Below are 54,839 nucleotides of genomic sequence, written 5' to 3' on the forward strand. Positions count from 1 at the left end.
GGGGCACTGGGAACGGTCAGCACGAACGACTGCACCGGCGACGCCCTCGAATTCTCACGGCTCGCCGTGGAGGCGGCACGCACCGGCGCCCCCGCCCGCGGTATTGCGGTATCGGCACACAATCGCGCAATCGCAGACATGGCTTCAGGACTCACACGCCTGCTGTATCGGGTATGCGCCGACCGTACCGAGGCCGAATGGCGCGTGGTCGATCTGCTGGTTCCCGGGGTCCGCGGGCAGCAGCGGGCAGTTGCACAGGCGCTCGGCATTACCACCCAAGCAGTCAGCCGCACGCTCATGCGCTCGCTCTGGCACGAAGAACAGGCGGCACGCCCGGCGGTACTCGACCTGCTCAACCGGCTGGATTCTGCCAGCCCGACAAAATAAAACGATGAGGTCATCCAGATAATCTGGATGACCTCACTACGTTATGCAGGTATAAACCTCAATATTGATAATCTACCGATTAAAAATATTACGAATCGGATTCACCACCGTTGTCCACCAAGGCTGTGGAGAATCTTGAAACTTGCTTTGCTGACGTTCTTTGACCTGCTGAGAAATGCTTCGCCGTAGCTCACCAACTTCGGTATCTACGACCTTCTTATAATCAGAACGTAAACGTGCAGGTTTTCCATTGCGCATGACGGAGTTATATAGTCCTTCAGCAGTGTGAGTACTCATAGCACGTTCCCTTCCCCCACCATTAGTTATCTCAGTTTACCGTGTTCGGCTCACTGTTGGAAGTAGCCTCATCGTTCTCATCAGATACCTCATCTGGACCGTATGGAGTCGCAGCTGAATTATTTCCGTGCGTCGAATCCGGGTGAGCGTGTGCCCGCTGAGTTGGCGGCGACGGGTTTCTTTGGCATGCGCGTGCTGGCGGTGGCGCAGGGCGGTTTCCGTGCCGGATCTGAGGATTCTGCGGACCCCGAAGAGACTGCCGCAGAGGCTGTCGAAGAGTCGACCGGCGAGTTCCTAGAGGTGCTTCTGCAGGAGCGCATCCGCGTGAAGGATGAGCCGCACGGTGCCCTGCCTTCGGGTATTGGTCCTGGCGATCCGGTGTCTATGGCGACGATTAAGGCGGCCCTGCAGGCTGATGTGCACGGGCTGCTTTTCGACGGTACTCTCATGCCTAGCGCGCTGATGCCTGACCTCCCCGCATCCGGTGAAGATTCTGATCCTTCCGAGGCTCCCGCCTCCCCCAGCACCCTGCCGAGCGTGCTCGATGCGGCGGCTTCGCTGACGGGGGTGGAGAGCGCATCCGCGGATTTGCTGTTCCGCCGTGTGCCGCGCCTGAAGAAGAACGCCTTGAACGCCAAAAATGCAGAAAATCTACCCCGTGAGGTTGATTTTCCCACCTCTGACCTGCCCACGGTGGATGCCGTGCACGCGGCGGTTCGCGCTCTCGACCATTCCTATGTGGCGGTTCAGGGCCCTCCCGGTGCGGGTAAGACCTTCCTCGCCTCACACGTGATTGCGCGCCTGGTGGCGGAGGGCGCGAAGGTGGGCGTGGTGGCTCAGTCGCATGCGGTGATTGAGAATCTTATGTTGGCGTGCTGTGCCCGTGATGGTTTTGATGTTTCGCGTGCGGTGCGTCTGCGCGGTAAGTCGGTGACCCCCGCCCCGTGGTCTGAGGTGTCTGATTCTGAGCTGGTGGAGCTGATTTCTGGTGCGGGCGGTTTGCTGTTTGGCGGCACGGCGTGGGATTACGTGAGTGAGCGTCGTGTGCCTGCCGGGTCGTTGGATGTGCTGGTGGTTGATGAGGCTGGCCAGTTCTCTCTGACAAATACGGTGGCGGCAGCTCGTGCGGCGCGTTCGGTGCTGCTGCTGGGCGATCCGCAGCAGTTGCCGCAGGTGTCGACGGGTGTTCATCCGTACCCGGTGGATGTTTCGGCGCTGGGTTGGTTGTCTGATGGGGCGGCGGCGCTGGATCCTCGTTGTGGCTATTTCTTGGGTGAGTCGTGGCGTATGGATTCGGCGCTGTGCGAGCGGGTTTCGTGGCTGTCCTATGATGGCGCGCTGGCGAGCGCGGCGGCGACGGCTGGTCGCGCCCTGCAGGGTGTTGCGCCGGGTGTGGTGTCGTATCCGGTGGAGCATGTGGGCTGTTCGGTGCGTTCTGTGCAGGAGGCGCAGGCGGTGGTGGATTGCGTGCGCGAGTTGTTGGGCCGTGAGTGGGTTCCGGCAGCTGGTGCTGCGCCGCGCCCGTTGGCGGCGGAGGATTGCATTGTGGTGGCGGCGTATAACGCGCAGGTTGATTGTGTGCGTGAGGCGCTGATTGCCGCTGGTCTGGCTGATTCTTCGGGTGCTGGCGTGCGTGTGGGTACGGTGGATAAGTTCCAGGGTCAGGAGGCTGCGGTGGTGTTGGTGTCGTTGGCGTCGTCGCGGGTTGATTCTGGGCGCGGTGCCGGGTTTGTGCTCTCGCCGAATCGTTTGAATGTGGCGGTGTCGCGCGGTCAGTGGCGGGCGGTGTTGGTGCATTCGCCGTGGGTGGCGCGTTCGGTGCCGCAGGATGTTGAGGAGGTGCTGGCTCTGTCGGGCTTCGCGGGCCTGGTGGAGTAGTGCTCTTCTGTGCTCCCCCGCCCCTGCCCGCTGCGTTGCGGGGCTGACCGGTGGCGGGCGTCTTTGGCGTGCCCGGAATCGGGTTCAGCCGGGTTCATTCAGGGTTCGGTTGGGTGGAAGCACCAAGAATGAATTATAGTCAACCTAACCCTAATGTCAATACTCAAAATGAGGAAAGTTTTTCAACATGAGTTCATGCATATGACTCATATCTCCACTATGATTTAAGACACCAACAGATGTTGGGGGTTGAGCTGAATCGCTCAGCCAAGATTCGATAGCCATAGATGACTATCTGTCGAAAGGAACACCAATGGAACTCGATATTCAGGATTTGATTACCTCATCCGAAGATGAGCTCAAGAGGGCTCATGGTGGTCTCCGTCCTCCGGCACATCGTGTAGGCGGACAGTAAATAACCACCTCCAGAAAGGCATATCAAACACAATTCATGACCCCTCGGGAAATTTTAAGAACCTAAATGAGATCTTAACAGGAGAATACACGATAGATGAGGTAGTTATAAAGACATCAAAAATTTTAGGATTAACTCCTAAAAATTCAAGGAAGATTATAGAATCACTCATAACGATGGGTCACATAGAAGATGGATTCTTCCTTAAATCATCTACAAAATCTAATAGGTACTCAAGAAGTCGTGAATTCTTTTCTTGGATTGACACTTCAGGAAGTAGCGACCCTTTTCGGGTGCAAAATATTCTGTCCTCCTCGAAAATTGTAATTGTAGGTCTTGGCGGAATTGGCGGATCCGTGGCCATGAACTTAGCATCTTCAGGAGTATCTCAAATACACATAGTTGATTTTGACAATGTTGAAGAGTCGAATCTCAATAGGCAAATTCTATACACAGAAAAAGACCTTGGGCTCAAAAAATCAACGGCTGCCATGAAAAATCTCCAAAAAATAAATTCAAAAATTCTTATTACATCCGAGGATAAGAAAATTACTTCCTCTGATGACCTCATTAAATATTTTAACGAATATGACCTAGTGTATCGCTGCGCTGACAGTCCAGACGATATACCATTTTGGTTCTCTGATGCTTCATTAAAATCTGGTAAACCATGGATTGATGCAAGCTACAATGGCCCAATAATTAATTGTTGCATCTACGACCCAAAGGTTACAGGATGCTATAGATGCATCCGTGAAAGTAATCTACGAAATATGACTCGTCTAGGTTACGAGGAAGCTCATACAGATAAAGTTCCAGAGATAAATGCTGCAATATCTCCTATAGTCCTTATATCTGGATCACTTGCCGCATATGAAGGAATTAGGTATCTTGCCAAACTTAAGCCGCAAAGTTTAGGTAAAGCAATACATCAAAATATGTTCGATTACAGTAATTCATACACAGTGGAGATCCCCCATGAGTGTCAACACCGAGCTACTCAAGAATAGAGATTTTCGAAATACTCTCTTCGCCATTGGGGCCAACCAGCTCTCAGACTCGATGAGCTATATCACCACGCCCATCATTATTTTGGCGCTAACCGGCTCCCCCGAAGCTGCGAGTATCACCCTCTTCGTCGCGGGTGTTCTCGCCACCTGCGCCGGAGCTGTATCTGGAACGTGGGTCGATAGAATCGGCCCCTCAAAGTGCCTGGCACTGTCCTGTATCGGCCAGTCGCTGTCCTGGATAGCGATTCTTCTCTACCTCGTTTTCAACGTCACCAACATTTACGTTTTGGTGATCACGATCTCTCTCGCCGCCATCATTTCCACCTTCGACTACCCGAGTGAACAGTCCATCATCACCCGCGTAGTCCCCAAGGAACACCTGGGGTACGCCTCCGGTATGGGCGAGACGCGCGAGTCCACCGCCAACCTGCTGGGCGGCCCGGTCGCCGGCATCATTATCGGCTTCTCGACCGTGCTCATGACCGCAGTTCACGCGGTCGTCAACCTGCTGGCGTTCATCGTCGCACCCAAGAGCTACGGCGCTAGTCGGCAGCCCGCGGAAGAGGAGGAGGGCGAGAAAACCAGCTTCTGGCAGGACTCAAAAGCCGGTTTCGAGTACATCCTGAAAAACAAGGTGCTGGTGTCCATTGCGTTCGTTTCAACGCTTGCAAACTTTGGAACGGTCGGCATTCCGCTCACCTTCATCTACTACTACACCCTGGAGGGCGCACACCCGCTCTTCATCGGCATCTTTGCGAGCGCCTTCGGTGTGGGCGTGTTGCTCGGTTCGTTCCTGGTCGGCCCGCTGACCGAGAAGTTTGCGCTCGGCCCGCTCGGTATCACCTCCCTGGCCATCATGTCGGCCTGCTACCTGTTGCTGCCGGTGGTTCATTCGATGCTGTGGGCGGTGTGCCTGCTGATTGTGTTGGCGGGTATTGTGCTTCCCTCCTTCAATTCGAGCATCATTGCGTACATTAACGCATCCACCCCGGAGCACATGATCGGTCGCGTGCACTCGGTGCAGGGCATCCCGAACATGGCGCTGACCCCGCTGGCTGTTCTGCTGGCAGGCTTCCTCATTGTTGATTGGGGCATTACGTACACGGCGCTGTTCTACGCGGTGTTCATTTTCCTGTCGCTGGTGGTGATGGTATTCCAGAAGCCGCTACGTCAGCTGCCCCATATCTCGCAGGTAACGAACGCACAGTAGTTCCACGATAGCCCCGTCTATCAACTCCGCTCAACGCCCCCGAAAGCGAATAATTCAACGTGCACTTGCATGAAAATTATTTTCCTTTCGGGGGTGTTCTACGTCCTTTTGAGGATTTCTGCACACAGTGCATGCTCGCGATAATTCGCCTTATCAATGCGTATTTTTGGGGTTTTAAATGTTGCCGGTATTACGGCGAACCTTACGCAGCTTGTTGAAGGTTTTACGGCATAATAGGAAGGTGTTCGTTCTAACCTTTATTCAACGTTCCGCACAGCACTCACTCACTGCGCTGTCGGACGAACTCACAAAGCTCAACCCCCGAGTTGAATTCGCACAAACCTATCCGGACGAAATTCAGGGTGCTTTCGAGAGTTCCGCAGACGCCCTGCAGGCGGCCCTGTATGCTTCGCGTGAGCAGGGATTCTGGGTTGGCATCGGAGTTGGCGAGCTACGCATTCCCCGATTCGCCGGGGCACTGGGAACGGTCAGCACGAACGACTGCATTGGCGACGCCCTCGAATTCTCGCGGCTTGCCGTGGAGGCGGCACGCACCGGCGCCCCCGCCCGCGGTATTGCGGTATCGGCGCACAATCGCGCGGTCGCAGACATGGCTTCGGGGCTCACACGCCTGCTGTATCGGGTATGTTCCGACCGTACCGAGGCCGAATGGCGGGTCGTCGATCTGCTGGTTCCCGGGGTCCGCGGGCAGCAGCGGGCAGTTGCACAGGCGCTCGGCATTACCACCCAAGCAGTCAGCCGCACGCTCATGCGCTCGCTCTGGCACGAAGAACAGGCGGCACGCCCGGCGGTACTCGACCTGCTCAACCGGCTGGATACACCATCGCCTCCGGCCATATAAAAGTACTTCTCAAATGCTGACTACAGGAATACTCCGCGAAATATTCGCGTTTTAGGCCGGTTTTACCGCGCACGAAGAGGTGCACCCCAAGCGAGAGGTAAAGCGAGAAATCTGTGCCCGATGCCCCGCCACCAAACGGTACGCTCGGTGCGCGACGGGCCGCATCGGCGGGTTCAACAGGAGAACCCCGGCGGCACGCAGGAACTTGCCACGCAGCGTCGCATCCGAGAACGTGCGCAGGGTCAGAGCGATCGCATCCGAACCGTAGATGATCTGCCCAGCATCGTTAATGAACGGCAAGGCGTGGGCGAAACGGCGCGCATCCACGCGGTACTGCACAAGATTTTTAGGCGTTCCAGGCAAAATACGCGCCCTCGGTTCGAGGCGACGCAGCAGATTCGCGCTCGCGGTGCAGAAACCACAGTCGGGGTCGTACAGAAGAACGCTCATGACCCCATCCTAACCGAGTACCCATCCACCCGCGAGCAGATAGCAATTCGTTATCTTTTCGTCGAAATACTATCTGCTCGCGGTAAGAAAAGGCACACCCGAACCCGAACTTCGGTAAACTTATCCTTATGCCCTTGTCAGAACTATCTGTGAGCACCCAGAACTACCTCAAAACCATCTGGTCACTTGAAGAGTGGACGGAAGCTCCTGCGACCGCATCCGCCCTAGCTGAACGCATGGGGCTGCGGGTTTCTTCGGTCTCAGACGGGCTTAAACGACTTGCGGCGGCCGATCTGATCGATCATCAGCGCTACGGCGCCATCGAGCTCACCCCGCTGGGGCGCACCTATGCGGTCGCCATGATTCGCCGCCATCGTCTGATCGAAACTTTCCTGGTGGAAACTCTGGGTTACACCTGGGACCGCGTGCATGACGAAGCCGAAGTTCTCGAACATGCGGTCTCTGATTTCATGATTGAGCGTATAGACGCGATTCTGAACCATCCTACGCGCGACCCGCACGGCGACCCTATTCCGGATGCGTCCGGGCGTATCTCATTCCCACAGACCGTTCCGCTCACCCAGTGCGAGCCCGGCGAGCGCGTGGTTTTGGAGCGGATCACCGATTCCGACCCGAAGCTGCTGCGCTATCTGCAGGATCACGGTTTTGTTCCCGGGGCGCGTTTACTTCTTGAAGAGGGCGCCCCCTTTTCGGAGGCGGTTAATGTGCGGGTTCTCGCGCACGCCAATCATTCCGCGCCTGCCGCTCAAAACCCGAATTCGAGCGCTATACCCTTAGGAACCGCCGCAGCGGCTGGGCTTTTCGTCTCTCGCTCGTCATAGCTTTGCCTCGGTAATTTTGCCTTGGGGCTCGGGTGTCGGATTCAGTGGGCGGCGGCTTGCGCCCGGTGAGAGCCTTGGCCACCGAGTGCACTCATGCTCCCGCGCGAACCTGCCGCAAACCTAGACTTCAGCCTGTTCTGCCGGGCGGCGTGCCGCGCGCATCCGTCCCAGAATTCCGTAGCGCGGGGCGAATATATACACGGTCAAGAAAATAATGCCCTGGGTAACGACTACGGCACCGCCGGGTGAAATATCCAGGTGGTAGCTACTATAAAGCCCCACGAGTGTACCCAGCACCGACACCCCGACCGAGACCGCGAGCATTGGCGTGAAACGGTCAGTGAGCAGACGCGCGGTCGATCCGGGAATCACAAGCATGGCGACTACGAGCACGACTCCTACGATCTGCAGCGCCACCACGCTCGTGAGCGCCAGCATCACCAGAAGCAGCGCGCCAAGAACCCTGGGGCGCAGCCCGATAGCGTGCGCGAACCCGCGGTCGAAGGCGTACAGAATAAAATCGCGGCGTTTAATCAGCAGGACACCCGCCACGATGACGGCGAGAATAGCTACCTGCCAGACATCCGGCCAGGATACGCCCAGCACGTTCCCGAAAAGAATATGGTTCAGGTCGGTGCTTGAGGGTGTCACTGAAACCAGTACGAGCCCGAGCGCAAAAAGAGTTGTGAAGACAATACCGATAGCGGCGTCCTCACGCACGCGCCCGCTGCGCTGTACCGCGCCGATCAGGGTGACGGCCACGAGTGCGGCGATCACCGCCCCCACGGCAAAGGGGATGCCCGCAATATAGGCGAGCACCACGCCGGGCAGTACCGCGTGCGAGATCGCATCGCCCATGAGCGACCAGCCGAGCATCACGAGCCAGCAGGAAAGCAGCGCACAGACCACGGCGGCAATCACGGTAACGACCATGGCGCGCGTCATGAAGGGAAGGGTGAACGGTTCCACCAGGTAATCCAGAATGCTCATGCTATTCTCCCTTCTCACGCCGGGTCTGCTCGTCGGATGCGCCGCTATCGGCGCCCGCCTGAACCTGCATACCGAACGCCTGCACCAAATTTTCGGGTGCTAACACCGCCTGCGGGGTGTCGTGCATCAAAATCGTTTGACGCAGCAGCAGAGCATCGTCGGCAAAGGCTCGTAGAGACGCCAAATCATGGGTTGAAACCAGCACGGTGGCACCCTCGCTGCGCATCTGCTTCAACACCTGAATGAGCATGGATTCTGACCTTTTATCCACTCCTGCGAAGGGCTCATCAAGTAACAGAAGCCGCGCGCCTTGCGCTATCGCCCGCGCCACGAATGCCCGCTTGCGCTGTCCGCCCGAGAGTGCCCCGATTTGACGATGCGCAAGCTCGGTCAGCTCCACGCGCTCTAGGGCTTGCTCGACCGCCTGCTTATCGGTGGCACGCAGCCGACGGGTGATGCCCAGCCCGCGGTACCGCCCCATCGCCACGACCTCACGCACCGAGACGGGAAAGCTCCAGTCTATTTCCTCGCTCTGCGGCACATAGCTAACAATGCCATTTTTACGCGCAAGGTATGGTTCTTTGCCCGCGATCTCCACGGTTCCGGTATGCGCGGGAATAACACCCATAATGGCTTTGAAGAGGGTCGATTTTCCCGAACCGTTCATGCCGATCAGCCCGCAGATACTCCCGGTACCAAGCTCGAAAGTAGTCTCGTACAGGGCGCGCACGGTTCCATAATGGACGCCCAAATTTTCGACTTTCAGCAGTGTTTCCATAGGTTTTGTATCCGACAAAATTTCGTTCCCGTACTTCTTCTAAGCCCCGCTCGTCATCCGTGACGGTGGGATGCGCCCCTCACCACGAACCGGCGGGGGGCGCAGTATGCGGCGGCCTACTCTCCCGCCGCCGACCGGCTAAGATTGCTTGCCCGTCAGCCCCGCAACAATGGTGCGCGCATCGTGACGAATCATATCAAGATAGGTAGGAACCGGGCCATTCGCCTCAGAGAGGGAATCGACATAAAGCACGCCGCCGAATTTGGCACCGGTCGCATCCACGACCTGGCGCATGGGATCATCCGAAACGGTAGACTCACAGAACACGGCGGGCACCTGGTTCTCGCGCACAAAATCAATGGTCGAGCTCAGCTGCGAGGGGGTTGCCTGCTGTTCAGAGTTCACCGCCCAAATGTATTTTTCCTTGAGACCGGCATCCGCCGCCAAGTAAGAGAAAGCACCTTCGCAGGTTACGAGCGCCCGCTGATTCTCAGGCAGAACGCTAACATCGCGCACCAGCTCATCCTGAACCTGCTGCAGCTGTTTCTTATAGTTTTCCCCATTGGTGCGGTAATCATCGGCATGGGCGGGGTCAAGCTTACTGAATTCGCGCACCATATTATCCACGTAAATCTGCACGTTCTTGGGGCTCATCCACGAATGCGGGTTGGGTTTGCCTGCATAAGCGTCCTCGGCAATATTGATCGGCTGCACCCCCTCGCTCACGGTGGCGTGCGGGGCGTTAGAATCCTGCACGAACTTGGTAAACCAGCTTTCCAAATTCAGCCCGTTGTCGAGCACCAAATCAGCATCATGCGCCTTCTTAATATCGCTGGGAGTAGGTTCATACTCGTGAATCTCGGTGCCGGGCTTGGTCAGCGATTCGACATTCAGGTGATCACCCGCAACGTTTTTAGCGATGTCCGCCAGCACGGTGAAGGTGGTGAGCACGGTCTTCTTTTCGTCTTGCTTCCCCGCCGAAGTGCAGGCGCTGAGCAGAAGCACAAGGATACTGGCCAGAGCTATCCCCAGCATGAGAAAACGGCGCGGATGTGCGGTACTTACAGTGTTAGCGTTCGCACCGTGACGGTGCGCAGTGAATACGGTTGTCATGATTTCGCTTTCTTATGCTGCGGATGCATTACCCTGCTGACCTGTAGGAATCGCCTCCGACTCATTGAGGCTTCGTACCTAGGTGTCGATCATCCTCGATAAACCGGTGCGAAACAGGATAATTTAACAATAGTTCGTCTAGCCGAACTTTTCAACTGAGATTACACGTGTTTAATCACACGCCCCGGCGAACCTTAGCTGAAGTATGGGGATTCAGGCTATGATTTAGCGAGCCAAGATGCGAGGTTACTGCCTGAATCTAGTGTATAAAAATACCCGCACGATGCGCCCTTGAGCGGGCAATCGTGCGGGTCTACGTGTTCGGGATTCCGCTAAATATGGAATTTCTGGTAGAACCAGCGGCGTATTGGGTTCATCGCCTGAATGCGCTCTAACTCGACAATACGAGCCTTCATACCTGCAATGGCTTCTTTGGCTTCATTAATCGTGTGCTGCTTCTTATCCAGGTAATCCTGGTGCTCCTCGGGAGTAAACGACTTAACGTCGCGGCGCTCACCACGATAAAAAACGGTCGTCAATTTTCTCCCTCAGTACTTTCAGTTTATGAAGAAGAACGCAGACCTAAACGCCCAAGCAAACTATTCCAGAGACCCTTCTTGGGCTCAGCTTTAAGACGTTCGCGTTCCTTCACCTGACGTTCAATATCTCGATAATTTTGTGCGATATAACCACGAAGAATCTCGTCTTGGTTTTCGACAGGACGTATGACGTTCCCGCCGTCAGCCGCTTTACGAATACTTATGGCTGTCATAAGTAACTCCTTACATCCACTGCCCAGTAATATGCTACCTAGCATAAGGGTGTTCTAGCTATTATACTCTTGATCTGATTCATGCACTTCATCTGATGCAGGTGTATTTGGTGAAGTATCGTTGTATGCACGTGCTGGGATTACAATGCTGTCTTCCGGAACCTCTAGGGTCTTCTGAACCGCCTCTTGCAGGTCAGTGGCTATACCCCGATCGACTGAAGGAAGCCATTTAGGCGGCTGCTCTCCATATCGGTTAATAAGCAACATCGCAAAAAGTTGCTCATACGGTCTTTCTGCATTACCAACATGTTCTGCCGCCCACTGCATCTGGTCTCGAAAATCCGCACTCGCTGCTTCACGCATTCGGGCACGGTTAGTCCAGACTAAAATACCAGCAGTTACCAATGCGCCTATAAGAGTCAGAAAACCAGCACTGTCACGAATAGTTTCTCGAAAGCTTTTCCACCAAGGATCATCTGAAGCCAGGGCAACCAACAAGACGATCACGAGAAAAATACTGAGTAGTACCCCAAGTACCACAAAAATAGTTCTATACCTGAATGCTTGGTTCCTATCGAGCTGATTCATGTACCACTCCCTCACTAACAGTAACTTCACCATAGCAAGGAGCAGTCGATGCATGTCGGCCTCTTCGTCACGGCCTCACAGGAGCATACGGTTCGCCCGTCAAAAAGTTTCGGTGCAGAATCCGGGGGGGGGGAGACGGGTTACCCAGCCAGTTCTTCCCGCAGGGCGTTCGCCACAAATTCGGGCTTATCCAGCTGGCTGAATGCGTAGCTTTCCGGCACGGGAACCACGTGCGCATCCGGCATGCGGGTGGCTAAACGGCGCGCATTCTCGATCGGGAACAGCTTCGTGGTATCGGCCCACAAAAACAGGGTCGGGTGCTCAAACCGCTCCAAATCCCGCGCGGACTGCACCGTATATTTCGTAGAAATACCCTTCAGCACTTTCGCCAAATCACGGCGAACTCCGGCATCTTTCAGCGGCGCAATAATGCTATTCCACTCGGCGGCGTCAAGCTCGCGTTTCACTAGCCACCCAAAGGCAATCGGCAGGCGGCGCACCCACCCCAGATGCAGGGCTGCTCGGAGCGCCTGCATGGTTCCCGGAATGTACGCCACATACTGCAGGTAGCGTAACGGCAGGGGCAAGAAATTCTTCTCGGTATCGCACGAGAGCAGCACCAAGCGCTTGAGCCCTGCGGGTTCCCGCACCGCCGCCAGCTGAGAAACCACCCCGCCGGTATCGCTGCCAATGAGGGTAAACCCGTGCGGGCATAGCTGTTCTGCCGCTTCATTCACGGCCTGCGCCAGCTCGGCAACGGTAAGGGAAGCATCTTCTCGGGCGGGAATAGTGTGACTCCCCAAGGGAATATCGAGGGTTATACACCGAAAATCTTGTGAGAGGTTCTGCACCACTTCGCCCCAGACATCCGAATTTGTCAGCAGCCCGTGCACAAACAGCAGGGTCCTCTCGCCTGCGGCTTCACGGGAACCACCGTATTCACGCCAGCGAAGCTGACCGATTCGGGTTTCTACGATGCCCGTCACCACCGGTTCAGGGGTAAGGTTCCGGCTCATACTGTCTCCTCACATCACATGTTTAGCCTCTAGTCAGCAAGCTCAATCACCACGGGGGTGTGGTCGCTCGCGCCGTCCCCCTCGCGCTCTTCCCTATCGATCCAGGCGTTTTCCACACGGGCGGCGAGCGCCGGAGAGCACAGCTGAAAGTCGATGCGCATCCCCTCATTCTTCGAGAACCGCCCGGCTTTGTAGTCCCAGTAGGTGTACTCGCCCTGGGTGTAGGGGCGTACCGGATCGATGAGCCCTTCATCATTGAGCAGGGCATAGAAAGCCTCGCGTTCGGGGGCGGAAACGTGGGTGAGGTCGTTCTCACGGAAAAAGTCGATATCCCACACGTCGTTATCTTCGGGCGCCACATTCCAGTCGCCGACGAGCGCGAACTGTGCGGCGGGGTCGGCGCGCAGCCAGCCGTTGACGTTGGTGCGCAGCTGGCGCATCCACTCCATTTTGTACTCCATGTGCGGGTCGGTGAGCCCGCGCCCGTTCGGCACGTATAGACTCCAGATACGCACGCCGTTGCAGGTGGCGCCGATGGCCCGTGCCTCAATTTCGGCGGGGTCTCCGGGTTTTCCGAAGGCGGGTTGGTTCGGGAAGGTTCGTTCGACGTTGTCGAGCCCCACGCGGGATGCGATTGCTACCCCATTCCACTGGTTCAGCCCGTAATGCGCCACCTCGTACCCCAGGAATTCAAAGAGCTCGAAGGGGAAGGTTTCGTCCTTGGTTTTGGTTTCCTGTAGGGCGAGTACATCGACTTCGGTTTTATCGAGCCAGTCCTCGATGCGGTCGGCACGGGCGCGAATGGAGTTCACGTTCCAGGTAGCAATCTTCATGTACACCAGCTTACCGTGTGCGCCCTGCCAGGCAACGGTGAAAGTGTCGCCGGTAAATGACTCGGATCTGACGAGCCGCGCACCGCCCTTCCGAAGCGGGAGCGGAGAGCACTCTTTACACAGCATATTGGAAAAAACGGCCATTTCTTCCAATATGCCCCTGTGCAAAGGCCTGTAAATGGAAAAATCCGCTATTTTTTCCATTTACCTCAAATACGCATGACCTAAGGAACGCAGCTTCTTAAAGCATCGACTCTTTCCCCGAGCGAGTAACCGGGGGCAGTTTCTTATGGCTGTTCTACGCTCGCCCGACCCACCACATCCAAGGCGGCGTAGCGGGCGGAGAGCCACGTGCACATCATGAGCTGCACCTGGTGGAATACCATGAGCGGCAGCATCAGCAGCCCGAGCGAGCCCGACCCGAAAATAATGATCGCCATGGGAAGACCCGCCGCCAGCGATTTTTTCGACCCGCAGAACTGAATTGTGATGCGGTCCGCCCTGTTGAACTTCAGCCGCGCCGCCAGCCAGTCGGTCAGCCACAGCATCAGGGCCACCATCAGAATTGTCACTACAATCAGCAGCACGATCTGCCACCAGGCAACGCGAGTCCAAATCCCCTGCACCACGGATGCCGAAAACGCCGAGTACACAATCATCATGACCGAGAACTTATCGAGCCATTTTGTGGTGGGTTTCTTCGCAAACTCGCCCACCCAACGGCGCGTGAGCTGCCCCAGCACGAACGGTAAAAACAGCTGAATCGCAATGTCGAGAAAGACGCTGCCCGAAATTTCGATGTGGTCGCTGTGCATTAGGAGCATCGCTAACAGCGGGGTAGCCACTACCCCCACAATGCTTGACAGCGATGCGCTCACAATAGCGCCCGCCACGTTGCCGCCCGCGATAGAGGTAAACGCAATGGACGCCTGCACGGTAGAGGGTACGAGCGTGAGGAAAAGAATCCCCAGGTACAGCCCGTCGCCGAGCACAAACCGCAGGGGAAAAAGCGCCATCCCAAAGAGCGGAAAAATCACGAAAGTACAGACCAGGATGAGGGCGTGCAGCCGCCAGTGTTTAAGCCCTGCGATCGCTTCGGATGTGGAAAGGCGCGCACCGTAGAGGTAAAACAGAAGCGCAACCGCGAACTTGGTACCGGTACTGAACCAATCTGCGAAGGTACCGCGGGCCGGGATGAGAATCGCAAGAATGACCGCGCAGATGAGCATGACAATCAGCGCGTCGGGGCGTTTTTTCGTGAGTTTGGAGAGCACGTTCTTAATTAAAACGCGAGAAGCGGATTTTTGCCGAGAAGGTGAGAAAATCCAGCCTTTTCGGTAAAAATCCGCTTCTCGCTGGTGAAGGTCAGGAGCTAGTCAGAGGTATCATTCCCCTGCTGATCCTGCTGTTCAGACCGTTTTTGCTCGGGATGCTCGTCATCAGCAGGTTTTATCGGCTGATTCAGCGCCACGCCAGGTTCCGTTACGTCCTTAGGAGGCTCGGTGTACCCCTGCTGCTCAGGCTGCGGAGGTTGAGGCTGTCCCTGATTCGCTTGATCAGGCGCGGGCTGGTCAGCATCAAATTGCCCCGAACCGGACTGCCATGGCGCCTGCTGGTTCGGCATCGGCTGCCCGTATCCAGGCTGACCGGGCGCTGGCTGCATCGGGTACCCGTACCCCGGCGCATATCCTGGCATGCCCTGGCTGGCGGCATACTGTTCCCAGCGGGCGGCGTAGGCGGCACGGGCCGCGCGAGCCTGCGCATCCTCCCATCCTGCGAAGAGCGTTCCCTGAATCTTGGGGGCACCCTGCGGGGTCGGATATGTCTTGACGGTGTTAAGGTTGTAATCCTCCCACGCCGGCTTCTGCTCGTCCATGAACCCGGTTGCCTGAATCGGGTCAGGCCACTGGGCTGGCGGTTCTTGCGAAGGTATCAGGGAAGGAGGCGCACTCGGCGGATTAAACTGCGGCCGCCAGAACAGACGCCCCGGCTCGTGTCGGTTGCGCAGCGCATGGGCGCGCCAGGTCAGTACCGGGTGGGTTGAGATAAGGTTGACAAGCCAAATCGCGAAGCCCTGGTCGTTCACGGCACGGTCGGCAAATTCATCGAAATTCACCTGCTGATTCAGGTATTTACCGGCTGTGAGAACCTTGATCGCGCCGGGTCCGCCTTCGGGGCAGTATCGGTACCCAAAGTTATCGGCGGTGTATTCCTGTGCGCGTGAAAGGGCCTGCCCCACCACGGGAATCCGCATGAAGGTTTGCGTGAAGAGAAGGCGGAAGTACCCCACGTGACCGGCAGCGATATGCCCGACCTCATGCCCAATAATAAAGCGAAGCGCCTGGGGGTCACGGCTCTGACCGCCGACCTCAAAAAGGTCAGAGTTGATGGCAATAAACCGGCGGAAACCATGCCCGGATGCGAAGGCGTTCAGCACACCATTACCGCTCACCACATAGGCATCGGGAACACGGCGCAAACCCGCCGCATAGGCGGCCTCGGCAACCATGGCGTAAGCCTCAGGAAACTGCGTCGGCGAAATACGAATGCCGCGCACGCGCTGCTGTGCGTAGAAGAGGGCACGGGCGATCAGGATAACCAGGGGTGCCAGAATCAGTAGCGTAATCGCTTGTTCCGCATAGTCGTTAAAGACGCGCTCCGCGTAGCTCATCGTCGAGTATCGAGACGATGACGTCCATTCCAGGTTGTTGTATCGGTCGCGGCTTACGATCGTCTCAATAAAGAAAATGAGCAGCCCTAAGTACACGGCAAGGGTCACCGCATAGGCCGCCACCAGCCAGGGAATCTCGCCGGGGTGGCGCAGGGCGTTGAGCATCTTATGGGGTATTAACGATTGGTATCCCCAAAATTTCGGTTGGGGAAGCGGGCTCTGCGGGGTCTGCCGCTTATCCTCGGGCAGCCACCCCTGGCTCACGTCATTCGGCAGTGGAGGTTCAGCACCGGGCGTATGCTGACTCATGCAGTCTCCAAATCTCTCTAAGTACGTACTAGTTCAACTCTACCGCGTATGCCCTTTGATGCGGTGAATACACGCGTACCACCCGGGAGCTTTAGGATGCGAGACTCGCCCCGTAATTCACCGTGCGCCTGGGCGGTTTGCTGTGTATTCCCATGATGAGCGCACAGCATAATGCGTGTGGGCGGGCCTCGAAATTTTTCGGTTGGAGAAAGACGACATGCCTGAAATCCGCGGCGAACTATGTTCAGGGTGTGTCTGGTGGTGGGTTTGCAGCCGTCGAGAGAGATTGTTCTGAGCGCGAGGCATCACAGAACATTCCGAAGCGGGGAGGTTACGTTCAGAGGAACACGCTCCAGCGGCAAATCTTTACTCCCGGATTCCTCTATTGTGTTTCTCACGAGTAATCCTGGCAAATATCTCATGGATACCCCGCCCTAGAATTCCTGCTTTGCATTCCTTGTATAAAATATTGGCACTATTTTCGACATAAATAATTTACACACCGCAGGCAAAGAAAATATAAATATTACTACACCTAGCAAGTATTTACCTTTCCACTATTTTTATCATAAAGAAAAAAAGGATGCCGCCATGAAAAATCATGACGGCATCCAAACTATACACATAAAACACCCTATACACATGTGTACAGTTCTAGCACGGATTTAGAAGGTACCAATCCCTATAAGATACCTTCGTGTGCAACGAGTCCCTTCAGAGAGTGAAGGCTTACAGAAGGCTCAAACCCCTGTTATTCCGCGGAATTATACTCATGAAACATACAAGGTTTCATGGGAGGAACATACCGCGAGGGTTTTTCACACCGGAGGCCGCGAACATACATGCCCAAAGTCCTGCGACCCCAATTTTTCTGCACCTCGTTGTATATGTCATCTAAGTGAGTGATAGATGTGATATACCTGTGCCAGTTTTGATACAAAGAATGCCAGCATTTCCCCACACAACCACGAATAGAGAATGCACACCATTCTTTGTATCTATTAGTTCATCTGCACAAAGCATTCTGAACCGAAACAACTATAGCAAATTTTATGCCGTTAAGTAATTTAAATAATGACTAAAATAATGTGTCAAATATTATTTAGATATAAAGTTCAACATTCCCTCGCCTTACGCTTATTCTTGATGCCCTGCCCCTAGAGTTTTTATCGCCCAAAGCCGCGTCTGCACCTTCGTGCCAGCCTTTTGCGCCCGGGACGCCGGACGCCCTCCCGCACATGCTAAAAAGGCTCTTGAGCGTGAATAAAGCACGGAAAATCTCGCTTATTCACGGTCAAGGGCCTTTAGCATCCCCGAGGGGAAGAAGTAGAAGATACTGCTACGCGACGAGCTCCTCGGTAGCCTCGGCGATCGCCTTCTCCTCGTTGGTGGGGATGACGAACACGGCGATGCTCGAATCCTCGGTCGAGATCAGGCGCGGTTCGGGGGAACGCTTCATATTCTCTTCCTCGTTGTAGCGAATACCCAACGGCGCCAGGCGATCCAGCACCAGCTTGCGGAAGTCGCCGGAGTTCTCGCCAATACCTGCGGTGAAAATAAGCGCCTGCGCACCGCCAACCACCAGGTTGTAGCCGCCGATGTACTTCATCAGGCGGTATGCGGTCATATCCAGAGCCAACTGTGCACGCTCATCGCCCGACTGCGCAGACTCCACCACCTTACGCATATCGTTGGAACCCGCCAGCGCCAGCAGGCCGGACTCCTTGTTGAGAATGGTATCCAGGCGTTCCGCGTCGATCTCGGGGTCGCGGGTGAGAATCGTGGTCAGCGCAGAGGGGTCAATATCGCCCGAACGGGTACCCATCACTAGACCAGCCAGAGGAGTGTAGCCCATCGACGTATCCACGGACTTTCCGCCCTTCACGGCAGTCACGGATGCGCCATTACCCAAGTGCGCCACCACACCGTTGAACTCGTCGCGGGCAATACCGAGCATATCTGCGGCAACATGAGAGACATATTCATGGCTGGTGCCGTGGAAGCCGTAGCGGCGAATACTGTACTTATCAGCCAGGTCATAAGGAATAGCGTAGCGCCAGGCGTGCTCGGGCATGGTCGAGTGGAATGCGGTATCGAACACAGCAACCTGCGGCAAATCTGGCCACGTGTGGAAGGCAGCACGCATACCCTTCACGTGCGCGGGGTTGTGCAGAGGCGCAAGCGGTGAGAGCGCATCGATCTCGTCGATCACCTGCTCGTTGAGCAGCACGGGGTGGGTAAACTTCTCGGCACCCTGCACCACGCGGTGACCGATAGCCTGCAGCTGACGACCGTGCAGCACGCCTTCGAGTTTCTCAGCCATCATGTGCAGAGCGACTTCGTGGTCGGGAACGTCAGTGCCGATATTTTCGATAAGCCCTGAGGTAATCATTTGCTCGGCTTCAGGCGCAGAGGTGTCGCGCACCTGGTATTTGAGGGATGAGGAACCCGCGTTCACAACGAGGATAAGCATGAACTTCTCTTCTTTCTTGAAACAAACTTTCATCTCATTTTCGCACTAAAAAGGTGTTTAAAGCGAGATAACCGGTGAAGACACCACATCAAAGAAGGTTAAGCCACATAAACACAGGCGCTCGGGCGGGTCGAGGTTCTAGGTTGTGAGCGCATCCGGGTGCACATTCACGCTGAGAGCGCTCGGCACGATGCGCGCCTGCAGCCTGATCGCCGAGGGTGCTAAATCGCCGTCGACTTCAATAGGCTGGGCACCCGAAAGCATGTCCAGTGAGACCTGATGTCCCACATAATGGCGCATGACCGGCAGAGAGGTGCGCGATGAACCGGGCAGGGCGCGGCGAACCACTTTTGCGGTCAGAAGACCCCATTCCAGGATGGTGCGCGGCGATACGATGATCACTTCGAGGTTGCCGTCATTAACCTCGGTAATATCGGTCAGCTGCAGTCCGCCCTGCAGCCGCCCGCAATTGGCGATGAGCACCGAACGCGCACGTGCTTCGAAAGGTTCATCGTCGTCGAGCTGTATTCTGACCTTGTGGGAGTGCCCGAAGATATGGTTCAGCCCGCTGTGCACATAGGCTAACCAGCCGATACGCGCTTTAAGGTCTTCGTTGGCGTCGTTCATGACGAGCGCATCAAACCCGGCGCCGCTCATCACGTAGAACATGTGGTTAGTAACGTCGCCTTCCGCCGATTCGGCGCTCATGTCGATAGCATCGACCATCTGGTGCGTTCCGTTGAGCGCAATGTTAATGCAGGCGGCTATATCGGTGATAGGCAGACGCAGGTTGCGTGCCAGCAGGTTGCCTGTCCCCAGCGGAATAATACCGAGCGTGACGTCTTTGCCCCGACTCCTGGCTTCTTGAATGGCGGCGGCGACCGCGCGCACGGTTCCGTCCCCGCCGACCGCGAGCAGGGTATCGACGCCCCGATCGATCAGATCGCGAGCAGCCTGGGTGCCGGGTTCGTCGATACGAGTGGTACTCGCGAGAGCGGGTTTCCAGCCGTTGGCAACCACGGTACGTTCCAGAATATTAACTACCGCGTGGGTGCTCGACTTGCTGGGGTTATACACAATACCGACGTGCCGCTCTTGAGCGACGGGCAGGGTACTCCAGATTCCGAGGGGCGTAACGATGCGCTGCGCGTGCTTGCGAACACGCCGAGCAACCGCCGTGAGAGTCGCTGCCGCGGCGGATGCACCAACAAGGTTCCGAAAAAGGGACATATCTTTAGAGTACCGGGTGCAGCGATATTGAGTTTGCCAACACTGACGAAAAGCGCAGGTTTTAGAGAATCACCCAAATATTTGTCGGGTAAAGTTATTATTGCCCTCTTCGCAGGGTGGGTCCGCAGCACGCAATAGTAGATACATCCCTGCGTTGACTCCCGGGGCGGAGAGGGGGTGGGAAGGATGTCTTTCTATGAATTCATAGAAGCGACCCAAGCAATCCTGGTAAGTCTTATCCTTACCAATGGATCAGCTCAGGTCGTTTTCATCATCCATAACACTATCAAGCATATCCGTAATATCTTGAGTTAGTGTTACCCGCCAGGAAGGGGCTGGCAGGTCAGAGAGCCAGCTCCTTCCGCTTGATGCGGAAAGCAATAGTAGATATCCCCCATGTTAACACACTGATACTCGCAAGCGATGGCACCCGACTGCTCATCCTCTATCTCGCACCAAATCCACCACATACTTTTTAGGTAAAGGTAATACTGCCCTCTTCCCGGGGTGCGCCGCAGTACATCCATTTCAGTAAATCCCTGCGCGTTGATTCTTGGGGCAGAGGGGAGGTGAGTAGAGCCATGACGTTCTTCGAACTCATGGAAACAGCCCAAGCAATCCTGGTAAGTCTCATCCTTACCGATGGATCAGCTCAGGCTGTTTTGCATGCTCTTGATGCTCTCAAGGTTGTTATCCGCAACCTGAAGTAGTATCAACTCACAAGGAGGGGTTCGGTCGTTGCAATCCACCGAGCCTCTCCGCTACATACATAAAATTATGTAGCTTTCCATTTCAGTAATATCTTCATGCTAGCACACCGTACTTCCGCCGTTGGCGGGTTCCCCCGCACGATTGAGGGGGCAGAAACTAGACCCTGTGCGTATCCTTACTCAAGCACCAAGCCGCACCCGCCACAAAAATCACCAGCCACGCCACCAGGTTCACCAAAGCCCAAGGATCCCACTCCACCCCCACAGGCAAACGAGCCAAAACACCTAACCCGTACGACGGCAACCAATGCACAATATCCTGAAGCGCCTGAGGAAAAAAGGACAGCGGAAGAAACAACCCGCCAAACATAGAGAACACAGAGATAATAAGATTAATAAGCGTTTGCGCACTATCAGCAGACATAAAATAGCCCACAAAAATACCAAACGCAGCAAAAGCAGAACTGCCAGCAATAATAATGAGTGACGACTGCGCCGCCTGCCACGCATCCAAAGGCATACCCGTCACAAACCCCAGAACCATCATCACCACAACAGCGATAGCCCCCAGCAACATAGACGAGAGCACCTTCGTCATAACGTACCCCAAAGGCCGGAACGGCGTCAGCGCAAGAGCACGCGACCACCCCTGGACACGCTCAATCGGAATAGCAGCACCGACAGCCGAACTAGAAACAATAGCAGCATAGGCACTGAACCCGATCATATAGTAAGTCCCGCTATTCACCGACCCTTCCAGCCTGTCCCGCTGCGGGTAGGCGATCATAAAGAAGAACATAACAGGAAGCAAAATAGCCAGGAGAAAGATCCGCAAGTTACGGAACTTCCTGCGCAACTCTAACAGAACAACAGTGCTATTAATCCACACAGGACGCACTTGAGGAAGACTCGCCGCCTGGGCACTAGTGTTATTTGGCATTCTTGCGCTCTCCTTCGGAATCGGTCTCGGTCAGTAACACAAACGCATCATCTAAGGAAGACGATGTGATCTCCAGGTTCTTAGCGAACCCACCAGCAAGCATATGCGAAGCAACAACATCGGCATCAGCAGCAGAGATTTCCAAGCGAATACCGTGCAACGATACTGCACTCACACCATCAAGAGCACGAAGCTCCGCAAGACGCTCCTCAACCTGCTCAGACGTCCACGCATCATTGACCGTCGCACGCAAAGTAGAACCCCGCGCATACGACCTGATCTCGGCAGGAGTCCCATCAGCTACCACATGCCCCTGATTAATAACCACCACACGATCAGCAAACTCATCAACCTCAGCCAAATAATGAGTCGCAAACAAAACAGCACGCTGATGATCCCCCGACTGAGTCACCGACGCCCAAAAATCACGGCGACCCTGCACATCCATACCAGCCGTGGGCTCATCAAGAATCAAAAAATCCGGATCAGTCAACAACGCAATAGCAAAACGAAGACGCTGCTTCTGCCCACCAGAACATTTCTGCACAAGCGTCTTAGCATTACCCTCAAGCCCGGCCTGAGCCAGAACAGCAGAAACATTCTTAAGCTTGCCATACAAAGACGCCATATACTGCACGGTCTCTTTAACCGTCAAATCAGGAAGCAAACCACCATCCTGCTGCACAGCAGCAACACGCCCCGCCTTAACAGCACGCTGCGGAGTCGCCCCAAAAACCTCAACCGACCCAGCATACGGTTTAGCCAGACCCAAAATAATATCGACCGCAGTACTTTTCCCCGCACCATTCGGCCCTAAAAGAGCAACAATCTCACCAGGATTAACCGTCAGATCAAGACCATGCAAAACAGTAGTACTACCAAACTTCTGAACAACATCACGCATCACCACCGGAGACGAAGAATCCACCATCAACAGTTCCTTTCAAGAGCGATAAAGGCTGAATACATCTGTGTTATCACATATGAATACACACAAATGTAGTTACACCCATAAAAGAATTATTACTTTTACTGCTGAAGAGGTGAATGAATAGAAATAGAAATAATGTGTAGAAGTCTCAGGTGCGTACTTAAACACATACCAACAATACACCCAATATCATTCTATATGAACCCTGTTAAGTGAATGTGTAGACCGTATTTTCGAGCTTCCGCTTATATTTGTTAGGTAAAGTTAATACTGCCCTCTTCCCGGGGTACGCACGCGCCACGCATATCAAAGTGAAATCCCTGCGCGTTGATTCTTGGGGCAGAGAGGTGGTGTGGTTAGGATGTCTTTCTATGAATTCATAGAAACGACCCAGGCAATCCTCGTGAGCTTCATCCTCACGGACGGATCATCCTGGGTCGTGTCAGCCATCTATGATTACGTCAAGAACCTACTGGAAATCTTGAAGTAGTCCCCACCTGGGGCTCGGAAGTTCCCGCTTCTGAGCCCCTTCTTCGTGTGCGAAAAGATGACTTTGCATATCAAAGTAATATCATCATGCTATCACACCGCCATAGCTGTTTTATCAGCCTCTAGCGACTCGGCGAAGTACCCGTTTTTACACCACAGGAATAACCTCAGCATCACCCATATACGGGCGCAGTGCTTCAGGGATACGCACCGAACCGCCCGGATGCTGAGGGGACGGTGGGCCGCACCTTCCGAGCGCGCGAGGGAATCAAGGTGCGCCCGGAGTGGAGACCCACTCCAGCACCCCTCAAACTATCTCAAATCTACGACACGACCGGAATAACCTCAGCACCGCCCATATACGGGCGCAGTGCTTCGGGGATACGCACCGAACCGTCGGGCTGCTGGTGTGTCTCCAGAATCGCCACAATCCAACGGGTAGTCGCCAAGGTGCCGTTGAGGGTTGCGACCGCGCGGGTACGCCCCTTACGCACATTGCCCGCATCGTCTACGGTGTCTGCGGTGCGTTCGCGTATGTTCAGGCGGCGTGCCTGGTAGGTGGTGCAGTTCGAGGTCGAGGTCAGCTCGCGGTAGGTGCCCTGGGTGGGAACCCACGCCTCACAGTCGAATTTGCGTGCGGCAGAGGTGCCCAGATCCCCTGCGGCGGTATCAATCACGCGATACGCAAGGCCGCATTTTTGCAGCATTTCCTCTTCGAGGGCGCGCATCTGCTCGTGTATTTCTTCCGCCTGCTCCACCTGGCAGTAGACGAACATTTCGGCCTTGTTGAACTGGTGCACGCGAATGATACCGCGGGTGTCTTTACCTGCGGCACCGGCTTCGCGGCGATAGCAGGATGACCAGCCCAAGTATTTTTTGGGTCCGTCGCCAAGGTCGAGTATTTCATCCATATGGTAGCCCGCAAGCGCCACCTCCGAGGTGCCGACCAGGTACAGGTCGTCACGTTCGAGGCGGTATATTTCGTCGTCGTGCTTGACATTGAACCCGGTTCCGTTCATGATTTCGGGGCGCACGAGGGTGGGGGTTGTCATCATGGTGAAGCCGTTGGCTGTTGCCAGATCGAGTGCCATCCACATGAGCGCCTGCTCCAGGCGGGCAACCTGCCCTTTGAGGAAGTAGAAGCGCGAACCGGAGACCTTGGCGCCGCGCGCCATATCGATGCCGCCGATGAGTTCGCCTATTTCCAGGTGGTCGCGCGGTTCAAAACCTTCTGCGGCGAAATCGCGGGGGGTGCCGACTTCTTTGAGCACCACGAAGTCGTCTTCGCCGCCGGTGGGTACGCCGTCGATAATCAGGTTTTCGATGGAGCTTAGCAGCTCTTCATATTCGGCGGTTTTCGCCTCAGATGCCGCTTTCGCATTTGCCACGTGGGCGGCGAGTTCTTTCGCCTGCGCTACGAGAGCGGGTTTCTCTTCCTTGGGTGCCTTCGCCACCTGTTTACCGAAGGCGTTCTGTTCGGCACGCAGGTTCTCGTAGGTGCCGATCGAGGCGCGGCGTGCGGCATCCGCCTCAAGAATACGGTCTACGTGGGCTTCGTCTTTGCCGCGTGCTCGCTGGGAGGCGCGGAAAATCTCGGGGTTTTCGCGGAGGAGGTTAATATCAATCACATATCAATAGTACCCAGTCGCCCCCAGCCGTAAAAAGAGCCTTGATATAAATAAAGTGTTGAAAACCCTCTGTATTCACATCACGAGCGTTCTTATACGATCGCAGGGGGTTTAGCGTTTCAGATGCGCCGGTCGCCCACCCGGGAAGAGCGATTCCACCCAGGCGTGGGCCGCATCGAACGAATTCTCGGAGTGGATGCGCGGCGCAACGGTGGGCTGCCGGTCGGCACGCGGATATGATCCCAGGTATTTAATGCCGGGTGCTATGCGGTGCAGGCCGCGCAGGGCATCGCGCATTCGAGCCTCATAAATATGCCCGTCTGCATCCACGCTGAACATATAGGATCCCATCTGCCTGCCGGTGGGGCGCGATTCGATGCGTGAGAGGTTAACGCCGCGCGAAGCAAACTGTTCGAGCAGTTCCAGGAGCGCACCCGAACGGTTTTCGGGAGTTCCCTCTCGATTTTCGGGCAGAGGGATCGTGAGCGTCGTCTTATCGGCACCGGTAGGCTCTGGAATATCCGCGGTGCTGCTGATAAGCACAAACCGGGTGACGGCGTTTTTGTTATCGCCAATGTCCTCGGCGAGCACATGCAGGTCGGGGTGAGTTGCCAAAAGCGCGGGGGAACAAATCGCGGCATCATATGCGCAGGAAGGGTCAAGCAGACCCACGGCTGCTGCCGCAGTAGAGGAACCGGGTAGATACTCAGCGGTGGGGATAGTCTCATCTGCCCATTGCCGCACCTGGGCCCAGGCGTGCGAGTGGGTTGAAACGGTTTTAATATCTTCCAAAGCGAGCGGACGCGCCGCGACCAGCACGAACCTGATGGGCACCAGAACCTCGCGGATAATGCGCATTCCCTCGGAAACCGCGATCGCATCAAGAGTAGCGCTCACCCCGCCTTCGACCGAATTCTCAATGGGCACCATGGCGGCATCCACATCGCCACTGCGAAGACGTTCGAGCGCATTAGGCACGCTGGTGGCGGGAATGCGTTCGGCACCGACCACGCCGGGCACGGAAAGCAGGGCGGATTCGGTGAAGGTGCCTGAGGGTCCAAGGTAGGTGTATCGCATGGGTTCAATCTTAGCGCGAGGTGGGTTCGGCACCGCCACAAGCTCGCAGGATGAGACGTTATTTAACACAAGGTTGAGCTCTATGACGCATATCGTCTTCGTGCACTGAGTGGTGTTCATGTCGTGCCATACTTGAGGATATGTCACCCAACTTCACGCTTCTTGATCAGCTTTATACCCAGGAAAGGCTGCTTAATTCCGGGTATACCCGCACCACAATGCGGCGTAAACTACGCACAAAAGAGCTGGTCAGCGTGCTTCAAGGGGTGTATATTGCCGCATCGGTCTGGGATTCTTTTACTCCTTCCCTTCAAGTTTTAGCGCGCCACACCGCGCTGGCGCTGCGTGATTCTACATGTGTGTTTTGCCTGTCTTCGGCGGCGTTTCTATACGGTCTGCCGCTTCTGCATATGCCGCAGAATTTGCATGTGCTCGCCGGATATTCGGTGCGAGGGGCGGCGTCGGACGGCATTCTGGAGCATACAAACAATGAAGCCCCGGCGCAGGTGACGGTCTTACGCCCGAATTTTCGGGTTACCGAGCTCTCGCAGACCCTCCTGGATTGTGCCCGCACACTTCCCGTTCTTGAAGGATGCGCCCTTGTCGATGCCGCACTGCACCGTCGAATGCTTGGCCCCGAAGAGATTTTGCCGCGTTTGCAGGCTAGTCAAAATTCGGCGGCCACCCATATTGCCACGCATGCGGATGCCCGCAGCGGCTCGCTCTTAGAAAGTGTGGCGCGTCTGCAGTTGGTTGAGATGGGTCTTCCCGCGCCCGTGCATCGGCTGGATTTTGAAGCATATCTGCTGGGGACTTCGGATGCGCATACCTCGAACCGTGCCTCGGACTATGCGGGTGTGTACCGCATGTTACGCACCCAGCAAGCGAGTTTCGTGTGGCTCGAACAGCGGGTGGGTCTTGCAATGGTGGCTTCCGATGCCGCGCTTCCTCACGCGGATGCACCGACCCCCGAAGGTTGGCATATGGTTCAGGTTCGGTGGGAAGATTTTTATCCTTCTTCGCGGGTGCTTCGCGAGAAACTGCATCCTTATTTTCCGCAGCTTGGGTAAGTGCTTTTTGGGTACATAAAATATATTCCGATATAGGAATATAAGTGTTTGACTAGTATAAATATAAATTTATGCCGATATATGCCATATTCCCGATCAGGCATATAGCAGGTATCAGGGTTAGACAAATGCGATTTATGCACCCTTCCGGGCGAAGGCCCGAACCTTCTCAGTATCCCAATACTGGGCAGGTACTCCCCCACCCATGAGGACACGAGAAATAGATGCCGCCTCGGCACTTCCAAGCTGCGGAAGCGGAACATGCGAACCCACCAGAATAATATTTCCTCGCCGCCTTCCTTTGAGCATTGCAGAATCGGCCACAATACTCACGTATTCAAACACCTCAAGCAAGGCGGCGGCTTCGGCACGGGCGGCATTAAGCGTGCGGTCATCGCCGCAGTTGAGAATATACAGCCCACCGGGCACCAGGGAGTGATCAACCGTCCGCACGAAATCCACACTCGTAAGTTCCACCGGAGTTTTATCTACCGCGAACACATCGCGAATAACTACATCGCGCGATTCTGGCGCAAACGAGCGAGTGACGGTGCCTGCATCACCCACCCGAATTTTTACGCGCGGCGACTTAGGAATATCAAACCAGTCACGCACATGTTCGGCCAGCTTGGCATCAAGCTCCACAACGGTATTGCGTGAATTTGGGTATACGTCCGCGCAATAGCGCGCTAGAGAACACGCCCCGCCGCCCAGATGGGTGATACGCAGTTTTTCGGGATTAAGATGAGTCTGAATATGCGAGTCGAGAACCGCAACAATCCAGCGCATGTACTCAAAATCGAGCATGCGCGGCTGCCCCACTATTACATGCGAAGACTGCACACCGTTGATGAGCAGAAGCCAACCATCAGAATGGTAACCATCGGGCACAAGCTCAGCCTCACCGGTCGAAATGGGGTACACACCGGCAACCGCACCTGTTTTGTGCGGATGCTCGGCGCGGCGTGAGGCAGCGCTGCGGTTTTTCTTTTTCGCCATGCACATAAGCCTACGCTAGGTTCGGGCAGCAGGCAGGAATTCGAGTCCTAAACCGCGAACCTGCCTGTCGCTGCCCGAGCTACCGGGTCAGCCGTATATGCCGCATCTGGAATACAGTTGAGTGTTCCTGCGGCACACGTATTTCAACGGCTAGGAGTACCTTTACAAGGACTGTAAGCACCGCCCGTTACGCACGCATAGAGCATCGCCATGATAGCCGTTAATTCTATATGCCGCATACAACATATAGCCTTGTCAAGCCAGTATTCCGAGCTTATTTACCAGATTCCATCTGATCTATAGCCGCATTGAGACGCTGCACCTTACCCTCAATTTCGCCATGATCGTGACCGGGGCGAATATCGGCCTTGACCACCAGTGAGACGCGCGGGGCACGTTTCGTCACCGCCTCGGTAGCGCGTTTAATAACATCCATGCACTCGTCCCAGTCGCCCTCAATCGTGGTGAACATAGACCCGGTTTGATGCGGCAGACCGGAAGAACGAACGATAGATACGGCCTCGGCAACCGCATCGTGAACAGAACCGTCGGCGGAACCCCCGCCCGTGGGAGCTACAGAAAATGCAAACAACATATTTCAATCGTAGGTTCTCACACGAAAAATCTACAGAGGGCCGCTACACACACCCTGAGGACTTTCGCTGAAAGTACAAGAATTTTGCATAATCCTGCGTGAAAGCGACGTTTGATAGGGCGAGATATTTGATTGTGTGTTTAGTGCATGAAAACATGCTTTTCGCCACAAAAAGTTTCTCAAACCCCACCTAAAACCATATTAACTGCGAAAATAAGCACCAAAAACACACCATGATGCAGTCTTCAATCCCTCTCGCACCGCGACAAAAGGTTTGCCCGACTCTCAACCCCGATAAGATAGAAAGGACAAGACAAACTCGACGAGAGTCGCCGCATCCGGCGCATCCAACGTACGTACCGGATTGTTAGCGCGCCCCCGCCGAACGTTCAACGCCAAAGGAGCACTATGACCACCGGCATTTATCTCTCGGCGATGACCCAGGACTCAGGCAAATCCCTGATCGCCCTGGGCCTCGCAGATTCCCTTGTGAAGCGCGCCGATCGAGTAGGCTTTTTCCGACCCATTTTCAAGGGCGAAACTGCCAGCGATGACCCCATGATTCGCCTGATGAAAGAGCACTTTAACCTCTCTGACGAGCAGGTGGGCGGCGCAGTATCGCTCACCGAGGCACTAGAGTTCATTGCGGAGGGCAACACCGAAGAAATTTCAGCCCGCGCGGTTTCCGCCTATGAAGAAATTGCCGCCCACAGCGATGTTGTGATCGTGGACGGCATATACCTGACCGCCCAGAACGCACTCGCCGTCGAGTTCGATCTCAACGCCCAGGTATCCCGCGATTTAGGTCTGCCCGTGATCGCTATCGTGGGTGCGAACGAGGCATCCCTCGAAGAAGCAACCAACGCCGTAGAGGTTGCACGTTCCGAACTTAAGGCAGCCAAGGTTGATCTGTTCTCCATTATTGTCAACCGTGCCGACCCCGAGCTGCGTGAGAGCATTGAGAAGAACGTCAAGCTGGGCGAGCACAAGTTCCCCGTCTACGTTCTGCCCGAAATCGCAGACTTGGGTAAGCCTACCATCGCGGAGGTCGTCTCCGCCCTCAAACTCGACGGTTCGCACCTGTCGCAGGAAGATCTCGGCCGTGACATTAACGAGATCAAGATTGCCGCAATGACCGTCTCAAACTTCCTCAACCAGTTTGCCGACGGCGACTTTGTGATCGTTCCCGGCGACCGCGCCGATGTTGTGGCTGCGACCCTCGCATCCGCGCTTTCGCCCACGTTCCCGGCGCCTTCGGGCATGCTGCTCACCGGCGGACTCAACAACCTGCCCGGCAATAACACCGCTGTGGGCAGCCTGCTTGAAAGCGCGCCTTTCCCAGTACTATCGACCGACCGCGACACCTTTAAGTCGGCGCGCGCTGTTTCCCGCGTGCACGGCAGCGTGATTAACGGCCAGGCCCGCAAGCTTGCGAGCGCATTCGGTGGCTGGGATGAATACGTGAACCAGGAAGAGCTGCTTTCACGCCTTGAGCTTGAGCGCCCGGCTTCAATGACTCCGCTGCGATTCCTGCACAACCTAATTGAGACCGCCCGCGCGAACCGCCGTTCCGTGGTTCTGCCTGAGGGTTATGATGTGCGTATTCTGCGTGCCGCCGAGATGATTGCACGCCGCGATTTCTGTGACCTGATTCTGCTGGGCAACCCGGATAAGATCTCGGAAATCTGCCAGGCTGAGGGTATTAACTTGCCTGCCTCGATTCGTATTATCGACATTGCGAATAACGAATACAGTGAGGATTTTGCGGCGACTTATGCTGAGCTGCGTGCGCACAAGGGCATGACTATTGAGGGTGCGCGTGAACGCATGAGCGATCCCTCATATTTCGGTACGATGCTGGTTTACAAGGGTCTTGCGGATGGCATGGTCTCGGGCGCTATCAATACGACCGCGAACACGATTCGCCCCTCGCTGGAGTTCATTAAGACCCGCCCGGGCACTAAGATTGTGTCTTCAGTGTTCCTGATGCTCATGGAAGACCGCGTGCTGGTGTACGGCGACTGTGCCGTGAACCCGAACCCGAATGCCGAGCAGCTGGCGGATATTGCGAAGGCTTCCGCCGAGACTGCGCGCCAGTTCGGGGTTGATCCGAAGGTGGCTATGCTCTCGTACTCGACCGGTACTTCTGGTTCTGGTGCAGATGTGGATGTGGTGCGTGAGGCAACCGAGATTGTGCGCGCCTCTAACCCGGATTTCGCGGTGGAGGGCCCGATTCAGTACGATGCGGCCTCGAACATGTCGATTGCTTCGACCAAGATGCCCGACAGCCAGGTGGCGGGTCAGGCGACCGTGTTCATTTTCCCCGACCTGAACACCGGCAACAACACCTACAAGGCTGTGCAGCAGTCTTCGGGTGCACCCGCCGTTGGCCCCGTGCTGCAGGGTCTGCGCAAGCCCGTGAACGACCTTTCACGCGGTACCACCGTTGAGGACATCATCAACACGGTGGCGATCACCGCCATCCAGGCGCAGGGGATGTAAGCCGCGGTTAAACACCACGAACGCTTCAGCAAAAACCAGATAAAACCCCGGAGTGCAGCAGTGTTTCTGCGCCCCGGGGTTTTTCTGTTTCAGTCTACGACGGGTTACAGGTCGGGAAGAGATGATGCCTGCAAGGTCTTCAACTCTTGCATCACACCTGATAGGTGCTGTGAAGCTATGCGCCACACAATATCGAGGTCGATATCGCCGTAACCGTGAGAGATAACATTACGTAATCCGATCAGGCGGTGCCAGCTCTCACTATGGTGAGCCTGGTAATAATCAGGAAACTGTTGACGAATTTTGGATAGATTCTCGCCCATTTCCTGCAGCCGCATACAAATAGCATCTTGTATAAGCTCTGACTCAAAAAATGCTTCTGCAGACTCTGGGGTGTAACGCTGCACGCGTCTGCCTGCATCAAGCGCCATGATGATGTAAGGGTCTGGAACTTTCACAACGGCAGCTCCGTCAAGTCGGGTTCGATATAGGGGCGAAAAACAGGCTTAATAGAGGTCAGCACATCGACCGGGTACCCTGTAATCTGCTCAAGCTCCTCAGATAACCGCAACAATACGCCGTAATCTGGGGAGTCTTTCATCTCTATCAAAAAATCAAGATCACTGGCGGGGGTAAGCTCGCCGCGTGCCGCGCTGCCGAATAGGTGCGCTTTAACCACCCCATACTTCCGCAGGGTATTGAGCACCGTTTGCTCGTGCGGAAGCGTATAGACCGGTTGAGGGTGTGGTGCACGCATAAAGCCAATATATCAAATCACCTTCACCGCCCCTTGAGATATACCCCCCTAGGGTATATACTAGACCTATGACAGAGCATGATTCCTCAGCACAGCCACACGGGTATACCCCAAACAAGGAGGCACATTTGAAGCGCCTGCGCCGCATTGAGGGGCAAGTGCGCGGTATCGCCCGCATGGTTGAGGAAGACAAGTACTGTATTGATGTGCTTACTCAGGTCGCGGCGGTTTCCAAAGCGCTTCACGCGGTCTCTCTCAACCTGCTCGAAGAACATATGGGGCATTGCGTCACCAACGCCGCGATTGAATCCGAACGTACAGGTGATGCGACGATCGTTGATGAGAAAATCAAAGAGGCAACCGCCGCCATATCCCGCATGATGCGCAGCTGACACGCGGGCAGCGCATCCACAAGTTTTGTAATTCCAAATTTTCTGGAAGGAACCATCATGGCAATCACCACCGTCAAAGCAACCGGCCTTACCTGCAACCACTGCGCCATGAGCGTGAGTGAAGAAGTCGGCGAAGTTCCGGGCGTCACCGGCGTGAACGTAGACGTGGTCAAAGACGGCGTTTCAACCGTCACCATCGAGCACGAAGGCACCCTCAATACGCAAGCCGTAGCGGATGCCATCGTTGAAGCTGGCTTCACTCCCGCCGTCTAATCATGGCGTATTCTCCGCAGTACCAGGCAATGGCGGTCGGGGCAGTGCGCGCACTCGTAGGCACCGAGAACATTCACCTGACCGAGGCGATTTCCCGCGTGGCACGGCAGATGGGACTCGACTCCGATCTGCTGGATGCGTGGGTGCGCGACTCCACCCCCTACACGGCGCGCGAGGATCAGCGCGGGCTGAAGCGGCGGGGCGCATCGCGTATACATTCCTCACAGGATCATGCGGCGAATACCCCCGCAGACGGCACCGGCGATAATCTGCATCCCGGTGTGCACGGCACCGCATACGACGCCCTCGCTCAACGCCGCACATTCAGGCGTGCCGCCGTCACGCGGGTTCGCGGGGTGAACGATCGAGGCTCGAAACTAACCGGGCAGCGACCGCGCAGCAACCGTGCCGATGGACTGCCAGACGAAGGCGAAGTATAGATCAGGGCGGACTGCGGCAGGCAAAGCCCGAAGACAGCACAGCATCGTGAGCATTAAGAACAGAGGCGAAGAACATGGGTAACTCAACTCAAACAGCATCCACCACAACTGAGAACGAGCGCTCTCTTTTCGATTCCTCGGCTAATGGCGGGCAGACGCGCATTATCCACCTGGATGTTCAGGGCATGACGTGCGCATCCTGCGTGGGCCGCGTGGAACGCAAACTCCGCAAAATCCCGGGGGTTGATCCCGCCGTGAACCTGCCGCTGGAGTCTGCGCGCGTGATCGTTCCCGCCGATATTACCGATGAACAGATCATTGAAACGGTCAATAACGCCGGGTATACGGCATCGCTCAAAACCGAGGTTCGCGATGCAGAGTCCGAAGAGACGACCAACGCGCGCAGTGGGGGCTTGGGGTGGCGCATCGTTGTGGCGTTATTGCTGGGTGTGCCGATTTTCTTGATTTCGATGTTCCCCACGTTCCAGTTCCCGCACTGGGGCTGGGTGCTTGCGCTTATCACGCTGCCGGTTGCGGTCTATAGCGCCGAGCCGTTTCACCGCGCCGCTCTCACGAACGCACGCCACTTCAGCAGCACGATGGACACGCTGGTTTCTCTCGGGGTGATTGTCGCCTACCTGTATTCACTCGCACAGCTGTTCATGAACCCCGGGCTGACCGAGCATGTTCACCCCATGCAGGGGGGCATTCTCGGCATGTTCTTGAGCGGTAACCATGCGCCACTGTATTTTGATTCGGCGTCGATGGTGACTTTATTCCTGCTGATCGGGCGGGCAGTTGAGCACCGCACACGAACCCGCTCTTCCGAGGCTCTGCGCACCCTGCTGAGCTTGGGAGCACGCACCGCGACCCTGCTTCGCACCGACAAGCGGGGAACCACGCGCGAGGTGCAGATTCCGGTCGAGGATCTCCTTCCGGGAGACGAATTTCTGGTGCGCCCGGGTGAAAAAATCGCCACCGACGGCACGGTTATTGCAGGGTCTTCCGCCGTGGACGCCTCCCTGCTGACCGGCGAATCGGTGCCTGTCGAGGTTTCGGCGGGCGATGCGGTCACCGGCGCAACCCTGAACACCTCCGGGTCGCTGACGGTGCGCGCAACCCGCGTGGGCTCTGAGACGACGCTCGCGAAAATGGGCGAGCTGGTTGCCGCCGCTCAGGAAACGAAGGCACCCATCGCGCGCCTTGCCGACCGTGTTTCTGCGATTTTCGTGCCAATAATTCTGGTGATTTCGCTCCTGACCCTTATCGGGTGGCTGGTTGTATCGCACGATGTGCCGCGTGCGTTCAATGCGGCGGTTTCGGTGCTGGTGATCGCCTGTCCGTGCGCACTCGGTCTGGCGACCCCCACGGCGCTGCTGGCGGGCACCGGGCGCGGCTCGCAGCTGGGCATACTGATTCGCAACGCGCAGGTGCTGGAAACTACGCATACAGTGAACCGCATCGTGCTGGATAAAACCGGGACCGTCACCGAAGGCACAATGCGCGTGGCACGCTTTGGGACCTTCGACGATTTCACCGAAGTCACGGCCGAAAACGCCTCTTTAAAGAGCGAACGTTCTGTATCTATTCTGAGCGATGCCGCAGCCGTGGAGGCGCTGAGCGAGCATCCAATAGCCCGCGCTATTGCGCGTTTTGCGACAGAAAATTATGGAGCATTTCTCGGTACCGTCGAAAATTTTGAGGGTGTGCCCGGAGGTGTGCGCGGTGAGCTTGTGCCCGCCGATACCGACGGGGAGTCCCGCCGCCTGGTGCTGGTGGGCACCCCCGAATACCTGCTGCAGGCGGGCGTTGCACTCACCGAGAAGCAGCATCAGATGCTCGCGCAGGCGCGCTCGGAAGGGCTGACCACTGTGGCTGTGGCTCGCGCAATCGGCACGAAAGATCCCTTGCCTGTCGGGCTCATCGCGCTGGCGGACTCCCCCAAGCCCGAGTCGGCGCAGGCTATCGCTGAGCTTCACGAACTGGGCTTAGAGCCTGTACTGCTGACCGGCGACGCCCCCGAGGTTGCCCAGGCTATCGCATCCAGCGTGGGGATTAAGCCGGAGAACGTCTTCGCGGGGGTCACGCCCGAACGTAAATCCGAAGTTATCGCGCAGCTTCAGGATGAAGGCTACCGGGTGGCGATGGTTGGCGACGGCGTGAACGATGCACCCGCCCTGGCCCGCGCAGACCTGGGCATGGCAATGGGCTCAGGTACGGATGTTGCGGTGCAGGCGGCGGATATTGTGCTGATGCGCTCGGATATGCGCGCTATCCCCACGTCGCTGCGGCTTTCGCGGGCGACTTTGCGCACTATCAAGTCGAATCTGTTCTGGGCGTTCGCATACAACACTATCGCGGTGCCGGTCGCAGCGGCAGGGTTGCTGAACCCGATGATTGCGGGCGCGGCCATGGCGTTCAGTTCGGTGTTTGTGGTACTCAATTCGATGCGCCTCACCCGATTTGAGCGGTAGCTAGGTCGAGGCGGCGAGTTTCGGCTTTTGTGCGTCTTCGCGCAAATCCCTTGTACTCCCCCTGCTGACGCTGGCATGATAAGAAGAATCACATGACCGCACTATTTTCAGGGGTATACCTCTGAATTTTGTGGTGCAGGTAATACGCGCCGAAGCATCCGGGAGATTCACATGCCCAAATTAACCCCGCAAATGTTCACATTCCTCAACGACCCACCGGTCGAAAACACACTCTATGACCTCTACGACGCCACGCTCAAGCAGGGCAAGCGCATGTTCATGCATTTTCTGCCGAAAATCCACCAGATTTTAGGCAGGGGGATTGATTGGGAGACCGAGAACGAAGATTTTTATACCGATAAATACATCCCCATAACCCCGCAGCAGGGCGAGTTTCTGTATATGCAGGCGCTGGCGAGCGGCGCGCGGAATATCGTTGAGTTTGGTACGTCCTACGGCATCTCGACGCTGTATCTTGCCGCCGCCGCAAAACGCAATGGCGGCCGCGTGATCACCTGCGAATACGTGCCTCATAAGGCTGAGGCCGCGCGGAAAAATTTTGAGCGGGCGGGGCTTGCGGACTATATCGAGCTACGCGAAGGCGATGCGCTGAAGACCCTGCAAGACTTGGATTTCAGCCCCGATTTTGTGCTTCTCGACGGGTGGCCTGACCTGGTGCTTCCCGTCTTTCAGCTATTGGAGCCGCATCTTGCCGACCGCGCCGTGATTGCCGTAGACGATGTTGAGGGATTTGGCCCGTCTATGGAGGATTACCTCGACTATGTGCGCACCCCCGCCAACGGATACGTCTCAGTAACCATGTACCCGAGCAAAGCCCTGGAATACACCGTAAAAGTGGCGTAAACACTGGCGTGCCCACGCCCCATCTCATCACAACCGAATAGATTATAGTTTCAAAAGGAAAGGTAGTCACTGATGAAAACTCTACCTATTATCTGGCAGCACCTTGTCAATACCGAAAAACAAACCTGCTCACGGTGCGGTACAACAGGTGAGGAGCTGCGCAAGGCTTTACAGGTATTGAAAGCTGAGCTCTTGCCTCAGGGTATTCAGCCTCATCTGGAAATCCGTACAATGAGTGAAGAAGAATTCTTGACTCATCCTGAGGAATCCAATCGTATCTGGATTATGGGTGTACCCCTGGAAGATCTAGTGGGTGGGATACAGGGAAGCAGCACCTGCGACGATGTGTGCCACGGTGAACAGTGCCGAACCGTCGAGTCCCAGGGGAAAACATATGATGCAGTTCCAGCCTCTCTAATTGTGCAGGCCGCTCACCGGGCTCTTTCACCCGAAAAACCAGCTGAAGATCGGCGGCGGTTTGTCCAAACGATATGTTGTTAGCCGTAGGAGCACATCTAAAGCACGCTTTGGGCAACTCAGTCAATCACGCTGTGCGAAAAACCGGCGGGAGGCGCATCCCTGCTCGATATACTAAATTCCGTCATAAAACCCCAGCACAGAAAAGGAAAACCATGATTCTCACCCGTGAACAAGCAATTGAAATTTTCAAGCGTCGCGTTTCTACCCGCTCCTACGACCCCGCCCGTACAATCAGCGACGAAGACTTTAACACAATCCTTGAGTTTGGGCGCCTCTCCCCCAGCTCGGTTGGTTCCGAGCCGTGGAAATTCCTTGTGATACAGAATAAAGAGCTGCGCGAAAAGCTCAAGCCTATCGCCTGGGGTATGGCAAACACGCTCGATGATGCCAGCCACGTGGTGATTATTGTGGCGAAGAAGAACGCCCGCTATGATTCCGATTTCCTGCTGCAGGCGCTCGCGAAGCGTAATCTTCCCGAAGACCAGATGCAGATGGCGCTGGACAGGTACAAAAAGTTCCAGGTACACGATATGAAGATCGCCGACGACGAGCGTTCCCTTTTCGAGTGGACTAGGAAGAACACTTATATTGCGCTGGCGAATATGCTTACGGGCGCAGCGATGCTCGGCATCGATTCCTGCCCCGTTGAAGGCATAGACTACGATGCGGTCACCCAGCTCCTTATCGAGGAAGGGCTTCTCGACCCTGAGGATTACGGCGTATCCGTTGCCGCGACCTTCGGCTACCGCTCGCGCGAGATCGACCCGAAGCCGCGCAAGCCGCTCGATGAGCTCGTTGTGTGGGCCAAGTAGTCTGCTCTCTTTGAGTTCCCGCCCGATCTCTTCGTACCGGCCAGCTATTCTTCGCGGTGCTCCCGGTATTTATCATGTGCCGTGCGACCAAGTTTCTTTCCGGTTTTTGTGGCGATTTTGCGTTCCGCCTTATGGGCGGCGCGCTGGGAGGTATCGCCCGAATCCCGCATAATACCCTTGAGAATAACGGCACCGATAGCCACGAACGCAATAACAACAACTGCAAGCACAACGGGGAATATCCAGCCGGGCGCATCAGCCTGTTCGTTGAGGGTATCGTGGGCAAGAATGTTCAGAAGTATCACAGAGCCTCCTCGTTCTTATACTGCGCCTGCTTCTTTCCACTATAAAACCTATGCTCACAAGGGGCTTTATACGGCATCGCGTTCACTTAAATATCCAAAATTATGCGTGAATTTCGCGCCCGCGAACGCTAGCCTTAAAGGTGAAGGCAAGTTTTATATGCCTTCGGAACGCCGCCGTGGAAAGGAGTCGCATAATGTCCCTGCTAGACTTGCTGAACCGCCGCCGTTCGGTGCGCCACTACGACGAGAACCAGCCCATTGATGCCAATGTTGTCAAAGAGTGTTTGCAGGCGGCTCAGCTGGCGCCCACAAGTTCAAATATGCAGCTGTACGAGCTCTACCACGTGACTGATCCCGCCACCCTGAATAAACTCGCCGCTGCGTGCATGCACCAACAGGCCGCCAAGACCGCGCAGCAGATGGTGGTGTTCGTAACACGCCAGGATTTGTACCGCCGCCGGGCGAAAGCAGCGCTGGAGTTTGAGCGCGGCAACGTTGAGCGTAACAGCCCGCCTGAGAAGCAGAAAGACCGCATCAAGAATTGGGAAATGTACTACACCAAGGCTATGCCACTTCTATACGCGCGCTGCTTTGGTCTGCTGGGCGCATCCCGCGCAGCAATGGCGAATTGTGCGGGCCTATTCGTTCCGATGATGCGTGAGGTTTCGGAGCACGATTATCGCGTGGTTGTGCACAAGAGCTGCGGCCTGGTGGCGCAGACGTTTATGCTCGCGATGACCGAGGCGGGGTACGATACCTGCCCGATGGAGGGCTTCGACAGTCATCGCGTGAAGAAACTCCTCGGCCTGCCGCGCAATGTCGAGATTAACATGGTGGTTGCCTGCGGTATTCGCAAACCCGGCCACGGCATCTGGGGCGAGCGCTTCCGCCTGCCCTTCGACGAGGTTTACCGTAGGGTTTAGAGTCTGGCGGGCCGAAGTGAAGGATCCCAACCCACCTTTATATGTCTTCTAAAAAAGGAGAACTTATGACCTATAAGCATGAGTCCAGCTCTGACGACTGGTCTTGGCTTGATGAGTTGGGGGAGCTGGACCAGAAGTTTTATTGAGGCGATCCAGCAGCTACATGCCGCTCCGATCTACTAACAGAGCCCAGAACGAGCACACGGTGATATATAGCGGTTCCGATTATTTTGCACGCCTTCATTCAGTAAATAATGCGCCTTTGGGTATATTACGTATGTTTCGAGGGTACTTTATAAGGATTTTCATGGCCCCTCAGGAAAGGTGAAGAATATGGATTTTCAGTTTGAGGCCCCGCCCCAGCTGGAACTCGGACAGCCTATCGGTTACTACCATGAACAATTTAATAAAGAACTTCATGATTCGTCATTCCCCGGGTGTGAGCGTTTCAAGGGTCGCGTTACTCTGGGTGGCGCCGAACGCGTGGTGGATCTTGGATTGGCTGATGGGAAGGTTGTTCTGTTCTCCCTGCAGATCCTGGATGGTGACACCCTCGACGGCGTGAGCTTGGGACTTTCACCGCGCAAATTTCACGAAAAAATGCGCATCGAGAGGCACGACAGTTCTATTTTCTCCGAGCGCCTGATTTTCTTCGAGGATTTCCTCACCCTCGGATGCGAAGGTAAAAACATCGAATTTATCGAGTGGTGGGACCGCGGATACTGGGATGACTATTCTTTCCTCGAAGAAGCATATCCGAATACATAATCTTCAGAATTATAAAATATTTAAACTGTGTCGGCATGAACCGCCATAAAATGATCGGTATATATCATCAAGAAAATATTTTTACATTAAATCCTAGGATCAAAAAGCATTCTAAAATTTAAAATAATTCAGCATCAGTGCGGTCTGCGGCAGATACAATAATTTGCCGCAGACCGCATCTGGATATCAATCTTGCCGCTATCCTCGCGGGGAAGCAGTAATAGCCAGATGATATTCCTCACCAGCGACCGCCACCTGCGTATGGTTTGACACCAGGTGTTTTGTCACCGTTTCATTCCCGCACGCCGTTACGGTTTCATACCGGGGCTCCTGATAGTTAATGGGAGTGTAAAACACATAAATAACACTGTGGCACCACCAGCTAGACCCCGGCCCGTGGACCGTGGCATCAATCTCAGTTCGCGGCGGAATGAGATGTGACGTGCTGGATGCAGCATTCGCCGGAATAGCGGCACCGGCCGCAAGAACCGCGCCTGCAACCCCGGCCACCAGGGTTCGTTTGAGTGACTTTTTCATAGCGTATCGCCTCATTTCTTTCTTAATCCTGACAGTTTTGGGTATTTTTTATCCACGATTCATCAAGGTATGTGCACCACCTCCTCGCATTTAATAATGCAGAAAAACCCAAAAAATAGATATATAAGATACTTCCTCATGATCACTTATCCGTGAATTCATGAGGTATTTTTAATGTAATTCCAGAACATTCGTCAAAACAACCTTTTTTAGATTTTTGTCAGCCTACTCTCATTCAATTCTGAGGAATTTCCCCGGATTTATTAATAAAACCCCCTCACTCCCATAATGTATTTAAAAATTTACAACAGCATTCACGAATTTATTATTAAAGTGGATGCTCAAGAATAAGATTTTTTATTTATTGCTGCACCGATCAAGTCCATGCCGACCAAAAGCCCATCTGCCAGCGCCCCACCCTCCCTGCCCTACGGCATCAGGAGGCAAGAGTCAGAACAAAAGGATGTAAGATCACCCTTCACACTAAGGGTGATGCAAAACACTTATTAAGTACGTGAGGATCTGCGCACTCATGGCGTCTTTATATCAGCGCCGTAGGCTTGAGAGACGACGGCAGGCGATAACAGCCCCGTCGAATCACGCAATATGTGACAGGAAAGGCAGCTGAAATCCCGGCTGCTGCTGAATTTTCAGGCGGAACCTCACCGATCTGCGCTTTTAAGACCCCTATCATCATCCGTTCAGGCGCGCACGCGCTATGACGGATACTCACAAAGGAAGAAATTATGCTTGGACTCATCGGAATGATCATTGCCGGCGCTATCATCGGCGCTCTGGCCCGCCTCATCATGCGAGGTCACCAGAACATCTCGGCACTGTGGACCGTTATCTTGGGTGCTGTTGGCGCATTCGTTGGTGGAGGAATCGCGAGCTTCTTCGGCGTTGCAGATACCGCTGGTATCGACTGGATTCGCTGGATCCTCTCCATTATCGCCGCCATTGTCGCAATCTCTATATACCTAAGCGTAACCGGCAAAAAGAACTAATAACCCGTATTCTTGCGTCGCTTCAGCATCGCAGAAACAAAGCTAAGCGGGTTGTGCAGAAACTATTCCCAGCTTCCGCATAGCCCGCTTTGGCGCATATGAGAACTACTCGCACGATAGGCAGCTGAGCCGAGCAAACATGAGTAACAGTCGTGGCTGTGTACACGCTCATCAAAATAAAGTGGTATATATCACTATTTTGATTCGTGAGGAATTCAGTGTCTCAAGCGTCTTTATAGTAGCGTCACCATCGACCGCAAAGACGGACAAAGGGCGTGGGTAGCGCCCGAACTCCCCAGCCGTCGATGCGTGCGCAAATATCAAACATCATAATCCGCGCAGCGGAAAACACATGAAATGAGGCTCCCATGAGCGATAACTCCATTCCCCAAACCGGTCAGCAGCGCGAGCGCGAAAACAATAAGGAAACCCAGCAGGACAAGACTCCTCGTGGTCCCCTACAGACTTCGCATGGTGTAACCACCATTGAAGAGAATGTTGTTGCCAAAATTGCTGGCATGGCAACCCGCGAAGTTCCCGGCGTGTACGATATGGGCAATGCCGTACGCCGCGCCTTCAGCGCCGTGACCGACCGCATCCCCAACGCCCAGACCAATGTTGCTGGCGGTATTAGCGTCCAGAAGGGCGAGACCCAGGCAGCCGTAGATGTCACCGTCGTGGTCGAATATGGAGTCTCCATTGTGGAAGTAGCCAATGCTATCCGCCGCAACATTATCGAGCAGATTGAGGGGACCACAGGGCTGGAGGTAGTAGAGGTCAATATCGACGTCACCGACGTTCACCTGCCCGACGACGATTCCACTTCCGCTGACTCTGCCGATCTCAAGTAATCTACTCCGACGCCCCCGATCTGAGGATCTTTTATGAAGACAACACACCTGGCCCTTTTGGTGGGCCTATTCCTGGGAACAATTCTTGCTTTCGGTTCCTTCGCCGACTTCATCCTGGTGGCGCTATGCGGCCTGGTTGGAACGGTGGTGGGTCTTTACCTAGAGGGCCGGGTCGATGTCCAAAGCATCCTTAATCGATGGAGGAAGTAATGACGGAGACCAATACACAGCCCGCTGCTGTCAGTGCCGAGGGCTCTCTGTCTGAGGTCCCTCGGCAGGAGCAGCGCGGCGTCACCGTCATTCCCGCCCAGGTTGTTGCGCAGATCGCGGCTCAGGCTGCCTACGAGAGCGCAAATGTGGGCTCGAACGCCGGAGGGCTGCTCGGGATCGGGGCACGTCGAAATTTCCATTCACGCCCCGAGGCAAAGTGTGATCTCTACGGTCAGGTTGCTGTCCTTCACCTAGATCTCGGCCTTACCTTCCCTACAGCACTGGTTTCAACTCTGCAACAGGTGCGTGAGCATGTGAGCCAGCGCGTCGAGCACTTCACCGGGCTGAGGGTTGAGAAGATCAACATTGAGATCTCCTGGCTCAATCCGAACAACCAGGTAAGGAGGGCTCTGCGATGAAAACCCCCGTACAAAATCTCATCCGGCGCCCATCGCGGAGTTTGCCCGTCATTATCCTGGCGTTACTGCTCCTCATCGTAGGAGGGCTGGGAATCTGGGCGCTGGGAAACCGGCTTCTAAACGGGGCGTGGCCGAATGGAACATCCTCAGCAGTCAGCGGGCTCGGCTCCACGATTATAGGGTCGCCAGCGGTACTCGCGGCAGCCTGCTTTGTGATCGTATGCAGTCTGTTCATGTTTCTTCTTGCCCTGTGGCCGGGGGCTTTTGAACGCACTGAGGTTCTTGCAGATAACGTACCCGGTCAGACAGCCATTTCACGCCGTGACCTAGCAAGGCTGGTACAAGCCCATGTCGAGCGGGTCGATGGTGTTCACAGCGCTAGGGTTCGAGTCCGTCGAACGCGCGTGAATGTGACAGTGTTCAGCGTTCTGGATGACCTCGAACCTGTGCGCCAGGCCGCACAGAAGGCAGCTGAGCAGGCTATACAGACTTTGAAACCCGTCGGAGCCGCACACAGCCGAGTGCGTATCCAGCACACGAGCTGAAAGAGAGAAAACCATGCGTTCGGTATCTGGAATTCTCAATAGGATAGTCCTTGCGGTAAGCGGTTTGCTCATCGCGGCGATAGCCCTCTGGCTTATGGCTTCCGGCATGGGTGTGGGTCAGTCATGGCCCGCGCTTAGCTCGGTCCTCGCCAAAGCTGATACCCGGGTCGATACCTGGGTCGGACCTCAGGCACACTGGCTGTTGCCAGCCGCCGTCCTCGGGTCGATTCTTCTCGTCGCGTTTGGCTTGGTTCTGCTCATTAAGCAGGTACCCCGTAAGGCTGCCGCGTCCCCCTTGCGCCTGACAGGATCCGACGGCACACTTCTGGCCACACTCAGCCCCGATGTCATAGCCCAAGCGCTGTCTGAGCGAGCCGAAGACGTTCCTGGGGTTCAGCGGTGCTCAGTATGGGTCACCGGTTCACCCAGCAACCTGTGGGTGCAGGCAACCGTCACCGTAGCAGAGAACAGCGAGGTTGCATGGACCGTGAGCGAGCTCAGGAACCGACTTGACCACGACGTTAGTTCCTCTCTGGGAAAGCATGCTCGTCAGATCGACGTACTGCTGCGTCTAGAACAAGCCACCAAACCCCAGAGTGCAGCCCACACTGTGGCTGGCAAACACTCATTAGAGAGCGGCGGTTCTGATAACCATGACCGATGAAAAGCGCAGCAATGCAGGGCAGTCCACCGGTCCGCCCACCGAGCATGTGCCTCATCCGAGCGCTGCGTCTCAGGGCAAAGACAGGTACCTGGTACTGCGAGCCCAGGATGGTGACATTGACGCTTTCGGAAAGCTCGTCGAACGTTATCAGGGACGCCTGTTTCGCACTGCCTACATGATCGTGCGTAACCGCCACGATAGTGAGGACATCGTCCAAGAGACCCTTGTCCAGGCGTGGCGGAGTCTTCATCTGCTTCGGGATCCTGATGCCTTCCGGGGCTGGCTCATGCGCATCTGCACTAATAAGGCCACCAGCACTATTCGTCAACTTCAGCGCCGAGCCACTGACCCTTACGATTCAGAGGGTCTTGAGAGCGCGAGCGTCCTACCTAACACAACGTCGACAGCGACCGACGATCCGGCACAGTCCAGTGAGGTAAACGCCCAGATAGAAGCATTAGCCAAGCTGTTGGCATCCGCTCCTGAAGAGCTGCGTATCGTCTGGGTGCTTCGAGAGGTTGATGACATGTCCTACGAGGAGATATCCCAAACCCTGAACCTAACCGAATCCACAGTCCGGGGGAGGCTGGCACGCGCCCGCTCCCTCGTCATGCGCCATATGAAGGAGTGGGAATGAGTTCCACCACCCGCATCCCACACGCAGAACCGCAGCCCACACAGTCGGCTCAGTCTTATGAGCTTGACGAAGCCTCCACACGGGAGTATCTGCGTCTAATCGCTTCACTCCACAAGACCTGGGACACATTGGAAGCACAGTCGAGCGCATCGGTGATGCCTCAGCGCCATATTATGGATGCGGTACTCGCCGAAACGCGCCACGGTGCCCAGGTAGAGATGCCGCCGACCGACTTAGGGCCATATAGTATGTCCGAGTTCTCCCTACGCGCCCTAGTGCGACGCAGTGTAGACTCCGTACCCGGAGCTCGCGCACTCAAGTCTTCCTTCAAACATGCCCCACCCCCCGAAGGTCAGCGAGAGCTGGGAATACCGGATACGATCTTCTGCCGTATCTCTGCACACGTCACAACCAGTAGCCTCCCCCAACTTGCTCAACAGGTTCGTGATGCGGTGCGCCAGGCGTGTTATGAGAACCTAGAGTTATCCCCAACCGTCAATATTCATATTGAGGATCTGCACGATGACGATTAACCTCTCAGCAGCCGAATTGACTCATGTAGTCACTGCCGTTCCCGGAGTGCGCGGCATTGAACCGGGGATCGGCTCCACGCTGAAAGCCATTGGCAGCCGTATGAGCGGCGACCCTGCAGCCGCCCGATTCGGGGTCATCATCGAGTCGGGCGCGCAGAAGGTCATTATCGAGATTGGAATCGACGGCTCCCGTACGGTCAAAGAAATTGTCCGTGATGTTCAAGAAGCGGTTCTGCGCTCACTGTCGCAAGCAAGTCGAGAGAGCGGCGCTTCGGGGTCAGACTCCAAACCCCAGCCTCAGGTGAGGGTGCGAATACAGTCCCTTCTCTGACAATGCACATCGCAGAACCGTCTCCGTTTCAGGGGCACACATACCACTAAGGGTATAGTCCGTTCGCACATAGATGCCGTGGGCCACCAGTAGATGCCTCAACGCGATGCGTAAGCTAAAAGACCGTGAAAACACTTGTCCTCAACGCCTGAATTCTGCGTAAACCCCGGAAAATTAAGCTTTAATCCATACGTCCGAGGCGGCGCGGCGGCCGAAGATGAACGCCCGCACGCCCTGGTACCACAGGATGTATGCTGCCCACAGCCCCAGATACCCCACCGTGGCACTCAGCAGGCCACCGGAAACCGCCCAGTGGATCCCGAAAATGACGGGCGCATAAACAACCAGCATCACAAATGAGCCAATTGCCAGGTATTTCACGTCCTGAGCACCCATGAGGATACCGTCAAGAACGAATACATATGCGGCTATTGGCTGCCCCACGCCAATCACGAGGGTAGCCCATGCGAAGAGGGTGGCGACGGGCGCATCCTGCGTGAAAATCCAGTTTCCGAAGAAGCCAATCACGGGTGCAACAACGCCGGTAACAACCCCGTACACCAGACTCATACGCACCAGGCGATTCTTAAGCTCACGCACTTTCGCACGCCCGGATTCAGCCGTCAGATCGCGTTCCCCAAGTTCCTTACCCAGCAGCGCCTGCGCCGCAATTGCAAGGGAATCCAGGGCGAAGAGCAGCAGATTGAACACGCTCATGCCCAGCTGATATGCCGCCGTCTGTTCGTCGCCCAGGCGAGCCACCACAAATACGGTAGACAGCAGCGCCAGGCGCATCGAGAGGGTGCGCAGCATCAGCCAGGACCCGAGGGATAGCACGCCGCGCATCCCCGCAATATCGGGTCGCCAATTCACACCCTGCGGGCGCATCTTAAGATGAATAAATATACCGAGTGCGAGCGCCATGCCCCACTGCGTGAGCGATGTGCCCGTCGCCGAACCGGCCACGCCCCAGCCGACCGGGTATATCAGCACCCAGTTCAGCGCCACATTCGCCACGGTGCCCACACCCGCAACTTTAAGCGGGGTCACGGTATCTTGCAGCCCACGCAGGGTGCCCATGAGCGCCAAAATCATCATCATGGGCGGAATGCCCCACAGCGAATGGTGCAGGTAGTCGCGCGCATAACCGATGGTTGCGTCGTTCGCGCCCATGCCGCGCAGCGCAGGGTCGGCAAAGATATAACCCACACCCATAATGAGCAGGCCGAGCCCGAGCGCAACCCACACGCCGTCCACGCCGATGCGGTAGGCGTGCGCCAGCCGATGCGCCCCGAACGCGCGCGCAACCGCCGGGGTCACCGAGTATGCGAGGAAGTTCATGAGCCCCACCACGGTTGTGATGAGGGTTGCCGCAATGCTCATGCCCGCCAGGGTTTCGGTGCCCAGCTGCCCCACGAGTGCGGAATCGGCGAGCACGAACAGCGGCTCGGCAATCAGCGCGCCGAAGGCGGGTACAGCGAGCGCCAGAATCCGCCTGTTGAGCGATTTTTCGGGTTGAGTTTTCCCAGAGTCCGCGCCGCCTTCCCCCAGGTGAAGGGGGATGCTGCCGGTGCGCGGGGTCGCATCCAGCAGGTTTTGGGGTTCGTGCGTGCTGGCGGTGCCGTCGGCTGTGTTCGCGGCGCCTGATGTGTTGGGTTCTGAGGCCTTGTTGCTCATAGGTACAGCCTACTCCCGCAAAGATGGCACGTCAGCGATGTGTTTATCTGTCTCACGCTATGACCGCTTCTTATTCCGCGAGCAGGTGGTTTTTGGTTCGAGCAGGTAGGAAAATCTTACCTGTTCGGCCAAATCCTACCTGCTCGCGGGTCTTAACGACGATCGCGGGGTGAGAGAAAGCGGAACTGGGTTAGCCTTTTCGCCCCCGCAGTTCGTCTAGGGCACGGCGTTCTTTCTTGGTGGGTCGCCCGGTTCCGCGTTCACGTTTGGCGACCGGCGGCATCGACAGGTGCGCGGGGCGCGGCCCCGAGAGGTCTTCGTAACAGGTGACGGCGATCGGCGCGCCCACCCGTTTGGTGATGAGTTTTTCGACCTTAAACACGCGCTCCCAGCCGGGGTAGCGCACCCGCACGATGTCGCCCCGTTTGAGTTTTTGCGAGGGTTTTGCGGATGCATCGTTCACGCGCACGTGCCCGCCTTTGCATTCGTCGGCTGCGAGCGCGCGGGTTTTGAAGATGCGCACCGACCACAGCCAGACGTCGATGCGGGCGCTGGTGATCTCTTCGCTCATACTTCCCATTCTAGGAACCTCCCCCATGCGGCGCGAGCAGATAGTATTTTGAAAATACTATCTGCTCGCGGATCTACTTGGGGGCGAGGTCGCTATATATTTGCCGCTTTCCAGGGAATCTCCACGTTATCCGGCACATCCGCATTCTGCTCGGTCTTCGTCTCGGTTTTCGCACCGACGCTCGCGGTATCATCCTCTGCGCTCATGTGAGTTGCTCGGCGTTCCTTCCACGCCCAGCCGATCGCCCCAGCGAGAAGGCCGAACCCTGCCCAGCCCAACAGCACAGCCCATTGCAGGGAGTTTGAAGCATCCGGGAAATAGGCGATATTCCGCAGCAACGTGTTGGATGCACCCGGCACCATCAGCTGCCCGAGGGCGCCCCAGGGTGCGGGGATAAACTGCCACGGCATGCTTGCCCCGGAGAGCGGGTTACCCACGAACATGGAGAGCACGGCGCCAAGGCCGATACCGGCGGCATCAACAAATAGCACGGACATTCCGATCATGAAGGAGGCCGTCGCGAAAACGGTCACGCCGAAGGTCGCCCAAAGCGCCCCGAAATCGCCGGGAACAAACCCGAACCAGGTGCCCAGAATAAGGGTCATGAAGAGTCCGCCGATAACCCCGTAGAGTCCTGCAGTCGCGAAGCGTCGCACGGTTCCTTTGACAAGAGAGATACTGAGAACCCCGCCAAGCATACCGCCCATAACAAGCGGGAATGCGGCAACCGCCAGGCCCATACCGTTGGGATCGCCCTCGCCGAGCGGCACAACTGCGGTGGTTTTAACCTGCGCCTGCTGCAGTTTTTCCTGTTCGGTTTTCAGCTGTTCGAGCTGCTGGGCAGCGATGGCTCCTTGTTCACCGCCTGCCTGTACGGCTTTCTGCAGCGCCTGGGTTTTGGCTGCGGTGGCTTTCTGCTGTACCTGAGCGTTCATCTGCTGGGCTACGCCGGTGAGCATCTGGTTTGCGGATGCGTTTGCGGCGGGCGCGGTCATGACTTCGGGTGCTGCGCCTTCGGTGAAGACGATCGCGCCGTAGGTTTCGCGTTCTTTGATCTGCCGTTCGGCGTCTTCGCGCGAGGATGCCTGTTTGAACTCGAAGGTTTCGATTCCTCGATCTTTGAGTCCTTGTTCGAATTGGCTGACGGCTGCTTCCGGTCCCGCGATGGAGACGGGCAGGTTTTTCGCCTCCATGGCTTTAGTAGGCCAGGTGAAGGCAAGAATCACGATGCTGACAATGACGGATGTCAGCGTGGCGATGGCGATAACCTTGCGCCAGGATGAGGGCGTGATCGCCTCGGTTGTGCGTGCCATGAAACTCTCCAAACAAAATATATGTTTTGTTTATCAACACGTAAGACTCTACTCTGAATAAAGACCGGATGCAAACACAATAATCATTTTGTTTATAATGTCACAACAGAGAATATTCATTCTATTTTTATCTAGCGCAAACTCTTCGAAAAGGTATAGTCTTAAGGCATGCCACGTCTGACCGAAGCCACTAAACAGGCACGTCGACGCCAAATTATCGACGCCGCCTTCACGTGTTTTACCGCCAAGGGGTACACCCACACCTCTATGACGGACATCATCAGAGAATCCGGACTTTCTTCGGGTTCCATTTACTCGCACTTCAGCGGCAAAGGCGACATTCTTTACGCCACTGTTCAACAGCGTATCGATATGATCGCTGCAGCTTACGGTGAACTCAAAGACCCCTCCCCGCGCGATATTATGCGCATGATCTTCACCACCTCAACCGTCGAAGCGAACTTCACCTCGATGCTGCGCATCCGTCTGGAATCGTTTACCGTTCCCGAGGTGCAAGAATCCACCAACACGCTTTTTACCACCCTGCACGATATCGTCGCTCAATCACTCACCCCCTGGGGTCAGCGGTATCTTGAAGCAGAGAATAAACGCAAACCTTCTGCCGACGAACTTCAAGCCTTCGTCAACGACACAGCGGATGCGCTCATCCTCACTTTCCAGGGGTTCATGGTGCGCTCAACCCTGTCACCCTCGACCAACCGTGAGCACCTCTTCCAGATTGCACTGAGCCTGCTGCCCGAATAACCTCCCCGCGAGCACCAGTAGAAAAAGACAAAACATAGGGGCGCATCCCGTATAACATACAGGATGCGCCCCTCAACTCACGCGCGACTCCTCCGGCGGACCGCACGCACGGTTTTATAGCTTACGGAATCTCGTAGACCTCAACGTTATCGAGGCGCGGGCGGGTATCGTAGCTACCGTTCCAGGTCACCTTAATGCCGTAGCGTTCCAGCGTGGGGATCACGGTGTCAAGCATCAGTGCGAGTGATAGTTCCTCATGTTTGCGGGTGACGGCCGCGCGCTGTTCATCGCTGAGTTTCTTCCATGCCTCTTCATCGGAGGGGTACGCCTCAAACGAGCCGAAGCCAATGTAGGTGCTCCCGCTTTCCGCCAGATTCTCGGCATCCTGCTGGTGATAGTAGATATAGCCCTTCCATCGGTCAGAGCCCTCGCGCTCCTCCCAGATGTCGGCACTGGCGCAGGTTCCGCAGCACGCAAACTTACCGCGCGCAAGCACGCCGTGCGCCTCCAAATCAGCGAAAGCCGCAGCCAAGTTGCCAGAATCGCCCGTAACGCCCAAACGCTCGGCGAGCGCACGACGTTCCTTCACGACTTTCTGCGCGTATTGTTCAATATCGTGGTAGAAGTCGCCTTTGACCTGCGATTCGCCTAGAAATTCTTCGAGACAGTCGTTGAGGTAATCCGCATATTCGCTGGCATCCTCGCCGGTGAGGAGCAGGAGCATAATTGCATCTTCAAAGTCTTCTCGTGCTTCTTCGGGCAATTCCCAGGAGGTGGGAACGGGTGGAGTGAGTTGCCATTTAAACCATGCGTCCCGAACTTCGGGGCTCACAGGCGTTACAGCTTTTTTATCGGTGAATGAAGTTGTCATGCCCCTAGAGTAGCACCTAGATCAGCATCGCCTTAACCCCGCCCGAATTGCTACGGAAACCTGTACCTGACGTCGAACGGTATTTGTGCACTGACCAGTTTCTTCTGGGCGAACCTGCGGCGGCTTATCCATATAGTTTTCCGGGTGGATAAGCCGCCCGGGCAGCCTGGTTCAAAGGCTTATGCCCAAGACTCACGGGCGAGTGCGCGGGTGAGCACGAGCGGACCGCCGGTTGCATTGCCGTGGTAGCGGCCGAAATGCACGTAGGGGCCGCGGTAGGCGCTATCGTGAATCTGCGCGGAATACTGGCCGTTGATCACAAAGTAGAAGTACTTGCCCTTCACCACAATTTTGCCTTCGATGCTCTCGTTGGGCTTGATAGGCTTTTTCAAGTTCATGGTGTGCAGAACCTTACCTTCGCGAGACGCACCCGGCCCGCCGTCAAGACGAATCAGCTGTGCAAGATCGCCCGTCCGGTATTTGCCGTGCTCGTCCCGAACCTTCGCGCCGGGGCGAAGAGCGAGCACATAGCAGCCGTCCTCGGATGCACCCCGGAACTTCCCGGCGATACCGAGCGGACCGTCGTGGCTGCGGCCGAACGCCATGTACCCGTAATTCCAGGTGGTTGTGGGCAGTTTCTTATCCCAGTGCATAGCGAATTCGAGGGTGTACTGTTCCCTGTCAGTGGCAGCAGCGAGCGGCCCCAGCAGCAAGGATTCGTCGTAATTCTGCCGGTGCACGATTGCCCCGCGGGTGAAGTCGGGATAATCCTGGGCGTTGGTGATGCTAGAGGGCAGCATGCCGTGCTCCCGACGGCCGCTCTCAACGTTGATCGTGGCCTGTTTTTTCCACCCGCACACCCATGACGGGTCGGGGCTCATAAACCCGCGCACGCCCAGGCTCTTGTAGTGTTCGTAGGTGCTTCGGCGGTGCACCTCCCAAACAATCACGGGCTTGCCGAAGCCGACAATGGCACGCACCTTATCATCCGCCATGGAACCGTACCCGGGACCGCGCACGGATTCAAAGTAGGGCACGCCGAGCGCATCCACGTTGTTGGATCCCGCCAGCTGACGGATTCCTTCAAGGCTGTCGTTGGCGTCGAAGTAGCACCAGGTCTGGCAGCCCGCGGCTTTCGCTTGGGCCAGATACTTTGAGTTGGGGTTGAAACCGCCGTGACCGTCGCGGTACATCTTGATCACTACACGATGCGCCAGCCCGCGTTCTTTGATAGCTTTCAACAGATGACCCTGTGCGCGCCAGTCTTTCGCTTCGATGAAGAGGGGAAGGCGCTTGCCGGTGGGGGCGTTGTTGATCGCATCCACGGCCTCTTCAAATGTGGGAATCTGCTCCAGCGGTGTACCTTCACCGAGAGTCTTGCGCATATTGACGTAAACGCCACGCAGTTTTTGCAGGGTAAGATCACGTACTTTGCGATTAAGTCCGGTAACGCGCATCAGCGATTCATCATGAATGCAAACGGGAATATTATCAGCCGTGGTTCGCAAAGAAATTTCGATAGCATCGGCATTTCTTGCAGTTTGAGTATATGCGTATGCGGTGTGTTCGGGATTAATATCGCCCGAACCACGATGTGCTACAAAGAATTCTTTTTGTCTAAGAAAGGTCCAGGCCGCATGTTCCGGGTCAAATTCAATATCTTCATCGAGGATAGGCTGCTGTTCATCATTGACAGGCTGTTCCTTCTCGCCGGGAAGACTTCCTTGAATTCTCGCCTCTGCTGCGGATGCGCCCACCACGGGCATCATAGCGGCGGCAGCGCCAAGCGTGGTGGCGCCAAGAACGGTACGTCGGTTGAGTTTCTGCGAAGAAAGGCTCATGGGTATGAACTCCCAAATACTATATGTTGCTGAGTGAATGAATAGGCGGATGCGTTAAAAAACATTTTCTTGACGCGTCACATAAATAGCATAACTATTTTTTACCTGTAAATCACTTTTGCTTGAGCGAGAAAATTTATCTTTGTCAAATATTTTCCCACGCCTATTTCTTCGAGACAATATCTTTTGCCCGTTAAAAAGTTTTTGTTAAAAAAATATGGTTCCACCGAAAATCGGTGAAACCATATGAGAAAACCTCTTTCGTGAGGTCTGCTCGTCGGCAGCTGCGGCACAAGACCTCACGTAAAGCGAGGCTGCGTAAAGCCGGAGCATCGTGCCAGACAGAGCGAGAAAACCAGCGCCTTCTGCCCTGTCGAAGCATCACAAGGCTCTACGCGTCTTCTACTTCTTGGTCGCTTCCGCCACGTGATCGCCCGCGTTGACGGTGCGGCGCTCTTCGGAGTCCTTCACAATATTGAATTTGGGGGTGTTGGTCACCATCACCATCGTCTCCTTGGAGGGAATACGATCCTTAATGGCCTCCCAATCAACCTCAATAATGGGGGCGCCCGCCTCAACCTTATCGCCCACCTTAGCGTGCGAGGTAAAGCCTTCGCCATTGAGATCTACAGTATCGATACCGATATGCACCAGCACCTCGCCGCCGTTATCGGTGCGCAGCATAAAGGCATGCATGGTGTCTTGAATCAAGGCGATCGTACCTGCCGCAGGGGCAACGATCATATTCGATGTAGGGTTAACGGCGTAGCCATCCCCCATGACACCCTGCGAAAATACGGGGTCAGAAACTTCAGACAGCGGAAGGTACTCTCCCGTCACCGGTGCCACATAAATATCAGCGGTTGCGGTCGATTCCGTCGGTGCCGCTGCTTTTTTCTTCCCGAAACCAAACATAAGATCTCCTTTGATGTAGTAAACACCCGAAAGATGTCGTTTGTGTAACGACACAGGCAAATACATGTATTTTCCCTTTAGAATACCGTACTCGTCAGGTTTTTGTTACTGTGTCCACCACAGGTCGAGGGATTTTGAAAAAATATTCCCAGCCTGCATAATATGCCGAATTTCCAGAGTATATTTCATGATGCAGTCGCTCAATCAGGCGGCAGACACAGCACTAGAGCTCTGGAGGATTTCGCCGATCGCTCAGTATTTTTGTAAGCCCTCCCTGCATAGGGTAAACACGAGTACACTTAGAGCATATTGAAGGCTTGAACCCTAACAACGAGAAAGTGTTCCCGCATGAGTGAGCAAACCGAAGAACTAGCCGGCACCATCCTTGAGGTTTTCATTCCGGGTCCGGGCGAGAATCCTGAGGACCCTAACGATATGGAACGAACCCTCTTTTTGGGCGCTGCGCAGGAAGCACTCGATTCGGGGGTAGATATTGAGGTTTACTCAACCGATAGTTACCCTTCAGCATTTGAGGAATGCGAGCCCGTCGCCGAGCAGATTGCGATGAGCGGTGCCGACGTTCTGCCGATTATGCTCGTCAATGGCGAGGTCAAGGTCTCGTTTATGTACCCGACCGCCGAGCAGATTACGCGCTTCTCGAAAGCCCACAAGGTCAAAAAGCCGAAGGCGAATGCGGCTGCGGCGGCATGCGGCCCGAGCGGTTCCTCAGGCTTCACTCCCATTCCCGATTTGGCACCCGGTGCTCTGCGCGAACCCGCCGGTTTCGCGGCGACCCTCGCCGGTAAAAAGCCCCAGGTGGTAGGTGGTCCCGATATTGGTAACCGCGTGAACCTCATGGGCGGCGACACCGGCGATGGCATTCCCTCTGAGGGTTCAGTCGCCACCAAATCCGGCGGATGCGGATGCGGTGGCTGCGGATGCGGCGGCTAAAGCGCGCATCCCCGCACGAGTAGTTCCCGCCCTGAATATGTTTAGATGCGAGTGCCCCGGACTCCTTGATAAAGAGTCTGGGGCACTCTCATATGTTTTCACAACTGGCTACCGGCTACATTAGAGGATCCGGCGGATTCTGAGTCTGTGCATGCTGAGATTGTGAGGTTTGCGCTTGTGCTCCCTGAGCCCAAACCGTACTATTCGTCCGGCGGCGGGAATATTCTTGACTCACCATGACGATAAAGACAATGCAGAGAGCTACGTCTATGAAATAGAGAGCCCAGTAGAGGTACGCCAAGCCATTGGCGTACTGGAAGAAGTCATCCATATGGGTGATCACCTCAATTAGCGTTGCTATTTCTAGAGCTTGAAGGATCAGACCAATAATATTGATGCTCAGAATAAATCCCAGCGCTTTAGACCTGAGATAGAAGATACCGGCGAGTATTTGAAGGCCATAATATGCCAGAAATGCACATGTCAACGCTAAGTGCAGAAAATCTTCTGCATCCCAATACTCGAATCCATACTTAGCCATAAACTCCACGTAGTTATATAGACCCCACACAGACGTCCCCAGGCTCACTATCATGAATGCGATACGCACCCCGTACAGCCAACGGAACGGGAATTTAGGGTATGCCG

59 protein-coding genes and 1 pseudogene are annotated in these 54,839 nt (G+C 55.6%); 29 read left to right on the forward strand and 31 right to left on the reverse strand.

What is annotated here, in order from left to right; translation table 11 throughout:
- Positions 1 to 387, forward strand: a pseudogene (locus HMPREF3016_RS06675) (recombinase RecJ); the annotation flags it as partial.
- A 72-nt stretch (positions 388 to 459) separates the two neighbouring features.
- Here HMPREF3016_RS06675 and HMPREF3016_RS06680 read toward each other — a convergent pair.
- A complete protein-coding gene (locus HMPREF3016_RS06680; RefSeq protein ID WP_048753294.1) occupies positions 460 to 684 on the reverse strand; it encodes a hypothetical protein in 225 nt (74 codons plus the stop codon).
- Positions 685 to 786: 102 nt separating this feature from the next.
- Between HMPREF3016_RS06680 and HMPREF3016_RS06685 the strand changes: the two genes are divergently transcribed.
- From HMPREF3016_RS06685 to HMPREF3016_RS06700, 4 genes are all read left to right on the forward strand, one after another.
- Positions 787 to 2,562 carry an AAA domain-containing protein gene (locus HMPREF3016_RS06685; protein WP_246828505.1) on the forward strand — a complete coding sequence of 592 codons (1,776 nt, stop codon included), beginning with the start codon at positions 787 to 789 and terminating at the stop codon, positions 2,560 to 2,562.
- 591 nt (positions 2,563 to 3,153) lie between these two features.
- Positions 3,154 to 3,987: a HesA/MoeB/ThiF family protein gene (locus HMPREF3016_RS06690; protein ID WP_004005782.1), complete on the forward strand. Its 834-nt coding sequence runs from the start codon at positions 3,154 to 3,156 to the stop codon at positions 3,985 to 3,987.
- Entirely contained in the window at positions 3,956 to 5,197 is a 1,242-nt protein-coding gene (locus HMPREF3016_RS06695) for an MFS transporter (RefSeq protein WP_048754961.1), read from the forward strand. Before HMPREF3016_RS06690 ends, HMPREF3016_RS06695 begins: the two co-directional genes overlap by 32 nt.
- A gap of 241 nt (positions 5,198 to 5,438) precedes the next feature.
- On the forward strand, positions 5,439 to 6,059 hold the full coding sequence (locus tag HMPREF3016_RS06700) for a recombinase RecJ (RefSeq protein ID WP_070741216.1): 621 nt from the start codon (positions 5,439 to 5,441) through the stop codon (positions 6,057 to 6,059).
- 51 nt (positions 6,060 to 6,110) lie between these two features.
- Here the strand turns inward: HMPREF3016_RS06700 and HMPREF3016_RS06705 are convergent, their stop codons facing one another.
- Complete coding sequence (locus HMPREF3016_RS06705; protein ID WP_004005785.1) at positions 6,111 to 6,509, reverse strand: thiol-disulfide oxidoreductase DCC family protein; 399 nt, start codon at positions 6,507 to 6,509, stop codon at positions 6,111 to 6,113.
- Positions 6,510 to 6,637: 128 nt separating this feature from the next.
- Here HMPREF3016_RS06705 and HMPREF3016_RS06710 point away from each other — a divergent pair, with 128 nt between their 5' ends.
- Positions 6,638 to 7,351 (forward strand): metal-dependent transcriptional regulator, encoded by a 714-nt coding sequence (locus tag HMPREF3016_RS06710; protein ID WP_070741220.1) that lies wholly within the window; start codon positions 6,638 to 6,640, stop codon positions 7,349 to 7,351.
- A 120-nt stretch (positions 7,352 to 7,471) separates the two neighbouring features.
- Here HMPREF3016_RS06710 and HMPREF3016_RS06715 read toward each other — a convergent pair whose 3' ends face one another.
- From HMPREF3016_RS06715 to HMPREF3016_RS06770, 12 genes are all read right to left on the reverse strand, one after another.
- Positions 7,472 to 8,341, reverse strand: a complete 870-nt coding sequence (locus HMPREF3016_RS06715; protein WP_048755327.1) for a metal ABC transporter permease — start codon at positions 8,339 to 8,341, stop codon at positions 7,472 to 7,474.
- A 1-nt stretch (position 8,342) separates the two neighbouring features.
- Positions 8,343 to 9,119, reverse strand: a complete 777-nt coding sequence (locus HMPREF3016_RS06720) for a metal ABC transporter ATP-binding protein (protein ID WP_070741224.1) — start codon at positions 9,117 to 9,119, stop codon at positions 8,343 to 8,345.
- Positions 9,120 to 9,257: 138 nt separating this feature from the next.
- Positions 9,258 to 10,154 carry a metal ABC transporter substrate-binding protein gene (locus HMPREF3016_RS06725; protein WP_141756676.1) on the reverse strand — a complete coding sequence of 299 codons (897 nt, stop codon included), beginning with the start codon at positions 10,152 to 10,154 and terminating at the stop codon, positions 9,258 to 9,260.
- A gap of 410 nt (positions 10,155 to 10,564) precedes the next feature.
- Positions 10,565 to 10,771 (reverse strand): hypothetical protein, encoded by a 207-nt coding sequence (locus HMPREF3016_RS06730; protein ID WP_070741227.1) that lies wholly within the window; start codon positions 10,769 to 10,771, stop codon positions 10,565 to 10,567.
- Positions 10,772 to 10,794: 23 nt separating this feature from the next.
- Complete coding sequence (locus tag HMPREF3016_RS06735) at positions 10,795 to 11,004, reverse strand: hypothetical protein (RefSeq protein WP_037231386.1); 210 nt, start codon at positions 11,002 to 11,004, stop codon at positions 10,795 to 10,797.
- A 54-nt stretch (positions 11,005 to 11,058) separates the two neighbouring features.
- Entirely contained in the window at positions 11,059 to 11,592 is a 534-nt protein-coding gene (locus HMPREF3016_RS06740; protein ID WP_141757711.1) for a TrbC/VirB2 family protein, read from the reverse strand.
- A gap of 140 nt (positions 11,593 to 11,732) precedes the next feature.
- Entirely contained in the window at positions 11,733 to 12,608 is an 876-nt protein-coding gene (locus tag HMPREF3016_RS06745; protein ID WP_070534717.1) for an alpha/beta fold hydrolase, read from the reverse strand.
- Positions 12,609 to 12,637: 29 nt separating this feature from the next.
- Positions 12,638 to 13,441, reverse strand: a complete 804-nt coding sequence (locus HMPREF3016_RS06750; RefSeq protein ID WP_070534808.1) for an exodeoxyribonuclease III — start codon at positions 13,439 to 13,441, stop codon at positions 12,638 to 12,640.
- Between the two features lie 287 nt (positions 13,442 to 13,728).
- Entirely contained in the window at positions 13,729 to 14,715 is a 987-nt protein-coding gene (locus HMPREF3016_RS06755) for a bile acid:sodium symporter family protein (RefSeq protein ID WP_070741235.1), read from the reverse strand.
- Between the two features lie 98 nt (positions 14,716 to 14,813).
- Entirely contained in the window at positions 14,814 to 16,421 is a 1,608-nt protein-coding gene (locus tag HMPREF3016_RS06760; protein WP_070741238.1) for a M48 family metallopeptidase, read from the reverse strand.
- Positions 16,422 to 17,760: 1,339 nt separating this feature from the next.
- A complete protein-coding gene (locus tag HMPREF3016_RS06765; protein WP_004005800.1) occupies positions 17,761 to 18,894 on the reverse strand; it encodes an acetate/propionate family kinase in 1,134 nt (377 codons plus the stop codon).
- Positions 18,895 to 19,032: 138 nt separating this feature from the next.
- Entirely contained in the window at positions 19,033 to 20,124 is a 1,092-nt protein-coding gene (locus tag HMPREF3016_RS06770) for a diacylglycerol/lipid kinase family protein (RefSeq protein ID WP_004005801.1), read from the reverse strand.
- Between the two features lie 581 nt (positions 20,125 to 20,705).
- Here HMPREF3016_RS06770 and HMPREF3016_RS10815 point away from each other — a divergent pair.
- Positions 20,706 to 20,834: a cell division protein FtsL gene (locus tag HMPREF3016_RS10815; protein WP_080513857.1), complete on the forward strand. Its 129-nt coding sequence runs from the start codon at positions 20,706 to 20,708 to the stop codon at positions 20,832 to 20,834.
- Positions 20,835 to 20,991: 157 nt separating this feature from the next.
- Here HMPREF3016_RS10815 and HMPREF3016_RS06780 read toward each other — a convergent pair whose 3' ends face one another.
- The 4 genes from HMPREF3016_RS06780 to pheA form a co-directional block, all read right to left on the reverse strand.
- Complete coding sequence (locus HMPREF3016_RS06780) at positions 20,992 to 21,774, reverse strand: ABC transporter permease (protein ID WP_070741242.1); 783 nt, start codon at positions 21,772 to 21,774, stop codon at positions 20,992 to 20,994.
- Positions 21,764 to 22,705, reverse strand: coding sequence for an ABC transporter ATP-binding protein (locus tag HMPREF3016_RS06785; protein ID WP_070741245.1), 942 nt, complete (start codon positions 22,703 to 22,705; stop codon positions 21,764 to 21,766). The genes HMPREF3016_RS06780 and HMPREF3016_RS06785 overlap by 11 nt, the downstream gene beginning before the upstream one ends.
- Before the next feature lie 812 nt (positions 22,706 to 23,517).
- A complete protein-coding gene (serS, locus tag HMPREF3016_RS06790; RefSeq protein WP_070741248.1) occupies positions 23,518 to 24,822 on the reverse strand; it encodes a serine--tRNA ligase in 1,305 nt (434 codons plus the stop codon).
- 111 nt (positions 24,823 to 24,933) lie between these two features.
- Entirely contained in the window at positions 24,934 to 25,899 is a 966-nt protein-coding gene (pheA, locus tag HMPREF3016_RS06795) for a prephenate dehydratase (RefSeq protein WP_070741435.1), read from the reverse strand.
- A gap of 140 nt (positions 25,900 to 26,039) precedes the next feature.
- Between pheA and HMPREF3016_RS06800 the strand changes: the two genes are divergently transcribed.
- Positions 26,040 to 26,969, forward strand: coding sequence for a hypothetical protein (locus HMPREF3016_RS06800; protein WP_070741251.1), 930 nt, complete (start codon positions 26,040 to 26,042; stop codon positions 26,967 to 26,969).
- A gap of 135 nt (positions 26,970 to 27,104) precedes the next feature.
- Here the strand turns inward: HMPREF3016_RS06800 and HMPREF3016_RS06805 are convergent, their stop codons facing one another.
- Both HMPREF3016_RS06805 and HMPREF3016_RS06810 read right to left on the reverse strand, forming a co-directional pair.
- The gene (locus HMPREF3016_RS06805) at positions 27,105 to 27,968 is read right to left on the reverse strand and encodes a spermidine synthase (protein ID WP_070741254.1); all 864 of its coding nucleotides are present in this window, start codon (positions 27,966 to 27,968) and stop codon (positions 27,105 to 27,107) included.
- Between the two features lie 274 nt (positions 27,969 to 28,242).
- Complete coding sequence (locus HMPREF3016_RS06810) at positions 28,243 to 28,563, reverse strand: thiamine-binding protein (protein ID WP_037231395.1); 321 nt, start codon at positions 28,561 to 28,563, stop codon at positions 28,243 to 28,245.
- 408 nt (positions 28,564 to 28,971) lie between these two features.
- Between HMPREF3016_RS06810 and pta the strand changes: the two genes are divergently transcribed.
- Positions 28,972 to 31,065, forward strand: a complete 2,094-nt coding sequence (gene pta / locus HMPREF3016_RS06815; protein ID WP_004005808.1) for a phosphate acetyltransferase — start codon at positions 28,972 to 28,974, stop codon at positions 31,063 to 31,065.
- Positions 31,066 to 31,169: 104 nt separating this feature from the next.
- Here the strand turns inward: pta and HMPREF3016_RS06820 are convergent, their stop codons facing one another.
- Both HMPREF3016_RS06820 and HMPREF3016_RS06825 read right to left on the reverse strand, forming a co-directional pair.
- A complete protein-coding gene (locus HMPREF3016_RS06820; RefSeq protein WP_070741257.1) occupies positions 31,170 to 31,523 on the reverse strand; it encodes a HepT-like ribonuclease domain-containing protein in 354 nt (117 codons plus the stop codon).
- Entirely contained in the window at positions 31,520 to 31,822 is a 303-nt protein-coding gene (locus HMPREF3016_RS06825) for a nucleotidyltransferase family protein (protein ID WP_070741259.1), read from the reverse strand. Before HMPREF3016_RS06825 ends, HMPREF3016_RS06820 begins: the two co-directional genes overlap by 4 nt.
- Positions 31,823 to 31,890: 68 nt before the next feature.
- On the opposite strand from HMPREF3016_RS06825, the gene HMPREF3016_RS06830 reads away from it, so the two are divergent.
- From HMPREF3016_RS06830 to HMPREF3016_RS06860, 7 genes are all read left to right on the forward strand, one after another.
- The gene (locus HMPREF3016_RS06830) at positions 31,891 to 32,214 is read left to right on the forward strand and encodes a metal-sensitive transcriptional regulator (RefSeq protein ID WP_023133508.1); all 324 of its coding nucleotides are present in this window, start codon (positions 31,891 to 31,893) and stop codon (positions 32,212 to 32,214) included.
- A gap of 57 nt (positions 32,215 to 32,271) precedes the next feature.
- Entirely contained in the window at positions 32,272 to 32,487 is a 216-nt protein-coding gene (locus tag HMPREF3016_RS06835) for a heavy-metal-associated domain-containing protein (RefSeq protein WP_004005811.1), read from the forward strand.
- Between the two features lie 2 nt (positions 32,488 to 32,489).
- Positions 32,490 to 32,927: a hypothetical protein gene (locus HMPREF3016_RS06840; protein ID WP_037236555.1), complete on the forward strand. Its 438-nt coding sequence runs from the start codon at positions 32,490 to 32,492 to the stop codon at positions 32,925 to 32,927.
- A gap of 74 nt (positions 32,928 to 33,001) precedes the next feature.
- Entirely contained in the window at positions 33,002 to 35,401 is a 2,400-nt protein-coding gene (locus tag HMPREF3016_RS06845) for a heavy metal translocating P-type ATPase (protein ID WP_070741261.1), read from the forward strand.
- A 171-nt stretch (positions 35,402 to 35,572) separates the two neighbouring features.
- Positions 35,573 to 36,265: an O-methyltransferase gene (locus HMPREF3016_RS06850; protein ID WP_048755346.1), complete on the forward strand. Its 693-nt coding sequence runs from the start codon at positions 35,573 to 35,575 to the stop codon at positions 36,263 to 36,265.
- Positions 36,266 to 36,337: 72 nt separating this feature from the next.
- Positions 36,338 to 36,766: a DUF2703 domain-containing protein gene (locus HMPREF3016_RS06855; RefSeq protein ID WP_070741264.1), complete on the forward strand. Its 429-nt coding sequence runs from the start codon at positions 36,338 to 36,340 to the stop codon at positions 36,764 to 36,766.
- Between the two features lie 131 nt (positions 36,767 to 36,897).
- Positions 36,898 to 37,557, forward strand: a complete 660-nt coding sequence (locus tag HMPREF3016_RS06860) for an NAD(P)H-dependent oxidoreductase (protein ID WP_048753601.1) — start codon at positions 36,898 to 36,900, stop codon at positions 37,555 to 37,557.
- 44 nt (positions 37,558 to 37,601) lie between these two features.
- On the opposite strand, the gene HMPREF3016_RS06865 is transcribed toward HMPREF3016_RS06860, so the two are convergent.
- Complete coding sequence (locus tag HMPREF3016_RS06865; RefSeq protein ID WP_070534696.1) at positions 37,602 to 37,862, reverse strand: hypothetical protein; 261 nt, start codon at positions 37,860 to 37,862, stop codon at positions 37,602 to 37,604.
- Between the two features lie 194 nt (positions 37,863 to 38,056).
- Between HMPREF3016_RS06865 and HMPREF3016_RS06870 the strand changes: the two genes are divergently transcribed.
- Together HMPREF3016_RS06870 and HMPREF3016_RS06880 are read left to right on the forward strand one after the other, a co-directional pair.
- Positions 38,057 to 38,785, forward strand: a complete 729-nt coding sequence (locus HMPREF3016_RS06870) for a nitroreductase family protein (RefSeq protein ID WP_070741266.1) — start codon at positions 38,057 to 38,059, stop codon at positions 38,783 to 38,785.
- Positions 38,786 to 39,118: 333 nt separating this feature from the next.
- Complete coding sequence (locus HMPREF3016_RS06880; RefSeq protein ID WP_048753595.1) at positions 39,119 to 39,553, forward strand: hypothetical protein; 435 nt, start codon at positions 39,119 to 39,121, stop codon at positions 39,551 to 39,553.
- A 198-nt stretch (positions 39,554 to 39,751) separates the two neighbouring features.
- Here HMPREF3016_RS06880 and HMPREF3016_RS06885 read toward each other — a convergent pair whose 3' ends face one another.
- The gene (locus tag HMPREF3016_RS06885; protein WP_070741269.1) at positions 39,752 to 40,090 is read right to left on the reverse strand and encodes a hypothetical protein; all 339 of its coding nucleotides are present in this window, start codon (positions 40,088 to 40,090) and stop codon (positions 39,752 to 39,754) included.
- 746 nt (positions 40,091 to 40,836) lie between these two features.
- On the opposite strand from HMPREF3016_RS06885, the gene HMPREF3016_RS06890 reads away from it, so the two are divergent.
- The 9 genes from HMPREF3016_RS06890 to HMPREF3016_RS06925 all read left to right on the forward strand — a co-directional run bounded on the left by HMPREF3016_RS06890 (position 40,837) and on the right by HMPREF3016_RS06925 (position 45,287).
- Positions 40,837 to 41,097, forward strand: a complete 261-nt coding sequence (locus HMPREF3016_RS06890) for a GlsB/YeaQ/YmgE family stress response membrane protein (RefSeq protein WP_037231409.1) — start codon at positions 40,837 to 40,839, stop codon at positions 41,095 to 41,097.
- Positions 41,098 to 41,465: 368 nt separating this feature from the next.
- Positions 41,466 to 41,948: an Asp23/Gls24 family envelope stress response protein gene (locus tag HMPREF3016_RS06895; protein WP_004005822.1), complete on the forward strand. Its 483-nt coding sequence runs from the start codon at positions 41,466 to 41,468 to the stop codon at positions 41,946 to 41,948.
- A 33-nt stretch (positions 41,949 to 41,981) separates the two neighbouring features.
- Positions 41,982 to 42,158 carry a hypothetical protein gene (locus HMPREF3016_RS11075; RefSeq protein WP_004005823.1) on the forward strand — a complete coding sequence of 59 codons (177 nt, stop codon included), beginning with the start codon at positions 41,982 to 41,984 and terminating at the stop codon, positions 42,156 to 42,158.
- On the forward strand, positions 42,158 to 42,577 hold the full coding sequence (locus HMPREF3016_RS06900; RefSeq protein ID WP_048755351.1) for an Asp23/Gls24 family envelope stress response protein: 420 nt from the start codon (positions 42,158 to 42,160) through the stop codon (positions 42,575 to 42,577). The genes HMPREF3016_RS11075 and HMPREF3016_RS06900 overlap by 1 nt, the downstream gene beginning before the upstream one ends.
- On the forward strand, positions 42,574 to 43,122 hold the full coding sequence (locus tag HMPREF3016_RS06905) for a DUF6286 domain-containing protein (RefSeq protein ID WP_048755352.1): 549 nt from the start codon (positions 42,574 to 42,576) through the stop codon (positions 43,120 to 43,122). The genes HMPREF3016_RS06900 and HMPREF3016_RS06905 overlap by 4 nt, the downstream gene beginning before the upstream one ends.
- A 13-nt stretch (positions 43,123 to 43,135) precedes the next feature.
- Positions 43,136 to 43,786, forward strand: a complete 651-nt coding sequence (locus tag HMPREF3016_RS06910; protein WP_048755353.1) for an Asp23/Gls24 family envelope stress response protein — start codon at positions 43,136 to 43,138, stop codon at positions 43,784 to 43,786.
- On the forward strand, positions 43,776 to 44,423 hold the full coding sequence (locus HMPREF3016_RS06915; protein WP_070534690.1) for an RNA polymerase sigma factor: 648 nt from the start codon (positions 43,776 to 43,778) through the stop codon (positions 44,421 to 44,423). Before HMPREF3016_RS06910 ends, HMPREF3016_RS06915 begins: the two co-directional genes overlap by 11 nt.
- A complete protein-coding gene (locus HMPREF3016_RS06920) occupies positions 44,420 to 44,956 on the forward strand; it encodes an Asp23/Gls24 family envelope stress response protein (RefSeq protein ID WP_048755355.1) in 537 nt (178 codons plus the stop codon). Before HMPREF3016_RS06915 ends, HMPREF3016_RS06920 begins: the two co-directional genes overlap by 4 nt.
- The gene (locus HMPREF3016_RS06925; RefSeq protein WP_070534683.1) at positions 44,946 to 45,287 is read left to right on the forward strand and encodes a transcriptional regulator; all 342 of its coding nucleotides are present in this window, start codon (positions 44,946 to 44,948) and stop codon (positions 45,285 to 45,287) included. The genes HMPREF3016_RS06920 and HMPREF3016_RS06925 overlap by 11 nt, the downstream gene beginning before the upstream one ends.
- A 174-nt stretch (positions 45,288 to 45,461) precedes the next feature.
- Here HMPREF3016_RS06925 and HMPREF3016_RS06930 read toward each other — a convergent pair whose 3' ends face one another.
- The 3 genes from HMPREF3016_RS06930 to HMPREF3016_RS06940 form a co-directional block, all read right to left on the reverse strand.
- Positions 45,462 to 46,964 carry an MATE family efflux transporter gene (locus tag HMPREF3016_RS06930; RefSeq protein WP_070741272.1) on the reverse strand — a complete coding sequence of 501 codons (1,503 nt, stop codon included), beginning with the start codon at positions 46,962 to 46,964 and terminating at the stop codon, positions 45,462 to 45,464.
- Positions 46,965 to 47,154: 190 nt separating this feature from the next.
- A complete protein-coding gene (locus HMPREF3016_RS06935) occupies positions 47,155 to 47,544 on the reverse strand; it encodes an RNA-binding S4 domain-containing protein (RefSeq protein ID WP_006888382.1) in 390 nt (129 codons plus the stop codon).
- Between the two features lie 83 nt (positions 47,545 to 47,627).
- A complete protein-coding gene (locus HMPREF3016_RS06940; RefSeq protein WP_070626937.1) occupies positions 47,628 to 48,848 on the reverse strand; it encodes an ABC transporter permease in 1,221 nt (406 codons plus the stop codon).
- Positions 48,849 to 49,016: 168 nt separating this feature from the next.
- Here HMPREF3016_RS06940 and HMPREF3016_RS06945 point away from each other — a divergent pair, with 168 nt between their 5' ends.
- Positions 49,017 to 49,613, forward strand: a complete 597-nt coding sequence (locus HMPREF3016_RS06945; RefSeq protein ID WP_070534678.1) for a TetR/AcrR family transcriptional regulator — start codon at positions 49,017 to 49,019, stop codon at positions 49,611 to 49,613.
- A 121-nt stretch (positions 49,614 to 49,734) separates the two neighbouring features.
- Here HMPREF3016_RS06945 and HMPREF3016_RS06950 read toward each other — a convergent pair whose 3' ends face one another.
- From HMPREF3016_RS06950 to HMPREF3016_RS06960, 3 genes are all read right to left on the reverse strand, one after another.
- Positions 49,735 to 50,484 (reverse strand): DUF6891 domain-containing protein, encoded by a 750-nt coding sequence (locus tag HMPREF3016_RS06950; RefSeq protein ID WP_070741275.1) that lies wholly within the window; start codon positions 50,482 to 50,484, stop codon positions 49,735 to 49,737.
- Between the two features lie 179 nt (positions 50,485 to 50,663).
- On the reverse strand, positions 50,664 to 52,325 hold the full coding sequence (locus HMPREF3016_RS06955) for a glycerophosphodiester phosphodiesterase (RefSeq protein WP_070741279.1): 1,662 nt from the start codon (positions 52,323 to 52,325) through the stop codon (positions 50,664 to 50,666).
- Between the two features lie 402 nt (positions 52,326 to 52,727).
- Positions 52,728 to 53,240, reverse strand: coding sequence for a PTS sugar transporter subunit IIA (locus HMPREF3016_RS06960; protein WP_041321625.1), 513 nt, complete (start codon positions 53,238 to 53,240; stop codon positions 52,728 to 52,730).
- Positions 53,241 to 53,588: 348 nt separating this feature from the next.
- On the opposite strand from HMPREF3016_RS06960, the gene HMPREF3016_RS06965 reads away from it, so the two are divergent.
- Entirely contained in the window at positions 53,589 to 54,191 is a 603-nt protein-coding gene (locus HMPREF3016_RS06965) for an arsenic metallochaperone ArsD family protein (RefSeq protein WP_048753563.1), read from the forward strand.
- Between the two features lie 115 nt (positions 54,192 to 54,306).
- On the opposite strand, the gene HMPREF3016_RS06970 is transcribed toward HMPREF3016_RS06965, so the two are convergent.
- Positions 54,307 to 54,839, reverse strand: a 533-nt coding sequence (locus HMPREF3016_RS06970; protein ID WP_070741282.1) for a hypothetical protein, incomplete at its 5' end; no start/stop codon positions are given.

The organism is Rothia sp. HMSC065D02 (assembly GCF_001815285.1).
In the GTDB taxonomy this organism is placed as follows: domain Bacteria; phylum Actinomycetota; class Actinomycetes; order Actinomycetales; family Micrococcaceae; genus Rothia; species Rothia dentocariosa.

Excerpts from the sequence above, each read along its gene's own strand:
- HMPREF3016_RS06735 (WP_037231386.1), bottom strand. The coding sequence starts at position 11,004 with ATGACAGCCATAAGTATTCGTAAAGCGGCTGACGGCGGGAACGTCATA.
- HMPREF3016_RS06805 (WP_070741254.1), bottom strand. The coding sequence starts at position 27,968 with ATGGCGAAAAAGAAAAACCGCAGCGCTGCCTCACGCCGCGCCGAGCAT.
- HMPREF3016_RS06695 (WP_048754961.1), top strand. The coding sequence starts at position 3,956 with ATGAGTGTCAACACCGAGCTACTCAAGAATAGAGATTTTCGAAATACT.
- HMPREF3016_RS06870 (WP_070741266.1), top strand. The coding sequence starts at position 38,057 with ATGTCCCTGCTAGACTTGCTGAACCGCCGCCGTTCGGTGCGCCACTAC.
- HMPREF3016_RS06690 (WP_004005782.1), top strand. The coding sequence starts at position 3,154 with ATGGGTCACATAGAAGATGGATTCTTCCTTAAATCATCTACAAAATCT.
- HMPREF3016_RS06835 (WP_004005811.1), top strand. The coding sequence starts at position 32,272 with ATGGCAATCACCACCGTCAAAGCAACCGGCCTTACCTGCAACCACTGC.
- HMPREF3016_RS06950 (WP_070741275.1), bottom strand. The coding sequence starts at position 50,484 with ATGACAACTTCATTCACCGATAAAAAAGCTGTAACGCCTGTGAGCCCC.
- HMPREF3016_RS06800 (WP_070741251.1), top strand. The coding sequence starts at position 26,040 with ATGTCACCCAACTTCACGCTTCTTGATCAGCTTTATACCCAGGAAAGG.
- HMPREF3016_RS06860 (WP_048753601.1), top strand. The coding sequence starts at position 36,898 with ATGATTCTCACCCGTGAACAAGCAATTGAAATTTTCAAGCGTCGCGTT.
- HMPREF3016_RS06685 (WP_246828505.1), top strand. The coding sequence starts at position 787 with ATGGAGTCGCAGCTGAATTATTTCCGTGCGTCGAATCCGGGTGAGCGT.
- HMPREF3016_RS06955 (WP_070741279.1), bottom strand. The coding sequence starts at position 52,325 with ATGAGCCTTTCTTCGCAGAAACTCAACCGACGTACCGTTCTTGGCGCC.
- HMPREF3016_RS06740 (WP_141757711.1), bottom strand. The coding sequence starts at position 11,592 with ATGAATCAGCTCGATAGGAACCAAGCATTCAGGTATAGAACTATTTTT.
- HMPREF3016_RS06930 (WP_070741272.1), bottom strand. The coding sequence starts at position 46,964 with ATGAGCAACAAGGCCTCAGAACCCAACACATCAGGCGCCGCGAACACA.
- pheA (WP_070741435.1), bottom strand. The coding sequence starts at position 25,899 with ATGCGATACACCTACCTTGGACCCTCAGGCACCTTCACCGAATCCGCC.
- HMPREF3016_RS06705 (WP_004005785.1), bottom strand. The coding sequence starts at position 6,509 with ATGAGCGTTCTTCTGTACGACCCCGACTGTGGTTTCTGCACCGCGAGC.
- HMPREF3016_RS06910 (WP_048755353.1), top strand. The coding sequence starts at position 43,136 with ATGCGTTCGGTATCTGGAATTCTCAATAGGATAGTCCTTGCGGTAAGC.
- HMPREF3016_RS06680 (WP_048753294.1), bottom strand. The coding sequence starts at position 684 with ATGAGTACTCACACTGCTGAAGGACTATATAACTCCGTCATGCGCAAT.
- HMPREF3016_RS06710 (WP_070741220.1), top strand. The coding sequence starts at position 6,638 with ATGCCCTTGTCAGAACTATCTGTGAGCACCCAGAACTACCTCAAAACC.
- HMPREF3016_RS06885 (WP_070741269.1), bottom strand. The coding sequence starts at position 40,090 with ATGAAAAAGTCACTCAAACGAACCCTGGTGGCCGGGGTTGCAGGCGCG.
- HMPREF3016_RS06715 (WP_048755327.1), bottom strand. The coding sequence starts at position 8,341 with ATGAGCATTCTGGATTACCTGGTGGAACCGTTCACCCTTCCCTTCATG.
- HMPREF3016_RS06960 (WP_041321625.1), bottom strand. The coding sequence starts at position 53,240 with ATGTTTGGTTTCGGGAAGAAAAAAGCAGCGGCACCGACGGAATCGACC.
- HMPREF3016_RS06770 (WP_004005801.1), bottom strand. The coding sequence starts at position 20,124 with ATGTCCCTTTTTCGGAACCTTGTTGGTGCATCCGCCGCGGCAGCGACT.
- HMPREF3016_RS06720 (WP_070741224.1), bottom strand. The coding sequence starts at position 9,119 with ATGGAAACACTGCTGAAAGTCGAAAATTTGGGCGTCCATTATGGAACC.
- HMPREF3016_RS06935 (WP_006888382.1), bottom strand. The coding sequence starts at position 47,544 with ATGGGAAGTATGAGCGAAGAGATCACCAGCGCCCGCATCGACGTCTGG.
- HMPREF3016_RS06750 (WP_070534808.1), bottom strand. The coding sequence starts at position 13,441 with ATGAAGATTGCTACCTGGAACGTGAACTCCATTCGCGCCCGTGCCGAC.
- HMPREF3016_RS06745 (WP_070534717.1), bottom strand. The coding sequence starts at position 12,608 with ATGAGCCGGAACCTTACCCCTGAACCGGTGGTGACGGGCATCGTAGAA.
- HMPREF3016_RS10815 (WP_080513857.1), top strand. The coding sequence starts at position 20,706 with ATGACGTTCTTCGAACTCATGGAAACAGCCCAAGCAATCCTGGTAAGT.
- HMPREF3016_RS06780 (WP_070741242.1), bottom strand. The coding sequence starts at position 21,774 with ATGCCAAATAACACTAGTGCCCAGGCGGCGAGTCTTCCTCAAGTGCGT.
- HMPREF3016_RS06830 (WP_023133508.1), top strand. The coding sequence starts at position 31,891 with ATGACAGAGCATGATTCCTCAGCACAGCCACACGGGTATACCCCAAAC.
- HMPREF3016_RS06925 (WP_070534683.1), top strand. The coding sequence starts at position 44,946 with ATGACGATTAACCTCTCAGCAGCCGAATTGACTCATGTAGTCACTGCC.
- HMPREF3016_RS06915 (WP_070534690.1), top strand. The coding sequence starts at position 43,776 with ATGACCGATGAAAAGCGCAGCAATGCAGGGCAGTCCACCGGTCCGCCC.
- HMPREF3016_RS06905 (WP_048755352.1), top strand. The coding sequence starts at position 42,574 with ATGAAAACCCCCGTACAAAATCTCATCCGGCGCCCATCGCGGAGTTTG.
- HMPREF3016_RS06845 (WP_070741261.1), top strand. The coding sequence starts at position 33,002 with ATGGGTAACTCAACTCAAACAGCATCCACCACAACTGAGAACGAGCGC.
- HMPREF3016_RS06825 (WP_070741259.1), bottom strand. The coding sequence starts at position 31,822 with ATGCGTGCACCACACCCTCAACCGGTCTATACGCTTCCGCACGAGCAA.
- HMPREF3016_RS06810 (WP_037231395.1), bottom strand. The coding sequence starts at position 28,563 with ATGTTGTTTGCATTTTCTGTAGCTCCCACGGGCGGGGGTTCCGCCGAC.
- HMPREF3016_RS06785 (WP_070741245.1), bottom strand. The coding sequence starts at position 22,705 with ATGGTGGATTCTTCGTCTCCGGTGGTGATGCGTGATGTTGTTCAGAAG.
- HMPREF3016_RS06760 (WP_070741238.1), bottom strand. The coding sequence starts at position 16,421 with ATGAGTCAGCATACGCCCGGTGCTGAACCTCCACTGCCGAATGACGTG.
- HMPREF3016_RS06890 (WP_037231409.1), top strand. The coding sequence starts at position 40,837 with ATGCTTGGACTCATCGGAATGATCATTGCCGGCGCTATCATCGGCGCT.
- HMPREF3016_RS06900 (WP_048755351.1), top strand. The coding sequence starts at position 42,158 with ATGACGGAGACCAATACACAGCCCGCTGCTGTCAGTGCCGAGGGCTCT.
- HMPREF3016_RS06895 (WP_004005822.1), top strand. The coding sequence starts at position 41,466 with ATGAGCGATAACTCCATTCCCCAAACCGGTCAGCAGCGCGAGCGCGAA.
- HMPREF3016_RS06765 (WP_004005800.1), bottom strand. The coding sequence starts at position 18,894 with ATGCTTATCCTCGTTGTGAACGCGGGTTCCTCATCCCTCAAATACCAG.
- HMPREF3016_RS06855 (WP_070741264.1), top strand. The coding sequence starts at position 36,338 with ATGAAAACTCTACCTATTATCTGGCAGCACCTTGTCAATACCGAAAAA.
- HMPREF3016_RS06940 (WP_070626937.1), bottom strand. The coding sequence starts at position 48,848 with ATGGCACGCACAACCGAGGCGATCACGCCCTCATCCTGGCGCAAGGTT.
- HMPREF3016_RS06840 (WP_037236555.1), top strand. The coding sequence starts at position 32,490 with ATGGCGTATTCTCCGCAGTACCAGGCAATGGCGGTCGGGGCAGTGCGC.
- HMPREF3016_RS06945 (WP_070534678.1), top strand. The coding sequence starts at position 49,017 with ATGCCACGTCTGACCGAAGCCACTAAACAGGCACGTCGACGCCAAATT.
- HMPREF3016_RS06920 (WP_048755355.1), top strand. The coding sequence starts at position 44,420 with ATGAGTTCCACCACCCGCATCCCACACGCAGAACCGCAGCCCACACAG.
- HMPREF3016_RS11075 (WP_004005823.1), top strand. The coding sequence starts at position 41,982 with ATGAAGACAACACACCTGGCCCTTTTGGTGGGCCTATTCCTGGGAACA.
- HMPREF3016_RS06965 (WP_048753563.1), top strand. The coding sequence starts at position 53,589 with ATGAGTGAGCAAACCGAAGAACTAGCCGGCACCATCCTTGAGGTTTTC.
- HMPREF3016_RS06880 (WP_048753595.1), top strand. The coding sequence starts at position 39,119 with ATGGATTTTCAGTTTGAGGCCCCGCCCCAGCTGGAACTCGGACAGCCT.
- HMPREF3016_RS06725 (WP_141756676.1), bottom strand. The coding sequence starts at position 10,154 with ATGCTGGGGATAGCTCTGGCCAGTATCCTTGTGCTTCTGCTCAGCGCC.
- pta (WP_004005808.1), top strand. The coding sequence starts at position 28,972 with ATGACCACCGGCATTTATCTCTCGGCGATGACCCAGGACTCAGGCAAA.
- HMPREF3016_RS06850 (WP_048755346.1), top strand. The coding sequence starts at position 35,573 with ATGCCCAAATTAACCCCGCAAATGTTCACATTCCTCAACGACCCACCG.